This window comes from Neobacillus cucumis, assembly GCF_002860255.1.
Taxonomy (GTDB): Bacteria; Bacillota; Bacilli; order Bacillales; family Cytobacillaceae; genus Neobacillus; species Neobacillus cucumis_A.
This window is the reverse complement of record NZ_PGVE01000107.1, coordinates 1-57671: the sequence shown is the minus strand read 5'-3', so window position 1 is coordinate 57671 and position 57671 is coordinate 1. Positions and strand designations below refer to the sequence as shown.

The 57671-nt window shown below is 38.0% G+C and carries 45 protein-coding genes (1 of these 45 running past the window's edge); 35 read left to right on the top strand and 10 right to left on the bottom strand.

The genetic code is table 11. The annotated features are described in order from the left end of the window. On the bottom strand, positions 1-76 hold the 5' end (the start) of the coding sequence (locus CVD27_RS26955; protein WP_101652269.1) for an ArsR/SmtB family transcription factor. 842 nt of this gene lie to the left of the window's left edge; only the first 76 of its 918 coding nucleotides appear in the window; it begins with the start codon at positions 74-76; the stop codon falls past the left edge of the window. 357 nt (positions 77-433) lie between these two features. On the opposite strand from CVD27_RS26955, the gene arfA reads away from it, so the two are divergent. Then, positions 434-1939, top strand: a complete 1506-nt coding sequence (gene arfA, locus CVD27_RS26950; RefSeq protein ID WP_180960469.1) for an arabinosylfuranosidase ArfA — start codon at positions 434-436, stop codon at positions 1937-1939. A gap of 145 nt (positions 1940-2084) precedes the next feature. Continuing rightward, complete coding sequence (locus CVD27_RS26945) at positions 2085-3365, top strand: glycoside hydrolase family 27 protein (RefSeq protein WP_101652421.1); 1281 nt, start codon at positions 2085-2087, stop codon at positions 3363-3365. A gap of 90 nt (positions 3366-3455) precedes the next feature. Here the strand turns inward: CVD27_RS26945 and CVD27_RS26940 are convergent, their stop codons facing one another. Continuing rightward, entirely contained in the window at positions 3456-4586 is a 1131-nt protein-coding gene (locus CVD27_RS26940; protein ID WP_101652267.1) for a GntR family transcriptional regulator, read from the bottom strand. A gap of 398 nt (positions 4587-4984) precedes the next feature. Here CVD27_RS26940 and CVD27_RS26935 point away from each other — a divergent pair, with 398 nt between their 5' ends. Next, the gene (locus CVD27_RS26935; RefSeq protein WP_101652419.1) at positions 4985-6928 is read left to right on the top strand and encodes a glycoside hydrolase family 127 protein; all 1944 of its coding nucleotides are present in this window, start codon (positions 4985-4987) and stop codon (positions 6926-6928) included. 66 nt (positions 6929-6994) lie between these two features. On the opposite strand, the gene CVD27_RS26930 is transcribed toward CVD27_RS26935, so the two are convergent. Continuing rightward, on the bottom strand, positions 6995-8125 hold the full coding sequence (locus CVD27_RS26930) for a GntR family transcriptional regulator (protein ID WP_101652265.1): 1131 nt from the start codon (positions 8123-8125) through the stop codon (positions 6995-6997). 439 nt (positions 8126-8564) lie between these two features. Here CVD27_RS26930 and CVD27_RS26925 point away from each other — a divergent pair, with 439 nt between their 5' ends. From CVD27_RS26925 to CVD27_RS26855, 14 genes are all read left to right on the top strand, one after another. After that, positions 8565-9905, top strand: coding sequence for an ABC transporter substrate-binding protein (locus tag CVD27_RS26925; RefSeq protein WP_101652263.1), 1341 nt, complete (start codon positions 8565-8567; stop codon positions 9903-9905). A gap of 104 nt (positions 9906-10009) precedes the next feature. Continuing rightward, positions 10010-10945, top strand: a complete 936-nt coding sequence (locus CVD27_RS26920) for a carbohydrate ABC transporter permease (protein ID WP_219621339.1) — start codon at positions 10010-10012, stop codon at positions 10943-10945. Position 10946: 1 nt separating this feature from the next. Then, positions 10947-11786 (top strand): carbohydrate ABC transporter permease, encoded by an 840-nt coding sequence (locus CVD27_RS26915; protein ID WP_101652261.1) that lies wholly within the window; start codon positions 10947-10949, stop codon positions 11784-11786. 27 nt (positions 11787-11813) lie between these two features. Continuing rightward, positions 11814-12473, top strand: coding sequence for a YesL family protein (locus tag CVD27_RS26910; protein WP_101652258.1), 660 nt, complete (start codon positions 11814-11816; stop codon positions 12471-12473). A gap of 250 nt (positions 12474-12723) precedes the next feature. Next, positions 12724-14322, top strand: coding sequence for a xylulokinase (locus CVD27_RS26905; protein WP_101652256.1), 1599 nt, complete (start codon positions 12724-12726; stop codon positions 14320-14322). A gap of 378 nt (positions 14323-14700) precedes the next feature. After that, positions 14701-15396 (top strand): L-ribulose-5-phosphate 4-epimerase, encoded by a 696-nt coding sequence (gene araD, locus CVD27_RS26900; RefSeq protein ID WP_101652255.1) that lies wholly within the window; start codon positions 14701-14703, stop codon positions 15394-15396. Positions 15397-15505: 109 nt separating this feature from the next. Then, on the top strand, positions 15506-16993 hold the full coding sequence (gene araA / locus CVD27_RS26895) for an L-arabinose isomerase (RefSeq protein WP_101652253.1): 1488 nt from the start codon (positions 15506-15508) through the stop codon (positions 16991-16993). A 151-nt stretch (positions 16994-17144) separates the two neighbouring features. After that, a complete protein-coding gene (locus tag CVD27_RS26890; RefSeq protein ID WP_257984506.1) occupies positions 17145-18647 on the top strand; it encodes an alpha-N-arabinofuranosidase in 1503 nt (500 codons plus the stop codon). 17 nt (positions 18648-18664) lie between these two features. After that, positions 18665-18937 (top strand): DUF6171 family protein, encoded by a 273-nt coding sequence (locus CVD27_RS26885; RefSeq protein ID WP_257984505.1) that lies wholly within the window; start codon positions 18665-18667, stop codon positions 18935-18937. A 153-nt stretch (positions 18938-19090) separates the two neighbouring features. Continuing rightward, positions 19091-20143, top strand: coding sequence for an aldose epimerase family protein (locus CVD27_RS26880; protein WP_101652417.1), 1053 nt, complete (start codon positions 19091-19093; stop codon positions 20141-20143). A gap of 188 nt (positions 20144-20331) precedes the next feature. Beyond that, on the top strand, positions 20332-21282 hold the full coding sequence (locus CVD27_RS26875; protein WP_101652237.1) for a glycoside hydrolase family 43 protein: 951 nt from the start codon (positions 20332-20334) through the stop codon (positions 21280-21282). Between the two features lie 412 nt (positions 21283-21694). Further along, positions 21695-22669 (top strand): aldo/keto reductase family protein, encoded by a 975-nt coding sequence (locus CVD27_RS26865; protein WP_101652235.1) that lies wholly within the window; start codon positions 21695-21697, stop codon positions 22667-22669. Positions 22670-22720: 51 nt separating this feature from the next. Next, positions 22721-23572 carry an MBL fold metallo-hydrolase gene (locus CVD27_RS26860; RefSeq protein ID WP_101652233.1) on the top strand — a complete coding sequence of 284 codons (852 nt, stop codon included), beginning with the start codon at positions 22721-22723 and terminating at the stop codon, positions 23570-23572. A 313-nt stretch (positions 23573-23885) separates the two neighbouring features. Beyond that, positions 23886-24833 carry an ArsR/SmtB family transcription factor gene (locus tag CVD27_RS26855; protein WP_101652231.1) on the top strand — a complete coding sequence of 316 codons (948 nt, stop codon included), beginning with the start codon at positions 23886-23888 and terminating at the stop codon, positions 24831-24833. A 46-nt stretch (positions 24834-24879) separates the two neighbouring features. Here the strand turns inward: CVD27_RS26855 and CVD27_RS26850 are convergent, their stop codons facing one another. Continuing rightward, positions 24880-27444 (bottom strand): LamG-like jellyroll fold domain-containing protein, encoded by a 2565-nt coding sequence (locus tag CVD27_RS26850; RefSeq protein WP_101652229.1) that lies wholly within the window; start codon positions 27442-27444, stop codon positions 24880-24882. Between the two features lie 433 nt (positions 27445-27877). Between CVD27_RS26850 and CVD27_RS29020 the strand changes: the two genes are divergently transcribed. The 9 genes from CVD27_RS29020 (at position 27878) to CVD27_RS26805 (ending at position 37638) form a co-directional block, all read left to right on the top strand. Then, entirely contained in the window at positions 27878-28054 is a 177-nt protein-coding gene (locus CVD27_RS29020; protein WP_219621338.1) for a hypothetical protein, read from the top strand. A 585-nt stretch (positions 28055-28639) separates the two neighbouring features. Further along, positions 28640-30271: an ABC transporter substrate-binding protein gene (locus CVD27_RS26840; protein WP_101652227.1), complete on the top strand. Its 1632-nt coding sequence runs from the start codon at positions 28640-28642 to the stop codon at positions 30269-30271. Between the two features lie 197 nt (positions 30272-30468). After that, positions 30469-31326 (top strand): ABC transporter permease, encoded by an 858-nt coding sequence (locus tag CVD27_RS26835; RefSeq protein WP_101652416.1) that lies wholly within the window; start codon positions 30469-30471, stop codon positions 31324-31326. A gap of 107 nt (positions 31327-31433) precedes the next feature. Beyond that, entirely contained in the window at positions 31434-32282 is an 849-nt protein-coding gene (locus CVD27_RS26830; protein WP_374703111.1) for a carbohydrate ABC transporter permease, read from the top strand. A 104-nt stretch (positions 32283-32386) separates the two neighbouring features. Then, the gene (locus CVD27_RS26825) at positions 32387-34666 is read left to right on the top strand and encodes a glycoside hydrolase family 127 protein (protein ID WP_101652223.1); all 2280 of its coding nucleotides are present in this window, start codon (positions 32387-32389) and stop codon (positions 34664-34666) included. A 46-nt stretch (positions 34667-34712) separates the two neighbouring features. Continuing rightward, a complete protein-coding gene (locus CVD27_RS26820) occupies positions 34713-35708 on the top strand; it encodes a LacI family DNA-binding transcriptional regulator (protein ID WP_101652222.1) in 996 nt (331 codons plus the stop codon). A gap of 41 nt (positions 35709-35749) precedes the next feature. Next, entirely contained in the window at positions 35750-36340 is a 591-nt protein-coding gene (locus tag CVD27_RS26815; protein WP_180960468.1) for a YesL family protein, read from the top strand. Positions 36341-36524: 184 nt separating this feature from the next. Beyond that, positions 36525-37238: a DsbA family protein gene (locus CVD27_RS26810; protein WP_101652217.1), complete on the top strand. Its 714-nt coding sequence runs from the start codon at positions 36525-36527 to the stop codon at positions 37236-37238. Next, a complete protein-coding gene (locus CVD27_RS26805; RefSeq protein ID WP_101652216.1) occupies positions 37231-37638 on the top strand; it encodes a disulfide oxidoreductase in 408 nt (135 codons plus the stop codon). Before CVD27_RS26810 ends, CVD27_RS26805 begins: the two co-directional genes overlap by 8 nt. Positions 37639-37716: 78 nt before the next feature. Here the strand turns inward: CVD27_RS26805 and CVD27_RS26800 are convergent, their stop codons facing one another. The 3 genes from CVD27_RS26800 to CVD27_RS26790 form a co-directional block, all read right to left on the bottom strand. Further along, positions 37717-37803, bottom strand: a complete 87-nt coding sequence (locus CVD27_RS26800; RefSeq protein ID WP_101652214.1) for a YjcZ family sporulation protein — start codon at positions 37801-37803, stop codon at positions 37717-37719. A 169-nt stretch (positions 37804-37972) separates the two neighbouring features. Next, positions 37973-38239, bottom strand: a complete 267-nt coding sequence (locus CVD27_RS26795) for a glutaredoxin family protein (RefSeq protein WP_101652212.1) — start codon at positions 38237-38239, stop codon at positions 37973-37975. Positions 38240-38336: 97 nt separating this feature from the next. Further along, on the bottom strand, positions 38337-38783 hold the full coding sequence (locus CVD27_RS26790; protein WP_101652210.1) for a Dps family protein: 447 nt from the start codon (positions 38781-38783) through the stop codon (positions 38337-38339). A gap of 375 nt (positions 38784-39158) precedes the next feature. Here CVD27_RS26790 and CVD27_RS26785 point away from each other — a divergent pair, with 375 nt between their 5' ends. The 5 genes from CVD27_RS26785 to CVD27_RS26765 all read left to right on the top strand — a co-directional run bounded on the left by CVD27_RS26785 (position 39159) and on the right by CVD27_RS26765 (position 45522). Then, entirely contained in the window at positions 39159-39755 is a 597-nt protein-coding gene (locus CVD27_RS26785; protein ID WP_101652208.1) for a cell wall hydrolase, read from the top strand. 253 nt (positions 39756-40008) lie between these two features. Next, entirely contained in the window at positions 40009-41382 is a 1374-nt protein-coding gene (gene gabT, locus CVD27_RS26780) for a 4-aminobutyrate--2-oxoglutarate transaminase (RefSeq protein WP_374703110.1), read from the top strand. Positions 41383-41419: 37 nt separating this feature from the next. Beyond that, positions 41420-42841: an NAD-dependent succinate-semialdehyde dehydrogenase gene (locus tag CVD27_RS26775; RefSeq protein ID WP_142384149.1), complete on the top strand. Its 1422-nt coding sequence runs from the start codon at positions 41420-41422 to the stop codon at positions 42839-42841. A gap of 121 nt (positions 42842-42962) precedes the next feature. Continuing rightward, the gene (locus CVD27_RS26770) at positions 42963-44171 is read left to right on the top strand and encodes an acyl-CoA dehydrogenase family protein (RefSeq protein WP_101652200.1); all 1209 of its coding nucleotides are present in this window, start codon (positions 42963-42965) and stop codon (positions 44169-44171) included. A gap of 226 nt (positions 44172-44397) precedes the next feature. Beyond that, positions 44398-45522: an HAD family hydrolase gene (locus tag CVD27_RS26765; RefSeq protein ID WP_101652198.1), complete on the top strand. Its 1125-nt coding sequence runs from the start codon at positions 44398-44400 to the stop codon at positions 45520-45522. A 762-nt stretch (positions 45523-46284) separates the two neighbouring features. Here the strand turns inward: CVD27_RS26765 and serA are convergent. Then, entirely contained in the window at positions 46285-47901 is a 1617-nt protein-coding gene (gene serA / locus CVD27_RS26760) for a phosphoglycerate dehydrogenase (RefSeq protein ID WP_101652196.1), read from the bottom strand. Between the two features lie 353 nt (positions 47902-48254). Here serA and CVD27_RS26755 point away from each other — a divergent pair, with 353 nt between their 5' ends. Both CVD27_RS26755 and thrB read left to right on the top strand, forming a co-directional pair. Continuing rightward, the gene (locus CVD27_RS26755; RefSeq protein ID WP_101652194.1) at positions 48255-49550 is read left to right on the top strand and encodes a homoserine dehydrogenase; all 1296 of its coding nucleotides are present in this window, start codon (positions 48255-48257) and stop codon (positions 49548-49550) included. Between the two features lie 67 nt (positions 49551-49617). Beyond that, positions 49618-50526 carry a homoserine kinase gene (thrB, locus tag CVD27_RS26750; protein ID WP_101652192.1) on the top strand — a complete coding sequence of 303 codons (909 nt, stop codon included), beginning with the start codon at positions 49618-49620 and terminating at the stop codon, positions 50524-50526. A 7-nt stretch (positions 50527-50533) separates the two neighbouring features. On the opposite strand, the gene CVD27_RS26745 is transcribed toward thrB, so the two are convergent. Together CVD27_RS26745 and CVD27_RS28445 are read right to left on the bottom strand one after the other, a co-directional pair. Beyond that, positions 50534-53065, bottom strand: a complete 2532-nt coding sequence (locus CVD27_RS26745; protein ID WP_257984502.1) for a putative bifunctional diguanylate cyclase/phosphodiesterase — start codon at positions 53063-53065, stop codon at positions 50534-50536. 106 nt (positions 53066-53171) lie between these two features. Continuing rightward, positions 53172-53315 carry a hypothetical protein gene (locus CVD27_RS28445; RefSeq protein ID WP_180960467.1) on the bottom strand — a complete coding sequence of 48 codons (144 nt, stop codon included), beginning with the start codon at positions 53313-53315 and terminating at the stop codon, positions 53172-53174. Positions 53316-53472: 157 nt separating this feature from the next. Between CVD27_RS28445 and CVD27_RS26740 the strand changes: the two genes are divergently transcribed. Both CVD27_RS26740 and CVD27_RS26735 read left to right on the top strand, forming a co-directional pair. Continuing rightward, positions 53473-54225: a glucose 1-dehydrogenase gene (locus tag CVD27_RS26740; protein WP_101652188.1), complete on the top strand. Its 753-nt coding sequence runs from the start codon at positions 53473-53475 to the stop codon at positions 54223-54225. A gap of 97 nt (positions 54226-54322) precedes the next feature. Beyond that, entirely contained in the window at positions 54323-57571 is a 3249-nt protein-coding gene (locus CVD27_RS26735; RefSeq protein ID WP_101652186.1) for a BTAD domain-containing putative transcriptional regulator, read from the top strand. The last annotated feature ends 100 nt before the right edge of the window (positions 57572-57671 follow it).

Here is a 57671-nt window from a genome sequence, read left to right as displayed (position 1 = left end):
AAATTTCTACTCGTATTTCTGAACTCAATGCTTTAAAAATATTTATTCCTGATTGCAATTCTTTAATATGAATCATCATATTCCCTCCTTTCAATACATTCATTTTAAATAAGCATAAAATAAAATAGGAAAAATGAAAAGGGCATTATTGAAAATAAATTACCAAAGATGATAGTGGTAAATAAGTGGAAATGTAAAGTGAACAAGGAATATAGGTGTTTAATGAAATATTTCTATTTCTTAGGAAAACGAATACATTTTATATTGACATAAAACAAATAGGTTATTATTATATAAATATGTAAAATAATTTAATTTTTACTAAAATAAAAAAATTCCCTCCTTTTTGAAATTCATCAAAGAGGAAGTAATGATTTTATTTTTTGAACAATTAAATAGAAAGATAAACTACATATTTGAGAGGATGAAAATAATGACTCAAAAGGCAAAAATGATACTTGAAAAGGATTTTAAAATTTCTGAGATTGATAACCGTATTTATGGTTCTTTTATCGAACACCTTGGACGTGCCGTATATGGCGGGATCTATGAGCCAGGTCACCCTCAAGCAGATGAAAATGGATTTAGACAAGATGTTATTGAAATGGTTAAGGAACTACAAGTTCCAATCGTCCGTTACCCAGGAGGAAACTTTGTTTCAGGTTATAACTGGGAGGATGGCGTAGGACCAGTAGAGAATCGCCCTCGCCGTTTAGAATTAGCTTGGCGTACAACAGAAACAAATGAAATCGGTACCAATGAATTTATGAAATGGGCCAAGCTAGTCAATGCTGAAGTAAACATGGCAGTTAACTTAGGAACACGCGGGATTGATGCAGCTAGAAATCTTGTAGAATATTGCAATCATCCTGGCGGTTCATATTATAGTGATTTACGTATTTCACATGGTTACAAAGAACCGCATAAAATTAAAACATGGTGCCTAGGAAATGAAATGGACGGCCCTTGGCAAATTGGTCATAAAACAGCAACAGAATATGGCCGGATTGCTCAGGAAGCAGCAAAAGTCATGAAGTGGGTAGACCCAACAATTGAATTAGTTGCTTGTGGAAGTTCATACCGAAATATGCCTACGTTTGCTGAGTGGGAAGCTACAGTTCTTGATCACACTTATGATCATGTTGATTATATCTCCCTCCATCAGTACTATGGAAACAGAGACAATGACATTAAAAACTACCTAGCACTATCTCTTGAAATGGATGACTTCATTCGTTCTGTAATTTCTATTGCAGATTATATTAAGGCGAAAAAACGCGGTAAGAAGAATATTAATCTATCATTTGATGAATGGAATGTTTGGTACCACTCCAATGAGGCTGATAAAAAAATTGAGCCATGGAGCATTGCACCACCACAACTTGAAGACCATTATAATTTCGAAGATGCTTTATTGGTTGGTTGTATGCTGATCACCATGTTAAAGCATGCTGACCGCTTAAAAATTGCCTGTCTTGCTCAATTGGTAAACGTAATTGCGCCAATTATGACTGAAGATAATGGAGAAGCATGGAAACAAACTATTTTCTATCCATATATGCATACATCTGTATATGGCCGCGGAGTTTCCTTAAATCCAATTATCTCAAGTCCTAAATACGATAGTAAAGATTTTACTGATGTTCCTTATCTGGAGTCAACAGCAGTATATAATGAAGAAAACGAACAATTAACCATCTTTGCTGTAAACCGCCATCTTGAAGAAGGGCTACACTTAGAGTGTGATATTCGTAACTTTGAAGGATACAGGGTTGTTGAACATATTGTTCTTGAGAACGATGACTTAAAACAAACAAACTCTGTTAAGGGAACACCAGTTGCTCCTCATTCGAACGGCAATGCCACAAGTGAAGGCGGCCAAGTTACTGCAGTGCTGCCAAAATTATCTTGGAATGTGATCCGCTTAGCTAAAAATTAATTCTTAAACAAAACCATATCTTGCTTATGTAAGATATGGTTTCTCTTTATTCAAAAGATTTCAATGAAACTTAGCTGTAATAGCGAAAAGGAAGCTGCTAATTTTAGAATTTGCTTTAAAAAAATAGAAGGAGCTGGGGATGCTCATGGATCATCATACATTGGCAAAAACACCACCACTCGGGTGGAATAGTTGGGATTGTTATGGAGCAACGGTAAGAGAAGAGGAAGTAAAAGGTAATGCTGAATATACGGCAGAGTATTTAAAGGAATATGGCTGGGAGTATGTTGTAGTAGATATACAGTGGTATGAACCAGGTGCGAAGTCTTCCATTTATAGACCCTTTGTACCCTTGGAAATGGATGAATATTCAAGATTAATACCAGCAGTTAATCGGTTTCCTTCTGCAAAGGAGGGGAAAGGCTTCAAGGCATTAGCTGATTATGTTCATAATCTAGGGCTGAAATTTGGGATTCATATCATGCGTGGTATTCCACGGCAAGCGGTACATGCCAATACACCAATTCTTGGAACAGAGAAGAGAGCAAGAGACATCGCCCACTCCAATTCCATCTGCCCATGGAACACTGATATGTACGGAGTTGATGCATCTAAAGAAGGGGCACAAGAATACTATAATTCATTGTTTAACTTGTATGCAGATTGGGGCGTTGATTTTGTAAAGGTCGATGATATTGCTGCATCAAGGTTATACCATATTCATAAGGAGGAGATTGAACTTATTCGCAAGGCAATCGATCAGTGCGGCAGGAATATGGTTCTTAGTCTGTCACCGGGTCCGGCTCCTCTAGAATATGCAGAAGATTTAAAAGCAAATGCAAATATGTGGAGAATGACCGATGACTATTGGGATCATTGGGAACTATTAAAAAATATGTTTGAACGCTGTGAAAAGTGGAATATACACACTGGGCCTGGACATTGGCCGGATTGTGATATGTTACCATTAGGGCATATTGGTATACGCTCAGTTGATGGCGGCGGCGGGGACCGTTGGACTAGATTTACAAAAGACGAGCAAGTAACGATGATGACTTTATGGTCCATTTTCCGTTCCCCTCTAATGTTTGGAGGAGAACTCCGTGATAATGATGACTGGACACTATCATTGCTTACAAATAAAGAGGTACTCCATGTAAATCAAAATAGCCACAGCAATCGTCTCGTCTATCGTGATGAAGACAAAATTGTCTGGACGGCAAAAGATGACGATGATAGTACCTATGTAGCTCTGTTTAATATAGGTGAAAGTGAGCATGAGGTAGGTTTTACATGGAGTCAGCTAGGGCTGCAGTCAGAAAAAAGAGTGAAAGACATTTGGACAGGGCAGGATAAAGGTAGATTTATTCAAGAATATAAACAGATATTACCCCCGCATGGTTCCGCCCTATTAAAACTTAATTAAATATATATTAGCTAATAATAGTTGAACAACCCCTATTGGTACATCTCCAATAGGGGTTTTTAGATGTACTTATTTAAAAAGCAGATTTATTTACAAATTCTCTACTTTTTCACTTTTTACTGGTCCTGTTGAATTTCTTATCACCAGTTCAGGTTCGTAAACAATAGAATGATGATTATTATTTTGTCTTTCAACTGCAGCTACGATCCATTTTGCTGCTTCCATTCCCATTTGCATTTTTGGGTGGGATACAGAAGTCAGCTTTGTTTCCGTTGCCTCCGCTAGATAAGAATCATCGTAACCTACAATGGAAATATCTTCAGGAATCTTTAAATTTAACTCTCTTAATATGTTTAATACAAATAATGCAACCTGGTCATTGTAGCAAATGATTCCCGTTGGCCTGGAATCATTTGAAGAAAGTAAGTCTTCCAGCTTTCTTCGCGAGTGATCCAGTTCTCCTGTGGAAAAAGTAAGGATCAAATCAGGGGACAAGGTAAGATCATTCTCCCTGTGTGCCTGAATATAGCCTTGCATCCTACGTACTCCCTGGAGGTCATCCGATTTAAAGATACCCAATATTTTTTTATGTCCCAGTTTGATTAGATGTTCTGTTGCAAGAAATCCGCCCTTTTCATCATTAACCACTAGATGTGGAGGATTTAACTGTGAATAAAATTGGTTAATCATTAAATAGGGGATCTTGAGCTGTTCTAATTCCAAATAATGGTTGATATTAGGATTAAAGCTGCTGCTTTTTGTAGGTTCAATAATAAGACCATCCACATTTCTGCTGAGCATACTTTCTAAACATTGTTTCTCTTTTTCAATGTTATTATCTGTACATGAAAAGGTTAAGGAATACCCTTTTTCTGTTAAATAGGATTCTATCCCCTTAATAATAGATGGAAAAATATAATCGGAAATATAGGTTGTAATAACACCAATGTTTTTACTATTCACCGTTCTGCTTTGTTTTTGGCTTTGTCCTTCAGAATCAATCATTCGATTAGAGCAAAAAGTGCCGGCTCCTTGTTCTCTATATAACCATCCTTCATGTACCAAATCCCCTACAGCTTGGCGAACGGTATGTCGACTAACACCGAACATTTTAACAAGTTCATTCTCGGAATATATTTTATCCCCGGGTTTTATTTCTCCGTTCGTGATCCATTCTTTTATCGTGTCCTTCACTAGAAGATGTTTGGTTTTTTTTTGCATACCCTACCACGCTTTCGACACTTAGTCACTTATACGTACAATTTTAATTATACCTTATACAGTAAAAAGTATATAAAATCTAATGTGTACTAGTTAATTAAAGATGATCCTTCATTTACTTTTCTAGTTTGAATTGTTAATTTAACCTGTTATATAGATGGTTTCATTACATCCATAAACAATCTCTTCCTTAGTGTGTGATATATTATAAATTTAGGTTCAATTTTATTATTTATCAGAAATTTTTTGCGTGCTAAAATCACGTTATAAAGCTTAATAAATGAAGGAATTAGCTTGCTTTTTATATGATATTACTTTTCTGCAAGAAAGGAAAGTATCTTTGGAAAATTGTAAAAACTGTTCATAAAAGAAGGGATGAGGCACTAGTGAAAGTAGCAATGAAGGTAACAACCCCAGTCAAGCATGTTTTAGTAGAAGATCATTTCTGGAAAAAGTATAAACAAATTGTTGCAAATGAGGTGATTCCTTATCAGTGGAAAGCGTTAAATGATGAACTTCCAAATACAGAACCAAGTCATGCGATCGAAAATTTTAGAATTGCGGCGGGAGAGTCTAACGGTGAATTTTATGGAACCGTTTTCCAAGACAGTGATGTCGCCAAATGGTTAGAAACAGTAGCTTATAGTTTACGAGACAATCCAAATCCTGAATTAGAGAAAAAAGCAGACGAAGTTATTTCCTTATTAGGAAGATCCCAGGCAGCGGATGGCTATCTTAATACGTATTACCTATTAAAGGAGCCGAATAATCGTTGGACAAATTTAAGGGACAATCACGAATTATATTGTGCCGGACATTTTATTGAAGCGGCAGTGGCCTACAATGAAACAACAGGGAAAAATGAATTTCTAAGTATCATGGAGAAATATGTACATTTAATTGACCAAGTATTTGGAACGGAAGAAGGTAAAATAAAGGGCTATCCAGGTCATGAGGAAATCGAATTAGCATTAGTAAAACTATTCGATGTAACTCAAAATGAAAAATACCTAAGATTAGCTCAATATTTTATTAATCAACGTGGACAAGAACCCATTTATTTCAGAGAAGAGGCAGAGAAAAGAAAAAAAATTGATACGGCATCAACTTGGAATGATGAAAAGAATATAAATTTTGGTTTAGGATTTGAGTACCAACAAGCACATCAACCAGTCAGAGAACAAAAAGAAGCCGTTGGTCACGCCGTAAGAGCGGTATATTTATATATTGCAATGGCTGATCTAGCAGCAAAGACAGGAGATTCTTCTCTAAAAGAAACCTGTGAGATACTTTGGGATGATGTGGTTAAAAATAAGATGTACATTACTGCAGGCATTGGATCAGCAGTCAATGGGGAAGCTTTTACATGTAATCATGATCTGCCTAATGACAGTATGTATTGCGAGACTTGTGCATCTGTGGGTTTAGCTTTTTGGGCAAACCGTATGCTTCGCTTGGATGCTAATCGTAAATACGCAGATGTTTTAGAGAGGGCCATTTATAATGGAACATTAAGTGGAATGGACCTAGATGGTAAACGTTTCTTCTATGTAAATCCGTTAGAAGTAAATCCTTTTCAACATGTAAGAAAAGACCAGCAACACGTGAAGGTTGAACGACAAAAATGGTTTTTCTGTGCATGCTGTCCACCGAATTTGGCGCGGATGATTGCATCTGTGGAAGATAACATCTATACCCAAACAGATGATACACTATATACACATTTATATGTTGCAGGAAAAGTAGAGACGACTTTGTCTGGTAAGAAAATAGAAATCACACAATCTCATCAATATCCTTGGGATGGAGATATTGCCTTAACGGTAAATACGGGCGAACCAGCACATTTCAACTTAGCATTAAGAATACCTGGCTGGTGTCAAAATGCCGTTGTCAAAGTAAATGGTCAGCTAATTTCTTTGGATAGGCTTGAAAAAGGGTACTTAATCATCGAACGGGTTTGGCAACAAGGAGATAGCGTTTCCCTTCATTTGGATATGCAAGTGAAGCGAATGAGAAGTCATCCACTAGTATCTATGAATCAAGGTCAATCGGCATTACAACGTGGTCCAATTGTTTATTGTATTGAAGAAGTAGATAATGGGGCAAATCTTGCTGGACTTCGTCTCCCGAAAGAAAGCGAGATTACTAGTCAGTTTAAAGAAGACGTTCTAAATGGGGTGGTAATCCTGACAGCTGATGGATATCGAGTGGCACCATCGAACGAATTGTATAGTTCTGAGCAGATGGAGTTAGTACCTCAAAAGATAACTGCTGTTCCTTACTATGCTTGGTGCAACCGTGGAACTGGAGAAATGCGTGTTTGGATCTATGAATCTTAATAGTTAATACGAAAAACCTCCATTCAACAATGGAGGTTTTTCATTAAAGTGTAAAAATTTGAAATGTCATGAAACAATACAATCATTTTTAAGAAAAGATGAAGAATTCCTTATTACCAACTCAGGCTCAAATACGGTTGCCTGTGGCTCGTTACCCTCCTGGTTTCTGTTTTCAACAGCAGATACAATCCATTTGGCCGCCTGTATACCTAACTCAATTTTTGGATGGGTAACACTGGTCAGTTCTGTTGCTTCAGCTAAAAACGAATCATCAAATCCCACAATGGAAATGTCCCCAGGTACACTTAGGCCTAACTCTCTAAGACAATTCAATACGGAAACGGCTATTTGATCATTATAGCAGATGATTCCAGTAGGCATTTCCTCAGAGGTCGATAGTAGTTTTCTCACTTTATCAATTAAAACATCATTCTGTTCTTCTGTTGAATAATTTATCATCATCTCTGCTGATAGTGGAATGTTATTTTCTCTATGTGCCTCAATAAACCCTTGCATACGATAAATCCCTTGCAAGTCATCTGCTTTAAAAATCCCAATAATTTTATGATGGCCGAGTTCAATTAAATGTTCTGCAGCTAAAAATCCACCTTTTTGGTCATTGACGATGATATGTGGCGGGACCAATTGAGGGTAGAATTGGTTAATCATTAAGTAGGGTATCTTATTTTGTTCCAGCTCTAAGAAAAAATTAATATTCGGGTTGAAGCTGCCGCTTTTGGTAGGTTCTACAATAAGCCCGTCGATATTTCTGCTAAGCATGCTCTGGAGACATTGCTTTTCTTTCTCTATATCATTATCTGTACAAGCAAAAGTTAATGAATAACCTTGTTCGGTTAAATACGATTCAATTCCTTTAATGATAGAGGGGAAAATATAATCGGATATGTAGGTCGTAATCACACCGATATTTTTTCTATTAGTATTTTGGGTTTTGTTTTCGGGGAGTTTATGATGCAATCGTTGACCTGAACAAAAGGTCCCGGCACCTTGCTCTCTATATAACCACCCCTCATGAACCAAGTCACCAATAGCTTGTCTAATGGTATGTCTGCTTACACCAAACTTTTTGACCAGTTCATTCTCAGAATATATTTTCTCGCCAGGCCCCACTTGACCACTTGTGATCCATTCAGTGATTTTTTCTTTCACCATATTATATTTTGTTTTTTGTGCCATCTAATTGCACCTCCTTTTCCTGTACGCACAATTCAGAACTTATACTTACAAGTATCTTGTAAGACTAATAATAACAAAAAAATGATTCATTTACCATTGAAAAAATTAGAAAATTACCATTGTTTTTTTATGAATTTGGTAACTCTATAAAGATATTAATTCCGTTTGTCATAAATCGTCAGTTTATTCCAAAAATCGTATTGACATGTACGAACGAGTGAATTAATATTAAGGCAAGGAATACGCTTTCATTTGTCTTTTTGATCACAATTTTAATAAGATAAGGAGGAAATTAATAGATAAGTAATATCATATACGTACAATTTGAAGACAACTAAGAATTCTTTTTATCTGTAACTAGTATTACCAATTTTAAACGATTTTGCTTTGGAACATGTAAGGCCTAAGATTAAAATTAATTTAACATGAGGTGTATACAATGAAAAAAGAGTTTGCTAGTCCTCGTAAATTATTATCTGCACTATTAATATTTTTCCTTGTCTCATCTTTAGTATTGGCGGGTTGTAGTTCGAAGAATTCTTCAGCCGAGACTAAAACAAAAGATGGAAAAACAAAATATACGATGTGGACCTTTGTACAGGTACATGCTGATTATTGGAAAGATGCAGCGGAAACTTGGAACAAAAATCACCCTAAACAACAAATTGAATTAAAAATCAACGTTTTACCTTTCGATCAAATGAACCAAAAGTTACAAGTGGCATTGAACTCAGGCAATGGCGGTCCAGATATTGCCGATGTTGAAATTGGTCAATTCGCAAAGTATACAAAATCTAACAACCCTCCTTTTAAAGACATGACGAAAGAAGTTGAACCTTTCGTACCGAATCTAGTGAAATCACGTACTGATAACTACACTGTTAATGGTAAAGTCTATGGTTTAGATTACCATGTAGGAACTACTCTTGTTTATTACAATATGGATATTATGAATAAAGCTGGTATTGATCCTGCAACCATAAAAACATGGGATGATTATCTTAACGCTGGAAAAATTGTGAAAGAAAAAACTGGAAAGTACATGACTTCAGTTGAAACAAGTGCTGGATTTGTTTTTACAGCCATGGTAGCTCAACAAAAATCTGATTTAGTAAAAGATGGTAAATCTAACCTTAGTGCACCAGATAATGTAAAGGCCCTTCAAACAATTCAAAGTATGCTTAAAACTGGAATTGCAAAAACGGCTGAGGGTGGACACCAAGATAATGAGGAATACTATGCAGCCTTCAACAAAGGTGAATATGCATCTGTTGTCATGCCAGCATGGTACATGAGCCGTATGGTTGGTTTCATGCCTAAGCTTAAAGGAAAAATTCATATAACTGGTCTTCCAATCTTCAAAGAGGGCGATTTACGCTCTGCTGGACTAGGTGGAACAGCAACTGTTGTAACAAATCAAGCTCATGACACTGCGTTAGCTAAAAAATTCGTGGTAGAGTCAAAAGCAGGAAAAGAAGGTTCTATTAAAACTTGGACAATTCTTGGTTTTGACCCAATTCGCTCAGATGTTTGGACAAGTGAAGAATTAGCGGCACCAAATAAATTTACTGATTACTTTGGAACAGATATTTTCAAGCAAATGGCTGTATTCAAAGATGAAGTTGGTGGATTAAGCATTACCAACAATAGTTACCCTATTATTAATGATGAATTCCTAACCAACGGTTTGCCTAAAATTATGAAAAAACAGGCTAATGTAGAGGAGACTCTAAAAGCACTTGATGCAGCAGCAGATAAACGGATTGCTGCAGGGAAGTAATAGTCATTACTAATCGGAAGGAGGAGGGAGGCTTTCCCTCCTTCTTCTGTAACATTCACTAGACAGATGTTATGCCCCAATCGAACTTAAAGGAGTGAATTAGTATGTCCTCGAGCATGGTACAAGTTGAAAAAAAACCGAATTTAACAGCGGATCATAAGAAAAAGATTAACATGCAAAAGATTGCTCCCTATATTTTTGTCTCACCGTTCATTATTGTCTTTGTCCTCTTTTCTTTATATCCATTCATTAATTCTATCATTATGAGTTTTCAAAGAATTGAAGGATTGAATGAATCTACCTTTATAGGATTACAAAACTATCAACGTTTGATTTCTGACCCGGTATTCTATAAGGCATTATGGAATGTTGTCAGATATACATTTTGGACCATTCTTATCTTAATTCCATTACCTCTGATTCTTGCCATTGTTATGAATCATGAAAACACAAAATTCAAAGCTCTATTCAGATCGGTATTTTTTCTGCCGGTTTTAACTTCAACCGTTATTGTAGGATTAGTATTTAAATTCGCCTTCAGTAAAGAATCTACTGGTGTATTTAATAGCTTTATCAGTCACTTTGGGTTTGGACCTGTTGATTGGTTAAATGGTTCTGGCACTGGTATGTTTGCTCTGGTACTTGTTTGTGTATGGCGTTGGATGGGTGTTAATATGATCTACTTTTTATCCGGACTGCAAAGTATACCAAAGGACCTTTATGAATGTGCCGAAATTGATGGTGCAACTACATGGGTTAAATTTAAAAATATCACACTGCCAATGGTAAAACCAATCACAACTTATGTTTTAACAATTTCCATTCTAGGTGGATTCTCTCTCTTTAATGAAACTTATGTTTACTGGGGGCCTGCATCGCCAGATAATATTGGTACAACGTTTTTAACCTACATTTATAAATCAGCCTTTAGTGATGGAGACTTGGGTTATGCATGTACGTTGGGTGTTGGTATGTTTGTTATCGTGGTTGTGATCAATTTAATTCAAGTTTCAGTAAGAGGCTTATTTAAGGAGGATTAATATGAAAACCAGAAAAAGAATCTCATCTATTATCACAACCGTAGTGCTCGCTATTGTTGGATTTCTTATCCTAATCCCTTTTTGGTTTTTATTGATTTCTTCATTTAAAAATTCAGCCGATATATTTGGACAAGGGTTGAATATTCATTTAGATTTCTCAAAAATGAGCTTTAGTAACTACGGAAAACTATTAACAAACAACGACGGAATCTTTTTTACATGGTTTAAAAATAGTGCCATGATCACCATTGTACAAACATTGGCCGTACTGGCGTTATGTTCAATGGTCGGATATGGGTTGGCTCAATACAGATTTAAAGGCAGAAATTTCATTTTTATGCTTGTCTTGATTATGTTAATGGTACCTGGGGATATATTGTTAATTCCAATGTACAAATTAATCACTAATATGGGGTTAATGGATACCTTTGCAGGGGTTATTTTACCTGGTGTCATACCTCCTGCCACCGTTTTCTTTTTTAGACAATATGCGATTGGGATCCCACATGACTTTGCAGAGGCTGCCAGAATCGATGGAGCAGGCGAGTTTCGTATCTTTTTCCAAATTTATGCTCCAATGATGAAACCTGCTTTTGGTGCTATGACCATTATGACATCAATGGGAGCATGGAATAATTTCCTTTGGCCATTAATCGTCATGAGATCAGATGAAAACCTTGTAATTCCTGCTGGATTGCTGACAGCTATGACGCCTTACGGAAACAATTACGATATTGTATTCTCAGGATCCATGATGTCAATTATTCCAATCATTATTCTTTTCTTATTCAATCAAAAGTCATTTATTTCTGGTATGACAATCGGCGGGGTAAAAGGTTAATTTTAGTATTAGAAGAGGTGTTAATGCATGAACAACAAAAACTTATTCGTTAAGGCTACTAATATGGGTTGGACACTATTTGTAATCGGCATTTGTGCTTTGGTAACGAGTAGTTTACTTGTCTTTCTTATCCTAAGTGTCAAATTAAATGCAATAACACTTGTGTTTTATTTAATAAGTTTGTTATTAGTCGGTCCAACCATGGGAGCAATTTTTCAGACCGTCTTTCAAACCCTAAATGAAACGGATAGTAACGTGATTAAAACGTATTTTCATTACTATTTAAGTGGTTTCAAGTCCTCCATGTTGTTATGGCTGCCTTATTATTTCTTATTGGTCATTTTGTGGGCAGATCTCTATTTTGTATCTTTAAACGGTAAGGGAGCCATATTAATACCTCTTTTATTACTAATTCTGATCCTATCAATGATTAGTTACGTGTATTCACTAATTCTCTATAGCAAATTTGTGATGAAAATAAAGGATATTATAAGATTTTCATTGTTTTTAGTAATCAATCGACCATTTAAATCATTAACCATCATATTGTTACTTCTAGCACTTTATCAATTCTATAAACATTTCGGTGATTTTGCTATATTTTGGGGATTCCCGCTATTTTCAATGCTTTCATTTCAGTTTTTACGCAAATTGTTAGTGCAGATTGAAATGAAATATGTTAACTAGTATTTAGATTGGTAAAGTACATGCCATTCAAAAAGGATACTGGAAGGTTTTTATTAATTAGTTATTGGAAATCAATTAGAAAAGTGCTAGAATCAAGGTTGAGGTTATACGTACAAGTACGGATGGATTAATGAGTTATAAGGATAACTAATAATGGTATCAGGGCAGCAATACCGATGCTGTAAATTGAACTGGATAATATCTATTCAGCCAAATTAAAGAAGTTTCTATAAAATAAGGTGGGATTTAAATGCGTTTTGATGTGAAAAATGCCATTCAAAGTGGTAAGACAGTACTTGGTATCGAACTTGGTTCAACCAGGATTAAGGCAGTTCTCCTTGGAGAAGATAATGCACCGATCGCATCTGGCAGCCATGACTGGGAAAACAGCTATGTGAACAATATCTGGACTTATAGCCTTGAGGATATTTGGAAGGGCATACAAGACAGCTATCGCAAAATGGCCCAAGAGGTAAAACAGCAATTTGGTGTTACCATTCAAACTGTTGGAGCAATCGGTTTTAGTGCGATGATGCATGGTTATATGACTTTCGACAAAGATGGAGAACTTCTGGTACCATTTCGAACCTGGCGTAACAATATTACCGAACAGTCTTCGAAAATACTGACAGAACTGTTTAACTTTCACATTCCTCAAAGATGGAGTATTGCTCATCTGTATCAGGCAATCTTGAATCAGGAAAAACATATTTCTGACATTAGCTTCCAGACAACTCTGGCGGGTTATATCCATTGGAAACTGACAGGAGAAAAGGTTTTGGGAGTTGGGGAAGCATCCGGTGTATTTCCAATTGACTTGAATACGAAGAACTTTAATCAAACCATGATCAATCAATTCAATGAAATAATTGCACCTCATAACCTGTCTTGGAAACTTGAAGATATCCTGCCTAAGGTATTGGTAGCGGGTGAAAACGCCGGTGTACTTACAGAAGAAGGGGCAAAACTTTTGGATGTTTCCGGTGACCTACAGGCTGGTATTCCACTTTGTCCGCCGGAAGGTGATGCAGGAACAGGTATGGTCGCAACAAATAGTGTAGCGAAGCGTACAGGTAATGTCTCAGCCGGAACTTCTGTATTTGCAATGGTTGTACTGGAAAAAGAACTCTCCAAAGCTTATTCCGAGATTGACCTTGTTACCACACCTACTGGTAATCTGGTAGCGATGGCCCATTCCAACAATTGTTCTTCAGACCTGAATGCATGGGTCAAATTGTTTGATGAATTTTCAAAAGTCATGGGAATGGATGTTGACGTGAATAAATTATATGGAACTCTATTTAATTTGGCCCTTCAAGGGGATCCGGATTGCGGCGGCTTACTAGCTTATGGTTATCTTTCCGGTGAACACATTACTCACTTTGAAGAAGGCCGTCCATTGTTTGTCCGTTCTTCTGAAAGCAATTTCAACCTGGCTAATTTCATGCGTGTACATTTATATACAGCATTGGGCGCGCTGAAGATTGGTATGGATATTCTTCTTAAACAAGAAGCAGTGGAACTGGATGTAATCCTGGGTCATGGCGGCTTGTTTAAGACAAAAGGTGTTGGACAGAACATCATGGCAGCTGCTCTCAATGTTCCTGTTTCGGTTATGGAAACGGCAGGAGAGGGCGGAGCATGGGGGATCGCCTTACTTGCGTCTTATATGAAAAACAAATCCAATAATGAAACGTTGGAAGAGTATCTAAGCCACAATGTATTTTCAGAAAGAGCTGGTACGACTGTGTCTCCTGTTTCAAAGGATGTTGAGGGCTTCGAGCGGTTTATGAAACGTTATACAAACGGACTTGAAATCGAAAGAGCAGCAGTACTCAATTTAAAGTAAATAGGAAAAAACGTAATAAATTTTAAAAATACCATTGAAAAAAAACAGAGAGATGGTAAAATTTATTCAAGGTTATACGTACAAGTTGTAGTTGCTCGCATGACTTGTCAATTAAGGATAAGGCTGTCACCATTATAAACTATCTTGTACGTATAATAGATAATTATATTTAATAGAGTGATTGAATAAGTTATTAATCATTTATGGAATAAGAAAAATTTTTATTAGATTTGTAAACGTATTCTTATCTAGGACAGGTGGATTTTATTTAATTTGAAACCCTATGAAGTCTATTTTGATCAGGGTGAGGAGCCCTGTGATGAAAATGATTGAGATGATTAAGTAAGCACATTAGAGAAGAGGGAGGAAGAAAACCCTATGTTAGAAAGATTGAAAAGAGAGGTTCTCGAAGCTAACTTAGCTCTTCCAGAACATGGATTAGTTACGTTTACTTGGGGAAATGTAAGCGGGATTGACCGTGAAACAGGCCTTGTCGTTATTAAACCAAGTGGTGTACCTTACGATGAATTGAAAATTGATGATCTTGTTGTATTAGATTTAGATGGAAACATTGTTGAGGGGAGCTTAAGACCTTCTTCTGATACGCCAACACACCTTGCATTGTATCGGGCATTCCCTCAAATCGGCGGTATTGTTCATACGCACTCTCCGGGTGCAACAAGCTGGGCGCAGGCTGGACGTCCAATTCCTGCCCTTGGTACGACACATGCGGATTATTTTTACGGGGAAATTCCTGTTACACGCACCCTCACTCAAGAAGAAATTGAACGAGGCTATGAGCTGGAAACAGGAAATGTCATTATCGAAACTTTTGAAAAGGAAGGACTCGACCCTGTTGCCATGCCTGGTGTTTTACTCTCAGGGCATGCTCCATTTGCTTGGGGGAAAAATGCGGACCAAGCGGTTCACAATGCAGTGGTTCTAGAAGAAGTGGCCAAAATGGCTTTAAATACGTTTATGTTAAACCCGCAAATTAAACCTATTGATCAATTCCTGCTTGATAAGCATTATCTTCGCAAGCATGGTGCAAATGCATACTACGGACAAAAGTAGGTTCTAGAGGATTTAAAATGCCATCCGAGATAACTTGTACGGATGTATGGTTAAAAGTGCAAAATAATAATTTGCTAGAAAATACATTCAATACTTAGGAGGAATTACCTTGTTAACTACAAAAGCTTATGAATTCTGGTTTGTTACAGGAAGTCAATTATTATACGGAGAAGATGTACTTCGACAAGTGGAGGAAAACTCAAAAACCATCGTAAACGGGTTGGCTGATGATTCTGCTTTAACATATAAGTTGATTTTTAAATCAGTGGTAAAAGATTCTGATTCCATTCGCAAATTAATTCTAGAAGCAAATGCTGATGAAAATTGTGCTGGTATCATTACTTGGATGCACACTTTCTCACCATCAAAAATGTGGATCGCTGGTCTGTCTGCACTTCAAAAGCCGTACTTACATTTAGCAACACAATTTAACCGTGATATTCCATGGGATTCAATCGATATGGATTTCATGAACTTGAACCAAGCAGCACATGGTGACCGTGAACATGGATTCATCGCGGCACGCATGAACGTGAAGCGTAAGGTCGTCGTAGGTCATTGGGAAAACCCGGAAGTAAGAGAGCGTATTGGCAGCTGGATGAGAACAGCAGCTGCATTCCAAGAAAGCAAATCTCTTAAAGTTGCAAGATTTGGAGATAACATGCGTGAAGTAGCCGTAACAGAAGGTGACAAGGTAGAAGCTCAAATCAAGTTTGGCTGGACTGTAAATGGTTATGGTGTAGGCGATCTTGTTCAACGTATAAATGAAGTAACCGAACAAGAACTTGACCAATTAATGGCTGAGTATGAAGAGAAGTATGACATTACTCCTGAAGGGCTTACTGATGGTCCGGTAAGAGATTCTATCCGTTATCAAGCTAGAATCGAGCTTGGAATGAAAGCATTCTTAACAGAAGGCGGATATACTGCATTCACTACTACTTTTGAAGATTTACATGGTATCCGTCAGCTTCCTGGTTTAGCGGTGCAGCGTTTAATGGAGCAAGGCTATGGTTTTGCTGGTGAAGGAGACTGGAAAACTGCTGCTCTTGTAAGATTGATGAAAATTATTGCCGGTAATGAAGGAACTTCCTTTATGGAAGATTATACGTATCATTTTGAACCAGGAAATGAAATGGTTCTTGGTTCTCACATGCTTGAAGTTTGCCCAACCATCTCTGCCACTCGTCCGAAAATCGAGGTTCATCCACTTGGAATCGGCGGTAAAGAAGATCCTGCACGAATTGTATTTGATGGAAAAGGCGGCTGCTCAGCATTGAATGCAACTATCGTGGACCTTGGACATCGTTTCCGTCTACTTGTGAATGAAGTGGATGCGGTCCAGATAGAAAAGGATATGCCAAAGCTTCCTGTTGCACGGGTATTATGGAAGACGCAGCCATCGTTAAGCCAAGCAGTTGAAAACTGGATTCAAGCTGGAGGGGCTCACCATACAGGATTCTCTTATAAGGTTACGACTGAACAACTTAGAGACTTTGCTGAACTAGCAGGAATCGAGTTCCTTTTAATTAACAATGACACAAACACTCATGCATTCAATAACGAAATCCGCTGGAATAACGTTATTTTTCGTTAAACTTTTTTGAAAAACTTTAAATCTACATTAAATGAAAACATCAGGGCTATTAAAAGATTAATAGCCCTGATGTTAAGTTGGGATTTACATTTCAATGTTACCAATTATACAAGAGTTGTAAACTCCTTTTAATACTTATCACTCTAATAAAATGGAGGCGTTACCATTGGCGAATCAAGTCATTATCAACACTGATATCCAAAAAGGGAAAATCAATAAAAATATCTATGGTCATTTTGCAGAACACCTTGGAAGATGCATTTATGAAGGTATTTGGGTGGGAGAGGATTCTTCCATTCCCAATACAAAAGGGATTCGTAATGATGTATTAGCGGCATTACAGAACATTAAAGTACCAGTCCTTCGTTGGCCGGGCGGATGTTTTGCCGATGAATATCACTGGAAGGATGGTATTGGTCCTAAGGAAAACCGTAAACGCATGGTTAATACTCACTGGGGCGGTGTTGTAGAAAACAACCATTTTGGTACGCACGAGTTCATGCTTCTATGTGAGTTATTAGAGTGTGAACCATACATTTGCGGAAATGTTGGTAGTGGAACCGTTCAAGAGATGTCTGAATGGGTTGAATACATGACATTTGAAGGCGAATCACCAATGGCGAACTGGCGCCGTGAAAATGGACGCGAGGAACCTTGGAAGTTAAAGTATTTCGGTGTAGGTAACGAAAACTGGGGCTGCGGCGGAAATATGCGTCCTGAATATTATGCTGACCTATATCGAAGATACCAAACGTATGTAAGAAATTATGGAAATAACAAAGTATATAAAATTGCTGGCGGCGCTAATGTCGATGACTATAACTGGACAGAAGTATTAATGAAAAATGCCCACTGGTTAATGGATGGCCTGAGCCTTCACTACTACACGGTTCCGGGAGACTTCTGGTTAGGAAAAGGCTCTGCTGTTGATTTTCCTGAAGACGAGTGGTTTATTACCATGAAAAAAGCACTTCATATGGATGAATTAATTACAAAGCATAGCACCATTATGGATAAGTACGATCCACAAAAACGCATTGGCATGATTATTGATGAGTGGGGCACATGGTTTGATGTAGAGCCAGGTACAAACCCAGGGTTCCTATATCAGCAAAATACCATCCGTGACGCATTAGTAGCTGGATTACATTTCAACATCTTCCATAACCATGCAGACCGCGTCCAAATGACAAACATTGCTCAAACGGTAAACGTATTGCAATCGATGATTCTTACTGAAGGAGAGAAGATGATTCTTACTCCAACTTATCATGTATTTGATATGTATAAGGTTCACCAGGATGCTGAGCTATTAGCTGTTGATTCATCATTTGGCACCTATGAGCTTAATGGTGAAACATTACCACAGGTAACTGTATCCGCATCCAAAAATGCGGAAGGAAAGATTCATGTCAGCCTATGTAATATCGACCACCAAAATGGAGCTGAAGTAGATTTAGAGCTTCGCGGCCTAAATGCTGCAAATACAAAGGTGTCAGGCACCATTATCACTGCGGAGACGATGAATGCTCATAACACTTTTGAACAGCCTGATACAGTGAAACCAACTGAATTTACAGGTGCTGCAGTTGCAAATAATAAATTAGCTATTAAACTACCAGCTATGTCTGTTGTAACATTAGTAATTGAATAAATAAGGAGGGAATTACAGTGAATCAAAATAGTCTATGCAAAGGCTGCGTGGAAAGTGTAATGGTAACGGAAGAGGTTATCCAAGAGTTAGTAAAAGAAGCGGAAGAGAACCCATCTGTTATTGTTTCTGACGAGGTCTACCTAGCAAGATTAAAGACTTGTGAAAGCTGTCCTTCCCTTCAATATGGGACCACTTGTGCGCATAGCGGCTGTATCGTCCGCTATCGGGCCAAGTTTAAAAACAAAGGCTGTCCATTGGCAGGTAAGCCAAAATGGGAAAAGGTCGGTTAACTGTTAATAAATAATGTAGTCTGATTAGCAAAACGTAAGTAATTATGTTATTCCATATCCTTTTGATCAGGTAGATTGAAAGGATATGGAACATTTTTGTATTTGGCTGAATATTGGGCCAGGCTGCATTTTATAAAGAAAGGCGGAATCGATATGAAGGTTATTCAAGAGAATTTTGGTCAATTAAATAATCAAACTGTAAATTCTTATACTCTAATTAACGACCATGGTATGGAACTTACTTGTATTAATTATGGTTGTATTATTACTAAAATCATTACTCCTGATCGAAACGGAAATTTTGAAAATATTGTTTTGGGATATGACACCTTAGAGGAATACGTAAAAGGCAGTTACTTCTTTGGAACCATTGTCGGACGTGTAGCTGGGAGAATAAAGGGTGGTTCATTTGAGCTTGACGGTAAAACCTATACCCTGGCAAAAAATGAAAATAACAACCATCTTCATGGGGGGAACAGCGGCTTCGATAAAGTCATCTGGGATGCGTCTGTAATTGAGAATGACCAAGAAGTTAGTGTTCAATTCTCTTATTTAAGCCCTAATGGAGAGGAAGGTTACCCAGGAAATTTAAACGTAAAGGTAACTTATATACTGAATAATCTTAATGAATTAACCATCCATTATTCTGGGGTGTCTGATGAAAAAACTTTATTAAATATGACCAACCATTCCTACTTTAACCTAAGTGGAAATCTTAAGAAGGATATTCTAAATCATTCTCTGTCTATTAAGAGTGAAAAATTCCTGGAATTAAATGATGAATTGCTTCCAACTGGGAAGCTTGTGGATGTTCTTGAGACGCCCTTTGATTTTACTAATGACCGATTAATTCAATCTGGGATTGAATCGGATCATCCACAAAATAAATTAGCAGGTCAAGGATACGACCATCCCTTTGTACTATCAGCCAATCATGACCAGGAAATTATTCTTAAAGATTCTGAGAGCGGCCGTACATTGACCATTGAAACAGATGAGCCTGGGGTTGTTGTTTACTCTGGAAACCAAATGAAATCAGAAGGCGAGATTTACGGTGTACCGTCCTGTAAATACCTTGGCATCTGTTTAGAAACCCAGGGACTGCCTGATGCCATCCACCATCCTAACTTTCCTTCCTGGGTCTTAGAAAAGGACCAAGAGTACACAACCATTACAAAGTATAAATTTGGACTTTTAGACAAATAAAGAGAAATTCAGGTTAAAAAAGTTGAAGGAGCAGGAGGAACAATAATGGAAAGAATCGGCAAGGGAAGTATATTAACCGAAGCTCATCATCTAAGAGATCGTTACACTGCTTTAAAGTTTCTAAATGAGGCTATTAAGGTTAACCATCAAGCCGAAGTAAGATAAAGATAAGAGAAAGGTGATTAACTATGCCTAAGGTTGGAACATTAAATAATCCCATTGTCGAGCAGCGTGCTGATCCTTGGGTATATAAACACACTGATGGATTCTATTATTTCACTGCATCTGTTCCAGAATATGACCGAATTGAGGTTAGAAGATCAGCAACCATTCAGGGGTTAGGTGAGGCGGAACCTGTAGTTGCCTGGAGAAAATATGAAGAAGGGCCAATGAGTGCCAATATATGGGCACCCGAGATCCATTACATGGATGGAAAATGGTATATCTACTATGCTGCAGCTCGAGCAGATGCAATTTTTGATCACCGGATGTATGTGATCGAAAATGAATCGAAAAATCCTTTAGAAGGTCATTGGATAGAAAAGGGTCAGGTGAAAACGGACTGGGAGTCTTTCTCGCTGGATGCTACTAGTTTTGAGCATAAGGGTCAAAGGTATTATGTCTGGGCACAAAGAGACCCTAAAATTGTCGGGAATTCTAATCTGTACATCGCTAAAATGGTGAATCCTTTGACAATTGAAGGGCCACAGATCATGATTACAAAACCTGAGTATGATTGGGAGACGATTGGCTTTTTAGTAAATGAAGGCGCAGCGGTCTTGAAGAGAAACGGAAAAATCTTTATCTCCTATTCCGCAAGTGCGACAGATTACAATTACTGCATGGGGCTCCTTTCTGCCGATGAAAATAGCAACTTATTAGATCCTGCCTCATGGGAAAAATCAGAAACACCTGTCTTTCAAACAAATGAAGAAACAAGCCAATATGGACCAGGACATAATAGTTTCACAGTCTCTGAAGACGGTAGTCAAGATATCCTCATCTATCATGCGCGCAACTACCGTGAAATTGAAGGTGATCCACTATGGGATCCTAATCGCCATACACGGGCTCAAGTTTTTACTTGGAATGAAGATGGCACACCGAACTTTGGCGTTCCGGCTGAAGATGCGAAATAATATTGGATAGCGGACTGCTTGTTTGAAAAGAAGAGGATCATGGTAAATATAACAATAGAAGAGGCCAAAACAAAAAAGGACCTTATTATCGAGCAAAGAGCCGCTCCATGGGTATGCACCGCATGTTTGTGATTAAAAATAAATCCGCAAACCCATTAGAAGGAACATGGGAAGAAAAGGGGCAAATCAAAACTGATTGGGAATCATTTGCCGTAGATGCAACATCATTTGAGCATAATGGCAGATGAATCTAGTAATATTTTAGACCCAATTCATGATGGTACACCTAACTTTGGGTTTCCGAGTTGTATCTATTAATAAAAGTAAGTAGATTTTGGTTCATATCTTCTCGTGATATGAATCTTTTTCTGTAATTGTTAGTTAATATGAGATAAGTTGTGGGGGATGGAAAATGAAATATCGCAGACTTGGCCACAGTGGCTTAAAGGTAAGTGAAATTGGTTTAGGAAGCTGGTTAACATATGGGAAGGCCGTAGCAGATAATACAGCATATGATTGTATTCATAAAGCATATGAATTAGGGATTAATTTCTTTGATACAGCTAATGCCTATGAAGGCGGGAAGGCAGAAGAAGTCCTTGGCGAAGCATTAAAAGCTTATCCAAGGAGCAGTTATGTTGTCGCTACAAAACTATTCTTTCCAATGGGAGATAGGCCAAACGAACGCGGATTATCAAGAAAGCATATCGTTGAACAATGCAATGCAAGTTTAAAGCGGTTAGGCTTAGATTACATTGATTTGTATCAATGTCACCGCTTTGACCCGGAAGTTCCAGTCGAGGAAACCCTATATGCGTTAGACGATTTAATCAGGCAAGGGAAAATATTATATGCCGGTGTCAGTGAGTGGAGTGCCGCCCAAATTGAAAACGCGGTGGGAATCGGTAAGGCAAACCACTTAAGACCGATCATTTCAAACCAGCCGATCTACAATATGTTTGAGAGATATATAGAAAAGGAAGTCCTCCCTGTTTGCGCAGAAAAAGGAATGGGACAAATTGTCTTTTCTCCGTTGGCACAAGGGATTCTAACCGGCAAGTATAAACCTAATACAGAGAAACCAGAAGACAGCCGGGCTGCTAATAATTCAACGAACTGGGTCATTAATAGCTATTTCAGAAATGATGTCCTTGAATGTGTCCAAGAATTAAATAAAGTAGCACAAGATTTAGGCGTCACGCTGAGTCAGCTCGCACTAGCATGGGTTCTTCGTCATCCGAATATTAGTTCAGCCATCATTGGGGCAAGCCGTCCGCAGCAAATTGAGGAAAATGTAAAAGCCGTTAATTTAGTATTATCCCAAGATGTATTGAATGAAATCGAAAATATACTTGAACGGGTAAAAGATTTTGCTCCGTTAAGGTAGAGCACATGTTTTTTTTATTAACCAATAAATTAATAGAAGCAGGTGAATTCTATGGCAGCAATTTATAAAAGTGGTGAAGAATTAATTAACGAGGTAAGCAAGACTAAAGTCTTTGAAGAGTCTGTTTCCTTTTGGAATTTAGGACAAGCAGGTATCCTGCTAAAAGGAACTCATCAGGATGGGCTTATTTGTATTGACCCCTATTTAACCAAAAGTATTGAAGAGAACAATCCTGAGACTGAATTTAAAAGAGCATTTCAACCTGTCGTTGATCCAGGCATGCTACGAGAGCTGGACGGTGTATTAGTTACACACGAACACGATGATCATTTAGATTTACCAAGCATTAAAGAGATTACAAGGGTCTCTCCTGATACTAAATTTGCTCTTCCGGCACCACTTGTCCCTGTAGTGGAAGAACATATAGAAAAGCACAACATACAACCTGCCAAAGATGGTGAATCCTTTAATTTCAATGGATTTAAGATTACTCCCATTCCTGCAGCCCATACGGAATATGAAACAGATTCTCTAGGTAATCACCAATCATTGGGATATTTCTTAGAGGTAAATGGAATTCGTCTTTTTCATAGCGGGGATACACTCGTAACACCCGATCTGATTGATAGAGTCAAAGAATTTAAGCCAGATGTGGCATTCCTGCCTATTAATGGAGGAGACTTTTTTCGTAGTTCACGAGGGATTATTGGAAATATGAGCTTTAGAGAGGCAGTAGACTTTTGTGCAGCAGTTGGAGTAGACCTAATTATTCCCATTCATTATGATATGTTTCCGAATAATAGAGAAAATCCTGCCTATTTTGTTGATTACTTATTTCATCACTATCCTACCCAAAAATTTCACATGATGGTTCCTGGTGAAAGGTTTATTTATCATAAATAAATAAGTTTAAAGGCAATTATTCTAAGTATTTTAGAGCATGCAGAGTTCTGCATGCTCTATTCTTATTGTCAATAGGAGAATTTAGTAGTAATGTAATAATTGTTAATATTTTTATTAAGGCTCTTTTCGTAAATTTTGTTGCCTTTGGACCTTGTAAAGGACCATTTACTAAGTTTAAGTGCAATTTTCGAAAAATGTTCTTACGAAAAGATGCCACGATACATATAGTTATACGGGTCGATGAACTTTTACGAGAAACAGCAATTAATGCAAAAATACCCTTTATTAATGATTATTAAGGTGGAGTATGATTATGAATATAGATATATCCGAGGAGTCACTTCCTGTTTTTGAGGCTCTTGCAAGTAAGGTAAGAATGAAAATTATTCACTTATTGGTTGAACAGCCTCGAAATGTAAAAGAACTCGCACAAAGTTTAGACCTTACCAGTGCCATTATGACCATGCATGTGAAGAAGTTGGAGAAAGCTGGAATCATTCAAACGGAACTCATATCCGGCAAAGGTGGATTGCAAAAAAAATGCTATCTTGTTGTCGAAAAGTTGGAAGTTTTATTTCCTTCTAAGGAACGAGAAATGAAAAAATTCCATGAAACAGAAGTGTCCGTAGGCCATTATACTGACTTTGCCGTTGAACCCACATGTGGAATTGCTACTACGGAGAAAATAATTGGAGAGTTTGACGATCCAAGGTATTTTCTCTATCCTGACCGAATGAATGCAAAGATTTTGTGGTTTGGAAAGGGGTTTATTGAATATAAGCTGCCAAACTTTCTATTAGGCAATCAAGATCCCAATGAACTTGAAATATCATTGGAGCTGTCATCAGAGGCTCCGTTTACGAACAGTAACTGGCCGTCCGATATCTATTTTTACTTAAACAATGTAGCATTAGGGAAATGGACGAGTCCTGGGGATTTTGGAGACAATCGAGGAAAATTTACACCTGATTGGTGGCCAAGTGAAATTAATCAATACGGATTGCTCAAAAGGCTCCGCATCACCTCAGATGGTACCTATATTGATGGCCTTAGGATTTCAGATGTGAGTCTAGATGACGTTCATATTCGTGAAAAGCAATGGACGTTTCGGATTGCCGTCTTAGAAGAAAGTCAGAATGTAGGAGGAGTCACCTTATTTGGAACAGGCTTTGGAAATTATAATCAGGATATTCTTTTCCGGCTTTATTATAGTGATAGTGAATTAACCAAAGGAGAACTAGTCAAAAATTCAAACTTATAAAAAATCGTACGGATAGTTAGGATCCGTACGATTTTTTTGATAAAAACTATTGAGCAGCTTGTGCTAATTTTGTCACTTGTGTTGGAGTTAGGGCACCATTATAGATTTTCAGTTCATCCATTAAGCCTTTGAAAGGGGCATCCCACCAGTTGACTCCTAAACTAAAGCTGGCATTGGCAGTTGTAAAAATATTAGAGAAATTTGTTCCTGTGAACTTTTCAACACCATTGACGTAAACTTTAATCGCGCCGTTATCAACCGTAAAGGCCAAATGGGTCCATTCACCAGTCTTAACCGTTAACCCAGCTGGTGCATCATACCATCTAGCACTTCCTGACCAGACCATCGTATTGCCACCGGCTGGTCCATTTGGAACAAGGCTGACCCAGTTATTAGGATCTGTTGCTCCAAAGAAGGTGGTGGTATACATCGTTAATTGTTCAGGTTTTACCCATAATGAAACAGAATATTGGTTGCTTGAAATGAGCCCATTTGGCAAGCGAATTCCAGATAATCCATTAAATACAGCAGCTTTTCCATTGTGACCCTCGGCAAAAGTAATATTCCCGCCAGTATTATCAATTCGATTACCGGTGATTGTACCTGAGCCAAATGTACCTGTTTGCTCATTGAGGTTATTTTCAAAAGAGTATTGAGCTGCTAAGCCTGCTTCTTTGTATGGAAGCACCTGAATTGTAAAGACTTTTTTATCTGTTACATCGCCTTTCGTAATGGTTGCTGTTAGAGTAGCCGTTACAGGATCTGAACCTGCTTGTGGTCTCGTTATAACGCCAGTTTCCGTTACTACATTGGCATTGGAAGTCTCCCATGAGATCGTTGTGTGGCGGGTACCTTCTGTTGGAAGTGTCACATTAGAAATCACACTCTCCGTGTCACCCAGATTTAAATCCTGGACCACATCTGCTACGGTTTCCTGGTCGGTTTTATCTGCAAGTCTACTTCCCCAAATAGAAATTCCTTCATTTGAAAGCGCAGTAAAAGTCATCAGATTACTTTTTGATACAGGATCCCATTCTCGAACGAATACACCGTTATAGGTTTTGCCATCAATCGTTATTTCCGCTTGGTTATGGCTGGTTTTCTTCCATGTACCAGTTATGTCGCCAGTAATTGTACCATCTTCATTTAAGCGAATAAAACTAGATTTATTAATCGCTGCGGAATAAGCTTTTCCTTGGTTAATATATTTATATTCGCCAATGAGGTCTTGTCTATTCACCTTGTCTAGTGTTTCACCTGTATAGCGGTATGGAGCAACCACTGGCCAGCCGTCTTTATTCATAAACATTTGATGAACACGAACTTCATGATACTCACCTGATTGCGGGAAGCGGCTGTGAAAAACTAAGAATTGCTGTCCTGTTTTCGGATCTAAGTAAACAGAATTGTGTCCTGGAGAAAGATAACCTACACCAATACCGGTTCCAGGATCGCCAACTTTTCGTTCAAATAGGAAGTTACCCATGATTTTATTTCCATACGGGGTATTGGCTACATCACTAGGTAATACAGCATTTTGTTCTGATGCATCTACATAAGGACCATCTGGGCTTTTAGAACGGAACTGTCTCATGTTATAGCCTCCGTCAGCCCCTAACCAGCCATACGTTACATATAAATAATAGTAGTCAGTATTCTTATCATAGATGACATAAGGACCTTCTCCTGATTTATAATAGCCGCCAGCAATCTTGGTTCCAAAATAACGGTCAACTAGACGGCCGTCAGCTGTTTTTCCGTCTTTGCCAGGATAAATCGCCTTACCAGTTTTTTCGTCAATCTGAAGGACAAAAATTCCGCCAGACCAAGATCCATAAGTCATCCATAGCTTTCCATCCTTGTCATAAAAGACAGTGGAGTCAATGGCATTTGGGAAATTATAATTATTATAAGATCCATTTGTATTAAACCATTCATCACTTGGACCTTCTAAGGTGCCGTTGTTTACAAGCTGATTGATGTTTGTATTGGTCCATTTTTTATTTACATTACTGTTGGCATCCTTAGCATCATTTTTGGTAAAACCAGAATAAACGATGGTGTCCACATATTTATAAGGACCTTCAATATTTTGAGATACGGCAAAACCGATGGCAGAACGGATATAGGTAGAGGAAGCACTATAATAAATCATATAGGCACCCTTTGTACCATCTTCATTCACATAGTCTTTATTATAAAACACATCCGGGGCCCAAACAGCAAAGCCGCCTTTACTGTCAGAATCGTTTTCACCCGCCCATTTAAAAGAACCAGCCAGATTCTTAGATAGGTCTCCATATATCTTGTTATTAGGTGTTGTATAACCATTCGTAAAGGTTTGCCAATGAATTAAATCAGTGGATTTGGCCGCCTCAATGTGGGAGCCGAAAACATAAAACGTGTCACCATCTTTTACAATCGATGGGTCATGAACAGATACATTTTGAAAATTTGGGTCTTCCCCTGGGTAGTCAAGGTTTGGTTTATTACTGTTTTCACTCGACTGGGCAGTGGCTTGCTCAGTGGGTTTTCCAAATACTGCGATTGAGATAATTAATAGAACCGCTAAAAACACTAGGGATAATTTTTGAAATATGTGTTTATCCATAATTAAGTCTCCTCACTTTATTCTAAATACAGAAAAACAGCCCAAATTTTTTTGAAATCACCACCTATTTAACTAGAAAGATATCGTATTAAACGCTTACAATAATAATAGTTAATATATGAATTAACAGATTAATATTAATATAAATTAATAAAATACTCATGGGTATTTTATCTTATTTTAATAAAATAGAATATAAAATTTATTTAATTAATATGGTGTGTTTTCAATTTAATTGATATTTTACGAAGAAGATTGGATTGGCTTCTTTTAATTGAGTTAATTTGTTAACATTAACATTTAATTTATAGAGAAGTAGTTTCAAAGATTCTCAAGTTATTGGGCCGATCAACTAGGTTTCTTGGTAGGGGGAGAGTGCGCCTCAGCTCCTTCCTATAGTGATGAGGCTGTTTCGAGATTAACAAGAGAATGGATGGAAATTATTGAACGTGACTATAACCATCCATCCATTGTCACTTGGGTCCCATTAAATGAAAGCTGGGGAGTCCCACATATCAGCTATAATGATCAGCAGAAACGATCAAGTTATTGTAATTTTCAATTGACTCCCCTATTAATTCGAGGGGAGTTTTACTTTGAAAATAACTGAAAGATTTTGATTATAAATTAATAATAGAATTAAACATTTAATATTTTTGTTAATAAAGATATTGACCCGTTAAATAGAAAGCGTTATCATAAGTATAACTTTCATGTATAAAGTCCTGTGTGATTAATCATTTTGTTAATTTCTTTTACTCTGCGATACTTCATAATTTCTTTAACTCTTCTAACTAACATCAAATTTTAACCATTCATCAAAGATTCACCAGTATGTTTATATATATGGCTAATTACTAATTGTTAAACTCTTAACGTATTAAGTAACAGTTTTCGTGAACGTACACAATCCTTTCTTTCTAACAATTCTTATAGATTAAAACCGGTAGTACGTGTCCGTGTCCGTACATAAATAGTTTTATTTTTAATCCGTGTACGTACACAAAATAATAAAGCTATTAAAATTTTTGTATTTTATTCCGTATCTTTCATTTGTTGTATTTCGTGGACGTTTGATAGATTTCGTGTACGTTCACATTACATAAACATTCATCTCAAAGGGGTGACAAGAAGAGGATTTAGGCATTTTTCTTTAACTAGGATTTTCCAAAAAATGAAAAGTGGGGGAAATTACATGAAAAAGAAGAAGGTTTTAAGGGGTTTTATGGCTCTATCCTTATCCGCTACCATATTAGCTGCTTGTTCTAATGACAAAGCATCTAGTGATGGTAAGTCAAGTGGCGGTACAACAAAAGATGGTAAGGTACAATTGACAGCACTTATTACAAAACATCCATTAACACAAGATCTTAAGAAAATGAAATGGTTAGAAGATGTGGAAAAACGTGCCGGTGTGGACATTAAATGGCAAGAGGTAACGGCAGACTGGGATCAGAAAAAGGGAGCACTTCTTGCTAGCGGAGATGTTCCAGACTTAATCATTGGACCGAATGCGATTACGGATGCAGACTTTGTTCAATATAATGGCTTATTTGAAGACTTATCTGATGACATTGATAAGCTCCCAAATGTTGAAAAAATGTTTGAAGCCAAACCAGAAACAAAAGGAATTGCCACACAACTTGACGGGAAAATTTATGGTTTGCCTAAATACCAAAGATTTTGGCCTGCAACAGCTACAAGGCAATTTATCAATCAAAAATGGTTAGATAATCTTGGTTTAAAAGCGCCAACGAACTGGGATGAGCTATACAATGTTTTAGTAGCATTTAAAGAAAAGGACGCTAATGGCAACGGGGATCCAAATGATGAAATTCCTATGGACTTTTCTCCAACTGGAACAGGCGGATTTGGTTTCTTCCAACCGACCGTTCTGTTGGGAAGCACTGGTATAACCATAGGAGAATCCAGCGGCCAAGGCTATTTTGTAGAGAATGGAAAAGTGAAAAACTTTTTAACAGATGAACGTTATAAGGACTTGGTTAAATTCTTAAATAAATGTTATAAAGCCGGCCTAATCAGTAAGGAAGTGTTTACACAGGATTATACTAAATACCAATCTGTTGCCCGTGGCAATGGTGATGTAGCAAAAGTAGGTTATACGTTTGGCTGGGAATTAACAGATAGATTCGGGAACACTTTAGCACCACAATATACTCCTTTGGCTCCGTTGAAGCAGTCAACTGACTCAAATGCCAAATTATCCTGGGCCTATGATTACAATTCTTTAAACTATGGTTCCAACATGATTACATTATCAGCACAAAGTAAAAATAAAGACGCTGCATTGAAGTTTATAAATGAACTTTATGATCCTAAAGTAAGTATGCAAGTACTGTTCGGGTCATTGGGTACAAATATCGCAGATAACGGTGACGGCAGCTATAAAGTATTACCTCCGACAGATTCGAAGATGGATCCAGGTACATGGAAATGGACTTCTACTTGGGCAGATAATGGTCCTATGTATATTGCTGATGACTTGAAGCTTCAGCTTGGTACTGATATGCAATCCGTTGGCAAACAGACCGAACCGCTGATGAATGCTTTAAATGCGGTTGATAAGGATAAAGACCTTTACCCTGGTATGTTTATTAAATACAGCAAAGAGGATAACTCAAAAATGGCTTTAAATAATACCAATCTTATGAATTTGGCTATGCCGAAATATTCACAATGGATCACAAAAGGCGGAATTGATAAAGACTGGGATGCCTATGTGAAAAATGTAGAGAAAACAGGTTTGCCTGAAAACCTTAAGATTATGCAAAAGTATTATGACGATTATAAGAAAAGTCAGAAATAAATAACAGGCTAATGAGATGCTATACCGCATTAAAGGTGGTATAGCATCTTCTAAAATAAAGGAGGTAATATTTTGTGGCCTTTATCAACGCTGAACCAAAAAAAATAAATGAAAATTTATCGGGGCTTGATCGTGTAAGACCAACCAAGAAGGCAAATATATTTAACACATTTAAACGTGACCATCAGTTATGGCTCATGATATTGCCCGCCATTGTTGTTATTGTTATTTTCAATTACATACCGATGTATGGCATCCAGTTGGCGTTCCGCGAATTTGATTTTACGAAAGGTTTTACTGGCGGAGAATGGGTAGGACTTAAGTATTTCGACCAATTTATTCATAACTATATGTTTAAAGATTTAATGAAAAATACAGTCACAATCAGCTTAGCTACCATTATATTAGGTTTCCCGGCACCGATTATTATGGCGCTGATTATCAACCAGGTTTTTTGGAAACGTTGGAAGAAGACATTACAAACAACTGTATATTTGCCGCACTTTATCTCCATGGTGGTTATGGTTGGTTTGTTAAATGTATTATTGTCACCAGAAACAGGAGTTGTTGGCCATTTAATGAAGGCTTTGGGATTCGGAGACATTAATTTATTAGCTTCGGAAAAAACGTTTGTCCCAGTTTATGTTCTTTCAGATATATGGCAGCATGCCGGCTGGAATAGCATTATTTATTTAGCAGCCCTGGCCAGTGTGGATCCACAATTATATGACTCTGCGAAAATTGATGGGGCGAGCAGATGGCAAACCATCAGATATGTAGATTTACCTGCCATTGTTCCTACCATGATCATCCTCTTTATTCTTAGTATGGGAAATATCCTAAATACCGGCTTTGAAAAAATATTCTTAATGCAAAATCCATTGAATCTCCCGGTGTCTGAGGTTATTGCAACCTATGTTTATAAGATTGGTATTATTTCGAGTCAATTCAGTTACTCTGCAGCGATCGGTTTGTTTAATACACTCATTAACTTTATATTCTTGCTAGCTATGAATACCATTGCCAAGAGATTCTCAAATATTAGTTTATGGTAGAAAACATCTGGAATTTACTTAGAAGAATCTTAAGCATGTAAGGAGGGAACGTTATGGCACTTTTTAATAAAAAAGGAAAAACCACTTCAGATATTATTTTTGATTGCATGATTTTGGTGTTTTGTGTCTTGATTTTTTTAATTATTGCCTATCCACTATACTTTGTCATTATTGCTTCTGTTAGTGACTCTACTTTAGTATCTACTGGTAAGGTTCTTCTTTATCCAAAAGGGTTTAGCCTATTCGGGTACAGCGAAATTTTTAAAGATTCAAGAATCTGGGTGGGGTATAAGAATACCATTATCTACACTCTTTTGGGGACTTTTGTTAATTTATTGTTTACCTTACCAGCAGCCTATGTATTATCAAGACAGGAATTTAAAGCTAGACGGTTTTTAATGTTTATATTTGTTTTTACGATGTTTTTTAATGGCGGATTAATTCCTACTTATCTATTAATGAAAGACTTAAATCTAACAAATAATATGTGGGTATTTATCATTCCGTTCTCAGTTAATGTGTTTAATCTAATTATAACCCGGACATTTTTTGAAAGCTCTTTACCGAAAGAATTGTTTGAAGCAGCACAAATGGATGGCTGTACCCATTTTCAATTTTTCGGCAAGGTGGCTTTGCCGTTATCAAAAGCAGTTATATCTGTTGTAGGACTTTATTATTTAGTCGGTCACTGGAATGACTTCTTCACAGGATTGATTTACATTCGTGACTATAGCCTGCAGCCATTGCAAATTGTTTTAAGAGACATTCTTATTTCCAATCAAGTGTTTGCTGAAGGGGCCGGATCTGGTGGTGCCGCAGGCGGTTATGCGCAAAGATATGCGGATCAGATTAAATATGGTGTCATCATTGTTTCAACATTGCCAATCTTATTAGTTTATCCATTTATCCAAAAATACTTTGAAAAGGGCGTCATGATTGGGTCTGTAAAAGGATGACATCCTAGAAACAATACAAGGTGTTTTTTTATATGTTTATAGCTATCGATCCAATCGATAGCTATAAACATATTATTCTATCAATCTACTGAAGGAGAATACATATGGGAAATGTGACATTATTAAATGGTATTTTTAAAGAGTCCCAAGAAAAAGGAAAGGAGTACTTGATTTATTTAGACGTTGACCGGCTAGTGGCTCCTTGCTATGAAGCAGCCTCACAAACTCCTAAAAAACCTCGTTACGGCGGCTGGGAATCGACGCTAATAAGTGGTCATTCGATCGGTCATTGGCTTTCCGCGGCTGCTACTATGTACGCAGTTACGAATGAAGAAGAATTAAAACATAAAATCGATTATGCCATCAATGAGCTAGCCTATGTGCAAAGCCTTGATGAGAGTGGATATGTCAGCGGCTTCCCTCGGACATTCTTTGATAAAGTCTTTACAGGAGACTTTACGGTGGAGAATTTTAATCTAGCAGGCGGCTGGGTCCCTTGGTACAGTATTCATAAAATTTATGCAGGACTTATTGATGTATATATTTTAACCGGTAACCCAAAAGCACTAGAAATTGTAACTAGACTTGCAGATTGGGCTAAAAAAGGGACAGACAATCTGTCTGATGAACAGTTCCAGCGGATGCTAATTTGTGAACATGGCGGTATGAACGAAGCAATGGCTGATCTTTATTGGATTACAAAAAATGAGGATTATTTAGAACTTGCCATTCGGTTTTGCCACCAAGCCATTTTAGATCCTCTGGCAAATGGTGTGGATGAGCTTGAAGGGAAACATGCGAATACTCAAATTCCAAAAGTAATTGGGGCAGCTAAGCTTTATGGAATTACTGGGAATGAAGACTACAAGAACATGGTCATCTTCTTTTGGAATGAAGTAACAAAAAATCGCTCTTATATTATTGGTGGAAATAGCATCGGAGAGCATTTTGGTCCTATTAATAAGGAAACATTAGGGATCACAACTGCCGAGACTTGTAATACATACAATATGTTGAAACTAACAGAGCACTTATTCCAATGGAATCATCACAGCGAATATATGGATTACTATGAAAGGGCCCTTTACAATCATATTCTTGCCTCACAGGACCCTGATTCAGGCATGAAGACCTATTTTGTCTCTACACAGCCAGGTCATTTTAAAATCTATTGTTCTCATGACAATTCCTTCTGGTGCTGTACCGGGACAGGAATGGAAAATCCGGCTCGTTATACAAGAAATATCTTTTATAAAGAAAATGAGGATTTGTTTGTTAATTTATTTATTGCTTCGGAATTAGAACTGGAAGAGGAGAAAATAAGACTAAGACAAGAAACAGATTTCCCAAGATCCAATCAAGTAAGGATATATTTTGATGAAGCGGACGAAGCCTTCCTAAATGTCCACATCAGGGTTCCTAATTGGGTGAATGGGGACATGGCCCTCTTGGTAAATGGTGTCCAAACGGATGCAATTGTAAAAGATGGTTATCTTTTGATAAGTAGAGATTGGCGTACAGGAGATACAATTGAATTTGCACTTCCTATGGAAATCCATACTTATACAGCCAAAGATAATCCAACAAAAATTGGCTTGATGTATGGTCCAATTGTCTTAGCCGGAGCGCTTGGAAAAGAGAATTTTCCAGAAAGTGATATCCTAGAGGATCACTTAAAGTTAAATAATTATCCCCTAATTGAAGTACCGAGCCTTGTTGCTGATAAGGATCGTCTGACAGAGTGGATAAAGCCTGTGGAGGGATTACCTCTAACGTTTGAAACAAAAGAAGTCGGGCAGCCTGGGAATAGGAAAGTGACCCTTATTCCGTTTTACAGTCTGCATCACCAACGTTATACGTTATATTGGAATTTAATGGATGAAGAGACCTATAAAACCTTCGTAGATAAAGAAAAGGATGACTATGAAAAATTAAGAGCAATCACCATTGATGTTGTCCAGCCAGGTGAACAGCAGCCTGAGATTGAACATGGTATTCAAAGTCATAACTCTAACACCGGTTATTTAAATGTGGTAGAAAGATCGTGGCGTGATAGCCGTGGTGAAGGATTCTTTGCCTATACAATGAAGGTGGAGCCGGATAAGCAAATGTACTTGCAAACCACTTATTTTGGCCGTGATAAGACTCTTTTTGCAGATGGTAAGAAATTTGAGCGGGACTTTAGTATTCTCATTAATGGACAATTAGTCGCTATTCAAAAACTTGAGGGAAATCATTCCGATGGTCTTATTGATATGAACTATGAGATCCCATTAATGCTTACAAAAGGAAAAGAAAAGGTAGAAGTAAAATTTCAATCAAATGAAGGAAAGGCAGCAGGCGGGATTTATGGAGTAAGAATAGTAAACGCTCCTTTGACTTAAGAATTTTATAAAAACTTATCATGGGAACGAATAGTGGAGGAGCACTATGCGGGTTACAATTAAGGATTTAGCAAAATATTGTGGCGTTTCACCAGGTACAGTAGATCGAGCTTTAAACAATCGGCCAGGTATTAAAGTTAAGACTAAGAAGAATATTTTAGAGGCTGCTAGATTATTAAATTATCGGCCTGATTTAACCGCCAGGAGTCTTGTAAAAGGTAGAACAATGACTCTTGGCATTGTCCTATTTGATTTGTATAACCGATCGTTTGCACAGCTTTTAAATGCGGTCGAGTTAAAGGCAAGAGAACTGGGCTATCATCTATACATTGCATTAACCGACAAGGATTCTGAAAACGAAAAGGAATGTTTGGAATATTTAGTCAATCATAAGGTGGATGGTATAATTTTATTCACCGTCAATCAAGGTAAGGAGTTTGAAGAGTATCTACATAGTTTCTCTACACCTATCATTACGATATTCAACTTTTTATCTGACCATTGGGAATATGTAGGGATTCAGGAAAGGAAATCAATGAGGGATGCAGCAGATTTTATTATCAAACGGGGATATAAGAAATTCATTTATATCTGCCCTCCCCTTAAATACCTTGGAAAATCAAATATATATACCCAGGAAGAAAGATTAAAAGGATTTTTAGAAGGTTTATCCATGAATGGGATTGTGGAGCCACCATTAATAATTAACCATAATAATTATCTTGAACAGTTAAAAGAGCTTGTATTTAATAAAGCTGAAAAAACAGCCATTGTTTGTTCTTGTGACCTATATGCTCTTGAAGTGATGAATTACTTGAAGGATAAGGGACTAAAGGTCCCTGAAGAGGTTGGACTTATGGGGTACGATAACATAGATGTTTTAAAGTACGTTAATCCGAAGTTAACCACAGTGGAATATCCGGTTGAAAGTATCGGATTTAAAGCGGTAGAAAGTTTGGTTCATAAAATTGAACATGGTCACTTTTTAACAGAAAAATCCAAAACTCTTGATTATAAAATCGTTGTAGGAGAATCTATTTAAACTTCACAACCTTAAAACTTTATTAGAATTGGGTGGTAGAATTGAATATAGTAGATAGTAGATTTTATGCTGTAGTGGATCGACTTTCTAATCTTTTTATCCTTAATATCTTTTGGGTTCTTTCTTGCCTTCCTATTGTCACGATTGTACCTGCAACAACCGCCATGTTTAGTGTGATACGGCAATGGCAATTGCATCAGGATACAAGTGTAGTTAGAAATTATTTTCGGTATTTTAAGGAAAACTTTAAACAAAGCTTTTTTATAGGTCTAATTTGGACGGCCATATCATTATTATTGTATTTAAATTATTTTTACTTGAATCAGGACCAAACGGGTGCCAAAAATCTAATATTGCTTCCTTTGTTATTAACAACGTTATTATTTGCAGGTACATCTGGCTATTTGTTTCCTGTCATGTCCCATTATGATGTTACTTGGAAACAGGCGATAAAAAATTCCTTCTTCATGGCGATTGCAAACTTCCCGATTACCCTAGCCATTCTTGGGGTGTTTGGCTGCCTTTTTATCGTATTAATGTATCTGCCTGCCCTTACTTTAATTCTTTTTAGTATAGGTGCGTATATCAATTTTTACCTATGTAACTTAGTATTTCGAAAAATAGAGAGATAAGTGCAAAATAAATGAAACAATACTGAGGATAAAAGCATTCGCCAATTGGATGAATGCTTTTATTAAATTATTCCTGTTGTCTGCCTATACACCTGTCTTTTTTCTTTGCATTATAGGTTCAGTTTAGTTACATTTAAAAGTAAAGGATGATGAAAGTAGTAGTGAAAAATAAAGGAGTTTAATTATGGCAAATAAAAAGAAAAACGAGAAAAGTGGAAGTAATTCTTCAGCGAAGTTTACCTTTTGGGTAATCGGATTAGTGGTTGTCTGTATTGCAGCTTTTATATTTTTAGGTAACCATAACAAAAAGCAAGAAAATACTGAAGCGAATACGATTGACTATTCCAACCAACCCTATCTTGGTGAAAAGAATGCACCCGTGTCGATTATTGAATTTGGCGATTATAAATGTCCTAATTGCAAGAACTTTGCGACCAACGTAGTACCAATCATTGAAAAAGAGTTAGTTGATACAGGTAAAGCCAAATTTTATTTTATGAATGATTCCTTTATTAATACGGATTCGATCCGATCAGCAAAATTTGCAGAATCGGTTTTTAAGGAATTGGGAAATGAAACGTTTTGGAAATTCCATGAACTCCTTTATAAAAAACAACCAAATGATTCTAAGTATGAAAAAATGGATGTCTTTACGGAAGAATTCTTAATTAACACGTTGAAAGAAGTAGCTAGTGATAAAGACGTGGATAAGGTTGTGAAAAATTTTCAATCAAAGGACAGCGATGCTGCCTGGGACAAGGATATGAAGTACGCGGAAAAATTAGGTGTAACCGGTACCCCAACCATTTTTGTTAATGGGGAGATGTTTAAAGGTCAAACCATCGATGATTTAAAAAATATGGTAGATAATGCGGCGAAGGGGAAGAAGAATGAATAAGCCTTTGCTTCTATCGTGGATTGCAGCGATCATCGCTACACTTGGCAGTTTGTATTTTAGTGAAGTGCTGCACTTTATTCCTTGTACCCTTTGCTGGTACCAGCGAATCTTTATGTACCCCTTAACCATTATTTTGGGAGTAGCATTTTACCGGAATGATCAGGGGATTTACAGATATGTTCTCCCGCTGTCGATAATCGGAATGATTGTTTCGGGGTATCATACCTTATTGCAAAAGCTCCCGTATTTACAGCAATTCGAAATGTGTACAACCGGTGTTCCGTGTTCTAAGGATTATATAAACTGGCTTGGGTTTATAACCATTCCATTGTTAGCATTTATTGCTTTTACCATTATTACAATTAGTTTATTTATTCTTGCACGCCGGCAAAGAGCTTAATGTAAACAAAAAAGGAGCGAAAAAACATCAACGTTTTTTCGCTCCTTTTGCTTATCTTAGAGATGGTTTAATCTAAAATTAGTACATCCAAGATGCACCAATGATGATTAAAAGAATAAACAATACAACAATTAACGCGAAGTTATTGTGGTGTCCGCCGCTCATTAAGATCCACCCCCTTTGTTGAATTATTATAATTTATGAAGGAGGCACGTAAGTTGAAAGGGACAAGTGCTTAGAATATAGAAAAAATTAGACAATATTATGTTAGTTCTAAAAAAGGAGGCCAGAAAAGGCTGATCCACATTTGTGATGGATCAGCCTTTTCTATTGCTTAATTTTTAATTGTACTGTGTTCTGTTTCCACTAGCCCGAGAAGTTTGTTGAATTTTTTCTCCTGGAAGCCAAGTACAAGTTCTCCGTTAATAAAAGTTGCAGGTGTTGCATAGATTTTCCGCATCTTTAGCTGTTCTATATATTCATTATGTATGGAAGCATTGCGTTCCTCAAATGGAATCCCTTTTTCATCAAGGAAGGATTTGACCTTTTCACAATACGAACATCCATTACTGCTGTATACAATTACTTCATGTTTTGCCACTAATATTCCCCCGATAATTTAAAACAATGCTTAATCAAGAATATTATAAATCAAATAAGATAGAAAAAGTCCAACAATAAGTTGTTGGACTAATTCATTAAAGTGACTTTCCTAGGAAAGCAGTTAACATCCATACATGTTTTTCTAACCCAGAGTGAATAGCCAAAAGCATGTCTCCAGTTGTTTCGTCATCAACTTCTCCAGCAAGGCTCATACCTTCTTTTAATTCTCCGATAATAATTGAGAAGTCATTGATAATCGATTGAACCATTTCACTAGCTGATTCACTCCCTGCAGCTTCCCGAATCGATGAAAGTTCGAGACATTCCTTCATAGTAGCCACAGGATTACCGCCAATAGCTAATAATCGCTCTGCTAATTCATCAACATGAAGTCCCGCTTCGTTATAGAATTCTTCAAATTTTGCATGCAGAGTAAAAAATTGATCACCTTTTACGTACCAATGATAGTTATGTAACTTCATATACAATACGGACCAATTGGCAATTTGCTTATTAAGTACACTGACTAACTGATTGTCCATGCTTGGAAATCCTCCTTCATTTGAGCTTCCATACTATTATTACCTGAAATGAAAAGGAAATCCTGCTCATTTCAAGGAATTTCGTGGCAATTTAGTGAAAATTCAACTGTGAAACGCCTTCTTTGAAGTTTTGTATCAATAAGTGATGTTACAATGTTGAAACCTTCTGTAAGAATTGAACTGTATTTTCCCTATAATGGATGTTTTTGGATATTTTTGTTTCATGGATAATATTAACTTATTCTAGTTTAATTGTTTAATAGCAAGGGATAGGAGGCTTAAAAATAAATTGCTAAATTTTGGACCATGAACAGAAATATTACATCTGATAGCCTAATAGTAGACAAACAAAACGACTACTAGGAGGAAAATTAAATGAAAAAATTAAAAAAACTAATAGTAGCCGCTGGATTAATGTTATCAATTTCAGCATTTACTTTAACCAATCAAACAGAGGCAGCAACAACAACTCACAAAATACAATATGGTGAAACTTATTGGAAAATTGCAAAAGGCTTTGGTATTCCGGTGAATAATTTAATGAATGCAAATAATAGTAAAGCACTTATTGCAGGTCAAAATATGTTATTACCAAACTCTCCATACACAGCAGCAGAAAAAGACTTAATGGCTCGTCTCGTTCGCGCAGAGGCAGTGGGTGAACCGTATGCAGGGAAAGTGGCTGTTGCTACAGTGATTATTAATAGAATTAGAAGTGCAGATTTCCCTAATACGGTACGTGGTGTAATCTATCAAATTTCAAACGGACATTATGCATTTACACCTGTAGAAAATGGTCAAATTAATCAGCCTGCTGATTATGCTTCAAAACGAGCGGTAAACGAAGCTATTGCTCTAACAGGAAAAGGAAATGGTTCGTTATTTTTCTACAATCCTAAAACATCTACAAGTTCTTGGATCTTATCGCGTCCAGTGACTGTGACCATTGGAAATCACAGGTTTGCTCGATAATTAGTATTTGTTAAAAAATAGGTTTTATACAAAGCAGCGAAATTCAATTCATTGGATTTCGCTGCTTTTTTATGCCAAATTACATAAAAATTAGGACTCTCTTTACGAAGTATGAAGATGTTGAATTAATTATCAGAAATTTTAAAGAATCTTCATAAAATGTAAAAGGAAAATTGTTCTTTGCATAGAAAAAGAACAAGGGGAGAGTTTCAATTTCCTGGGTTTTATTTATAAGTAAAGGGGGAGTACGATATTGGAAAGGAAATTTGTTAAGCTCCAAACAGAAATACCCGGACCTAAATCGAGAGAAATCTTGGAGCGGAGAAATAAATTTGTCCCAAAAGGAATCTCAAACAACTGCCAATCCTTTGTAAAAAAAGCTCAGGGAGCATTGGTAGAAGATGTCGATGGGAATCATTATATTGATTTTGCCGGGGCCATCGGAACCTTAAATGTCGGTCACTCACATCCGAGAGTGGTTCAAGCGTTACAAGAACAAGCAAGCCAATTTATCCATACAGGTTTTAATGTCATGATGTATGAATCTTATATTAATTTAGCAGAACGGCTTTGCGAGCTTGCTCCCGGTCATTTTGACAAGCAGGCAGCTTTCTTCAACAGTGGTGCAGAAGCTGTTGAAAATGCGGTCAAAATTGCTCGAAAATATACCAAACGTCAGGGAATTGTTTCGTTTACACGGGGATTCCATGGAAGAACGTTAATGACCATGACGATGACTAGCAAGGTCAAACCTTATAAGTATGGATTTGGACCGTTTGCTCCAGAAGTATATAAAGCTCCCTATCCGTATCTATACCGATGTCCGGAAGGGATGACTGAACAGCAATATAGTGGAATGATAATTGAGCAATTTGAACAGTTTTTAGTAGCAGAAGTTGCACCAGAAACTATTGCAGCAGTAGTGATGGAGCCTGTACAAGGGGAGGGAGGCTTCATTGTTCCTGATAAAGCTTTTGTAAAGCGGGTAAGAGAAATCTGCACACAACATGGAATCATGTTTATTGCTGATGAAATTCAATCTGGCTTTGCTAGAACGGGAAAATACTTTGCCATTGAACATTTTGATGTCGTTCCGGATTTAATTACCATCTCGAAATCAATGGGGGCTGGAGTTCCAATCAGCGGGGTAATTGGCAGAGCCGAAATCATGAATACCCCTGAAATCGGTGAAATTGGCGGTACCTATGCAGGCAGCCCGCTCGGATGCCAGGCAGCGTTAGCTGTTTTAGATATTATTGAAAATGAACAGCTCAATGATCGAGCGAGAAAACTAGGCGAACGGGTCCTTGAAAAAATGCGGCTCCTTGCTGATCGCTTTGAAGGAATTGGCGATATCCGAGGACTAGGGGCAATGTGTGCAATGGAAATCGTTAAGGATCGCAAGTCAAAGACACCTGATAAAGAAGCTGTAGGGAAAATTGTCAAGGCAGCGGCGGAGCGCGGTCTCATGCTGCTAAGTGCTGGTATCTATAGCAATGTAATCCGTCTGCTCATGCCATTAACGATCACAGATGAGCAGCTTGAAGAGGGTCTGCAAATCCTTGAAGAAGCAATCGAAGCCGTTTATCAAAATAATAATCCGGCACTTTCAGTTGGAGGAGAATAATATGGATATCCTTAAGCAAAATGATCAAATTTATCCCATGTATTTAAATGGGGAATGGGTTGGCAATGATTACAAGGTATTTACAGATATCATTAACCCTGCCACAAAGGAAATTATAGGTGCTGTTCCAACAGGTGGGGCATACGAAGCAGAGCAGGCTGTAAATGCTGCCCATAAAGCCTTTAAAAATTGGTCGAAACGGACAGCGGAAGAACGCTGTCAGCTTTTAATGAAATGGTTTTATTTAATTGAACAAAATAAGGAAGAAATTGCGCGTATTATGACCATCGAGCAAGGAAAGCCGTTAAAGGAATCACTAGGTGAGGTTTCATATGCCAATGGCTTTATCTCCTGGTATGCCGAAGAAGGGAAGCGGGTGTATGGAGAGACGATTCCTGCCTCTCACCCGAATAAAAGAATACTAGTGAGAAAAGAACCTGTTGGTGTAATTGCAGCCATTACTCCGTGGAATTTCCCGGCGGCGATGATTACGAGGAAAGTCGCTCCAGCCCTTGCAGCAGGATGTACGGCAGTGGTGAAACCGGCCAACCAAACCCCTCTTACTGCGTTAAAAATGGCGGAATTAGCACATGAAGCGGGCATTCCGGCAGGAGTAATTAATGTTATTACAGGGCGCTCTTCGGAAATTGGCGAGGTATGGTTAAAAGATTCGCGTGTAACCAAAATAACGTTTACCGGCTCCACCGAAGTAGGAAAAACATTAATGCGCGGGGCAGCAGAGAATGTCAAAAAGGTGTCACTAGAACTTGGCGGGAATGCTCCTTTTATTGTGATGGATGATGCGAACCTTAAGAAGGCTGCAAGTGGCCTAGTGCAATCGAAATTCCGCAATGCTGGTCAAACCTGTATCTGTACTAACCGGGTATATGTACAGGAAAGTGTGGCGGACGAATTCATTCAGCTTTTTCAGGCAGAATTAGAAAAGCTTAAAGTCGGCAATGGACTAGAAGACGGCACCGATATCGGTCCATTAATTGATAAATCTGCTTATAAAAAAGTAGAGTCCTTGGTGCATGATGCGGTTAAAAAAGGTGGAAAGGTTGCATATAGCGGTTTAAAGCCGGCCGATGATAAAGGTTATTTCTATGCTCCGACCATCCTGACTAATATTAATGATGAGATGGAATGCATGAGAGATGAAATTTTTGGTCCGCTTGCTCCGATATCCACGTTTAAAACAGAGGAAGAAGTAATTGAACGGGCCAACAACTCTTGCTACGGGCTGGCCGCCTATGTCTATACAGAAAATTTAAGCCGCTCTTTTAGAGTTACAGAGCAGCTTGAGTATGGGATTATTGGGTTAAATGATGCCCTGCCATCGGTAGTTCAAGCTCCATTTGGCGGGTATAAAGAAAGTGGTCTTGGCCGAGAAGGCGGACATTACGGAATTGAAGAGTTTTTAGAAGTGAAGTATATATCCATTGGATTAGATTTTTAATAAGTTTTTTAATATGGGCCAGTGAACATTCAGGGCATTCATTGTCATTGATAGTTTTCACTGGCTTTTTTATAGGGGAGATTAAAAGTTTCTGCAAAATGTTATTCGAGGAGGAGTGGTTATGGATTTTTCATTAACGGATGAACAGAAGAGTGTACGTAAAGTAGTAAGGGCATTCGTCGACCGTGAGATTATCCCATATATTAAAGAATGGGATGAAAAAGGTCATTTTGAGACAGGAATACTTAAACGCTTAGCTGAGCTTGATTTAATGGGAGTCTGTATTCCAGAGGAGTATGGCGGTGTGGGCATGGACTATAACACTCTTGCGATTGTCTGTGAGGAATTGGAACGAGGCGATACGGCTTTTAGGACGGCTGTGTCTGTTCATACTGGATTAAATAGTATGACCTTATTGCAATGGGGCACAGAGGAGCAGAAACAAAAATATCTGTTTCCACAAGCACGAGGAGAAAAGGTCGGCGCTTTTGGGTTGACAGAGCCAAATGCCGGTTCGGATGTGGCAGCCATGGAAACAACAGCAGTAAGAGAGGGAGACTTTTATATTTTAAATGGCTCGAAGACTTGGATTTCATTATGTGATGTGGCGGACAACTTTTTAATTTTTGTCAAAACAGACCCAAATGCTAAACATCGTGGTATTTCCTGTTTTATTGTGGAGCGCACTTTTGATGGAGTTTCAACTAAGGCGATCAAAGGAAAACTCGGGATTCGCGCGGGTAATACAGGTGAAGTATTTTTAGAGCAAGTGAGAGTTCCTGTTGAGAATAGGTTAGGTTATGAGGGGGAAGGGTTTAAAATTGCCATGTCGGCGCTTGATAATGGACGTTTTACGGTTGCAGCGGGGGCTTGCGGGACGATCATGGCATCTCTTGAGGCAAGTGTGAAATATTGTGAGGAACGGAAAACCTTTGGAAAGGAGATTGGAAGACATCAGCTTGTTCAGCAGATGCTAGCTACAATGTCCGCGAATTTAGAGATTTCTAGATTGCTGGTGTTAAAAGCAGGCTGGTTAAAGAATAATGGCAAACGAAACACGCAGGAAACATCTTTGGCCAAGTGGATTTCCTGTGACGCCGCATATGAAGCAGCTAATGACGCCGTTCAAATACACGGGGCCTATGGTTTCTCAAATGAGTTTCCGGTGGAGCGTTATCTGCGTAATGCTAAAGCGCCGGTCATTTATGAGGGGACAAGAGAAATCCATACCATTATGCAAGGGGAATACGCGCTAGGATATCGGGAGGATAAGCCATTGCGTAAAATGCTCCCATCATGGCCTTTTGCGGAGAGTTTGATTAAAGGATAATGGAATGGCTGAATGCCGTGTGCTTCTTAGAATTGAGCGCACGGCATTTTTGTTTTTAACGGCGATGTTGGAAGTGAGTTACCAACTTTTGTATAATTATTTTGTGATTTCAAACCAAAAAATGTCCCCCTTTTTTAATAAATGAGGTCAAAGGTCTTCAAATTATTATTCCTGCTGTGTTACGATAACGTATAAAAGCAAACTGAGAATTGAGGGGATTGGGAAATTGATTAATACCGTTTTATTTGACGTTGATGGGGTGCTTTTAAGCGAAGAGCACTATTTTGATGCATCAGCCCTGACTGTTTGGGAGATGTTGATTAGCCGGAATTATTTAGCCCTTGCACCAGAACAATTTAAAACCGAATATACGGAAGAAGAAATAAAGCACATCAGGAAAGAGGTTTTCCAACACGATCTCGTTCTGAAATTTATGAAATCCCGAGGCTTAAATGCAAACTGGGACATGATTTACCTATCCTTTAGTCATCAGCTTATCCATCTCTTATCACAAATTAAAGATGGTGAGTCTGCTAAAATTAACCAGTGGCTCACGAATCCAATTAATTACGAAACACTAAGAGACATTGGCAAGGTGTTACGTCAATATCAGGTAGAACTAGAATTTAGCTTATTCGTGGAAGAATTCTCCCGGTCTGATGCGACAAAGCAGGAACTGCTGAATTACTTAAATGTCCTGGCTAAAGAGAAGCTTGGGGTTGAAACAACCATTTTCCAGAAAGGGGAACTTTGGTCCATTTGTGAACATGTGTCACAAGAATGGTATGTGGGTGATGAAAATGTTCTTGCATCAACGGGCAGACCATCCGTTCAAACCGGAAAAAAGGGATTCCTTGCAAAGGAGACAACCCTTGCCCCTTCAAAGGAAATTGCTGATTTATTTCAGTACCTGACATTGTCTGGGATTACGATTGGAATTGGTACCGGCCGGCCGGATTTAGAAACCATTCAGCCCTTTAAACATTTAGATTGGCTTCAGTTTTTTGATGAAAATAGAATCATCACCGCTGATGAAGTTGCAAAAGCAGAACAAGAGCTTACTGAGCCGAAGTCGTTATCCAAGCCGCATCCGTTCACCTACATTATGGGGCTAAAAGGAAAAGGGACATCTTTTAAAGAATGCATCAATACTCCGCTTCCAATTGATCATGGGGAAGAAGTATTGGTTGTGGGTGATTCATTAGCGGACCTGCTTGCTGCTAGACAGTTAGGCTGCCAGTTTGCTGCCGTCTTAACAGGTCTTTCCGGAAAGGATGCAAGGCAGGACTTTGAAAATCATAAAGCAGATTATATTCTAGATTCGGTCCTCGATATTAGAACCATTTTATAATCAAAGGCTATTTTCGCATAAATTGTTGTTTTTCGTAAAAGTTATCGACCCGTATTACTATTTGCATCGTGGCATCTTTTCGTAAGATCCTTTGCAAAAATTGTCCTGAAACATAGTAAATGGTCCTTTATAAGTTCTAAAAACAACAAAGTTTACGAAAAGAGCCTAATCAACAAAAGGAATGGCTTTGCACAACGGGTTCCGTTCCTTATCGCAAATTTGCACAGGAATATGCAAACCAAAATGTAATCCCCTTTTTGCATTATAAAATGTAGGGCAATTTGTAAGGCAAGAGAGATTAAAATACATTAGAAAAAGCAAGGGTTTATACCCTTGCTATTTTTGCTTTTAATAGCTAATTCTTTGGATTGCCAATTACGAAGTTTGCAAACCGTTTCCGCCTTCTCCGTATCGATTTCGTATAGGTATGTGAATTCATAGGCGGAGAATTTCCTGCTAATGTATATAGGGGAAGCTTAAGAAGCGGATATAAACGGAGATATTCCGATTAGCTGCTCTAAATAAGACAAAATCCAAAGATTTGGATAACATAAACGGAAAAGCTCCCCTTATTTTTAAGGAAATATGGGTATTTCCCAATTTAGCCGGAATTATACCGTTTATTTTTTATACACAGTGAACTGCGGTGCTAGGTCATTTTGCAATACATTTTTAGTGTTTGCGATAGTTAACGGAACCCGTTAGGCTTTGCACCATTCCCTTTTCCATATAAAGATTAGATGCTTTCCATTCTCTCAAGCTCTAACGTCTTTCACGAGCCGCATCAACGGTTGCTAGCTCTAGAACTTGTGCTTCTTGTAGTCCGTCGATTAATTTTAAGACTTTAATGACATTCGCACTTAACGTTCTATCCAAGGTTAAAACCATGATTGCTTCTCCGCCAACCTCCGTACGTCCCACCTGCATCGTTCCAATATTGATATCATGGTCACCCAGCAGGGAACCGACCTTACCGATCATGCCTGGTACGTCACGATGCTTAATGTATAATAAATATTTTTCCGGTCTCACATCAATTCGGTATTGATTAATTTTGAGAATTCGCGCTCCGTATCCATTTAGTACGGTAGCTCCAATCTTGGCTGTTTCTTGTCCATTAGAAACACTTAATTCCATATAATTCGCAAAGCCCTTATTAGTCGGATGTTTAACGACATTATAGGAAACACCCTGTTCTTTTAACAAATGCAGCGCGTTAATTAGATTAACGGAATCACTTAAATGATAGGATAAAATCCCTTTTAATAGAGTACGTGTTAGTAATTCCGTATCTTCCTCTATTAAATTCCCATAATAATTGATTTCAATATTGGACGGTGCCTGTTTGTTTAATAATTGAATGACAAGCTGCCCCATTTGATCACCCAGTAATAAGTATGGCTGGAGTTTTGCTTGAGTTTCGCCTGACATTTGCGGCATATTAACGGCATTTTGAATGGATTGCTTTTCAAAAATCTCAATGATTTCAGCACTAACTTCTTCTGCTACCTTTTCTTGAGCTTCTACCGTCGAAGCCCCAAGATGCGGCGTGACAATGATATTTGGATTTTGCAGCAATTCTGCATTGGCAACCGGTTCTTTTTCAAATACATCAAGCGCAGCACCTGCTACATGTCCTGATTGAATGGCTTTAACTAAAGCTTTTTCCTCAATAATTCCACCGCGGGCACAGTTGACGATCCGCACGCCTTTTTTGGTTTTGCTTAAGTATTCTTCGTTGATAAGTCCTCTTGTATCGTTGGTCAGCGGTGTGTGAACGGTGATGAAATCAGATTCATGGGCAATAATATCAAGGCTTGCTTTGGTCATACCCAATTTCTTAGCGCGCTCTTCCGTTAGGTAAGGGTCAAACGCTAAGATATTCATGCCAAAGCTTTTTGCCCGTTTAGCTACTTCTGTACCAATCTTTCCCATCCCAATGACACCGAGTGTCTTTTTATATAATTCCACTCCTTTAAAGGAGCTGCGGTCCCATTCTCCGGCTGCTGTTTTTTGATGGGCTTGAGGGATTTTTCTTGCTAAGGATAACATCATCGCTAACGTATGTTCAGTGGCAGCCATTGTATTAGCACCTGGGGCATTAATTACAATAATCCCTTTTCGTGTTGCTGCATTTATTTCTATGTTGTCGACTCCGACACCTGCTCTGGCAATTACACGAAGTTTGTCTGCTGATAAAAGTAATTCTTCAGTCACTTTTGTTTGGCTTCTCACAATCAACGCATCATAATCCCCGATGACCTTCTTTAACTCTTCTGTTGGCAGGGTTGGCTGCCTTTCAACCACAAAATTAGGATGATCTAGTAAACTCTTTAAACCAGTATGGCTAATTCCGTCAGTTACCAATACTTTGTACATGATCGATTCCTCCTGTGTTTTTAAATAAAAACGTCCCTCATAACAGACAGGGTTGTCTTGTTATGAGGGACGTGAATTGAACGTGTTGCCACCCTCGCTGTTGAAATTGAATGAATATAGGGAATATTCTACATCCCTTCTTTCATTTTTGTAAAGAGATAAACTGAAAAAATTCTCGTTTAATTCAGAAAAATTTTACAAGTTTAGTTCAACCCATTTACAGCACGGCTTTAAGCGGTTAGAGTATAAGAAATAGGAAATAAATCTATTGTAAAAAAGTAAATAGAGTCATATAATGTCTACTATATAAAAACAATTGTACGCTTCAGATAGACATTACAGGAGGGGAAAGCATGGAAGCAATCTCAATTGGACTATTAGGCTTAGGCACAGTAGGTTCTGGCGTAGTCCAAATAATAAAAAATCACCAAGATAAATTAATCCATCAAGTGGGGTGTCCGGTTGTTATTAAAAAAATTCTTGTACAAGACGTAAACAAGAAAAGACCGGTCTATGTTGACCCCGATAGTTTAACATCCAATCCGGAAGAAATTCTTTTCGATAAAGATATTGATGTTGTAATAGAGGTAATGGGTGGAGTACAGGAGACAAAAGATTATTTATTAACAGCCCTCAGACAAGGAAAGCATGTTGTAACTGCTAATAAAGATTTGATGGCTTTACACGGTTCAGAATTGTTAACCGTTGCTTCAGAATATGGCTGCGATTTATATTATGAAGCCAGTGTTGCTGGAGGTATTCCGATTTTACGGGGATTGGTCGATGGACTTGCTTCTGATCGGATTACACAAATGATGGGTATCGTTAACGGTACAACCAATTATATCTTAACCAAAATGAGTAATGAAGGCCGTTCCTATGATGAAGTTCTAAAGGAGGCGCAAGCGCTGGGCTTTGCTGAAGCAGACCCTACTTCTGATGTGGAAGGACTGGATGCAGCGAGAAAAATGACCATTCTTGCAACCCTTGGTTTCTCGATGCATATCGATTTAGACGACGTTAAAGTCAGCGGGATTTCCAACGTGACAGAAGAAGATTTACGTTATGGGAAACAATTAGGATATACAATGAAATTAATTGGTTTTGCTCACAGGGAAGAGGAAAAAGTTGAAGTAAGTGTTGCACCTACCTTTTTATCGAATAATCATCCGCTTGCCTCTGTGCAAAATGAATATAATGCCGTTTATGTATATGGGGAAGCAGTGGGTGAAACGATGTTCTATGGCCCTGGGGCAGGAAGTCTGCCGACAGCAACGTCTATTGTTTCAGACTTGGTTGGGGTAATTAAGAATCTAAGGCTTGGGGTGAATGGTAAGAGCGCTGTTACTCCTCAATATCCGAAAAAATTAAAGGAAAACGAAGAAAAGTTTTCTAAATATTTTTTACGAATTCATGTGCAGGATGAAGTAGGGGTTTTCGCCGATATCACAGCGATATTTGCCAAATATGGTGTAAGCTTTGAAAAAATCTTACAGCTTCCGATTAAGAAAAATGAAACATCTGAAATTGTCCTAGTGACACACAAGGCTTCGTTAACAAATTATGATAAAATTATCCTTGAGTTATATGATTTACATGCTGTAAAAGAAATAAAAAGTGCTTATCGAGTAGTAGGAAAATCATTATGAGATGGCCAGTATTACCAGAAAAATTTGATCAATCAATAACAGAACATATTCGGGGAGTTGTACACGAATGACATTCAACGACCGCATGATGATTAAGGTACCTGCCAGTACAGCGAATCTTGGCCCTGGTTTTGATTCAATGGGTCTTGCACTTGATTTGTATCTGACCTTAGAAATAGAGAAAAGTAAAGAGTGGTATTGCTACTCCTTATGTGAGGAGTTAAAGGACTTCCCAACGGGTAAAGACAACTTTATCGTCAAGGTTGCTCTTAAAACAGCAGCACACTATGGTGTGGAGCTGTCTCCTTGTAAAATCAAAGTAGAGAGTAATATCCCATTAGCAAGAGGACTTGGTTCTAGTGCATCGGCTATTGTTGCTGGAATCGAGCTTGCAGACACTGTAGGCGGTCTCCAGTTAACGAAACATGAAAAGCTCCTCCACGCGACAGATTGGGAAGGTCATCCCGATAATGTAGGAGCATCTATCTATGGAGGACTTGTCATTGGCTGTTATCAGGAAAAGGATGTAGACATGCTTTCATTTACGAACCTTCCAATCGAGGTAGTTGTTCTTATTCCGGAAGAAATCCTTTTAACCAAGGCATCTCGGGATGTATTGCCAAATGCCTACACTCGTCAGCAGGCAATTGAAGCCTCTTCAACGGCGAATTTATTAATTGCTGCCCTGTTATCTCAGAATTGGGAGCTTGCAGGAAAAATGATGGGGAAGGATCGTTTCCATCAGCCATATCGCAGGTCTCTTATTCATGGCTATGATGAGATTGAACAAACGGCTAAGGCAAATGGGGCATTCGGGGTAGCATTAAGCGGGGCAGGACCGACGATGATTTGCTTTACTGAAAAGGGAAAAGCAGAGGGGTTAGTAAAGGCCCTGGATGCAGGATTTCCTTCCATGAGAGCAGTTAAGCTTTTGATCGATTATACTGGCAGCAGTGTGATCGAATTAGTGAAATAAGGGCAGCTTATGAGCTGCCCTTTTCAGTGTGCCTGAAGTCAGGTGGATTTTTTTGTCCTTCATAATTGCTAAGAAACTGTTCGAAGTCAGAACTGCTTAATGCCTTACTAAATAAATACCCTTGCATCAAGACGCAATTTTTTGAAAGCAAAAATTCCTTTTGATGCTCTTTTTCCACACCCTCAGCAATCACATCCAAATGAAGGCCGCGGGCCAGACTAATAATCGCCTCAGGTATTTCTGTATTTTTCAAGTCCTCGTTTATATTTTGGATAAAGGATTTATCGATCTTTAAGGTGTTAATCGGAAGATCCTTTAAGTAACTGAGTGATGAATAGCCTGTTCCAAAATCATCTATTGAGATGGAAATGCCTTGATCTTGAAGTGTTTGAAGGGATTGGACAATTTCAGCCGAATTATTTAACAGGATGCTCTCAGTGATCTCTATCTCAAAATTCTGTGGCGGGAGATTTTTATCAATAAGAATTTTTTTCACCGTCTGAAGCATGAGTTCTGGTTCCAGAAATTGACGAGCTGAAAAGTTGACTGAGACCGATAAAGGGTGTGAACGTGATTGGTTCCATTTGCTCACTTGTTCACAGGCCTTTTCCATCACAAGTTCCCATAGGGGCTGGATAAAACCTGTTTCCTCCGCAATGGGGATAAAAATGGCCGGTGAGACATTTCCAAATTCCTCATCTGTCCATCTTATCAGAGCTTCTACACCAAAAACTACTTCAGTATCCACTTTCATTTTAGGCTGATAAAAGACATCAATCTTTTTATGTTCAATCGCCCTTCTTAGATGGGCTTCAAGCCGCGGTCTATCAACATCAGAATGCATCGATTTTTCGGAATAGAAGATGGCTTTATTCCCACCGTTCTTTTTGGCATTGTACATCGCCATATCTGCATAACTGATTAATGTTTCCATATTTCTTGTTTGCTCTGGATAACGGCTGATCCCTATACTGGCCCCAAGATAAAATTCATTCCCCTCAATCGTGTAAGGGCTTTTTAGGGTTTCAATTAATTTTTCAGCAACAGCCTTGGTCTCGTCTTGGTCATGGTTACGAAGCAGAATAATAAATTCATCTCCGCCTTGCCTTATGATGAGACTTCTCTCGGAATCCAGACTGTTATTAATCCTAATGGCAATTACTTTTAAGAGTTCGTCCCCTTTAGTATGTCCATAGGAATCATTTACTTGTTTAAAACGATCCATGTCAATAAACAAAACGGAGACAGCTTCCCTATTTTCAACTGCTTGATTTAAAATGCTGCTTAATTTTTCTTGTAAAAATCGTCTATTTAAGACCCCAGTTAAAGGATCATGGTTCGCCTGATACTCTATTAGTGCTTTGCTGTGCTGCAAGTCCTCCACATATTGATGTAAATCCGTTGACATAGCATTTACATTTTCAGTTAGAAGGCCTAATTCATCTTTTCGTTTTAAGAGTAAATGCCTCCCGAAGTTTCCTTGCGCAATTTCATTGACATGTTCAACAATATAACTGATTGGCTGGGTAATTGAACGGGAAAAGATTAAACTTACTACAAAAACGATGAGCATGATGGCAAGTGAGAGGAGAATATGCATAAATAGTTCATGTCTAAGTTCATCTTGAATAAGCCCATAATTATAGACAAGCCCAATAACAAAGGGCTGCCCTGATTTAGGGAAAACCGGAACAAAGGTTTTTAATACATTTTTCTTGTTAAGGGTGTCATTGTATGACTGAACTTTTTTAGTATTAACTGCCTTCTTAATGTAGCTGGTATCCGTCTCTATATTGCGATATCTATAACTGCCATACCAAATGGGCCTTGCTGAAATGCGAATATAACTATTTCCGTTTAAATGAACAACCTCACTCTTTTTACCGAAGTTTTTGGGATTAAAAACAGATATTTCTAAAATGCCTTGTTCCTTTGTATAAGCTTCAATGATTTTCCCTGGACCAAATCGTTCTTCAAACTCCAAAACTTCGTTATCACGAAAATAAGGATTGATAATATAGTTTGTAGTACCATCAAAATAATAGCCCCATTTATCAATATGGTCAGGATTGGAGGATGCAATTTCAATCGGGCCAGACCAATAGTGCGGTAATGTTAACCCCTTTCCTACATTGACAGGTTTTAGGGCCAACAATTGTTGGTAGGCTTCATACCAATAGCCCCAGCCTTTTGTTGACATGTTGATTTCTTCAGGGTCAGATGAACGGACACCAATAATATCGCCCGGAGTTTTGGCTAATAAGGTGATGTGAGATACACGGACCTCTTTCGCTAATTTTTTTAGTTGGACATTCGTAATCTCCTGGAAGGTTGGAGGAAGAGATTGTTTGATTGCAAGGGATGCAATTCTCAAGTCTCTCCCCAGAATATTCTCTACATATAATGAACCCTCTCTTGTTTTTTCCACCTGGAACGAAACTTCATTTGTAATCACAGAAATTTCTCGTTCGTTATATTCTAGCAGCTGGCTTTTCGACCAAAAATAATGAAAGGTATTATTCGCTAATAAAATAAACAAAACTAGCAGAAAAAATATCAAGGGTATTTTTTTCTTAATGGACAATGATGCCACACTCCAGTAACTGACTTTAGAGGTGCTTATAACTGCCTTGAAAATAAATTAATTACCCTTTTATCCCATGCAGCCATTCCTGGTAGCATTCATCACATAGCGCTTCATCTCTTTCCTCGTTCATAGAAACAAACGGGACATAATGCAATTGTCTCTCCTCAATTTCCTCCGTACAATAGAAGCATTTTTCCGCCATAGTCAGCCTCCTTTCAAAACTACTTTTTCTGTAGTTTTTTCAGGTTAAGGGGATTTATTACTTGGAAAAATTACCCTCATAAACCAAAAGCTTTGTTTCCATTTTCCTAAATATGCTATAAAGATAAGGCAGGAGCCTATATAAGGAGGAATATGAGATGGAATTTTTAAATAAAGTCGTCATCGTTACAGGAGCGGCGAAAGGGATTGGCCGTGGCGTTGCAGCAGAGTATGCCGATAGAGGAGCAAAAGTTGTTTTGGCAGATGCTGATTCAGAATCAGGTGCCCAAACCGAAGCTGAAATTCGAAGTCAGGGTGGTGATGTCCTTTTTATTAAAACAGACGTTAGAAGTGAAAAGGACATTATCCATCTTTTTGAATCAGCAAAACAAACATATGGGAAAGTGGATATTCTTATTAATAATGCCGGAAAAGGTATATTTAAATCACCATATGAATTAACGATAGACGAGTGGGACGATGTCCTTAACACGAACCTGCGCAGTGTGTTTCTTTGTTCTCGAGAAGCTGCACAGTACATGCGTAAGAATTCAACTGGCGGTGCAATTGTGAATATCGCTTCCACCCGTGCCTTAATGTCAGAGCCGAACTCCGAAGCGTACGGTGCATCAAAAGGAGGAATTGTCGCGATTACACATGCGCTTGCTGCGTCATTTAGCAATGATCGAATTACGGTAAATGCCATATCTCCAGGATGGATTCACAATGGCGATGAGGGTGAGCTTTCAAAAGCGGACCATGAACAGCATTTATCAAAAAGAGTAGGCAAACCTAGTGATATTGCCAGGGCTTGTCTCTATTTAACAAATCCCTCTAATGATTTTGTAACGGGTATAAATTTAGTTGTCGACGGTGGGATGACTAGAAAAATGATTTATGTAGAAGAATGACCAATTCATTTTTACTTTTCAAAAGGTGCTTACTTTGCTTGTTCTAAATATGGTAAAATAGTGTAAATATTATGAAAAAGAGGAAGGAGGGTTTAAGTTGAAGCAGCCGATTATTCAATCAAAACTACGCATTCCAGTTGTTAAGGATGAGTTTATTAGGAGAGCCATGCTTACTCGAAAATTGAAAGCGATTCCTGAGTACCCTTTGACCCTCCTTCATTCCGGTGCTGGTTTTGGTAAAAGTACGGCCCTAGCCTTATTTTTAAGAGATGAAAAGCTTCCGGGATGCTGGTATTCCATCTCATCTATGGATGACGATATCCTGACCTTCCTTTCCTATCTGGTCAAAACGATTCAGGAGATGGATCCTTCGTTTGGAATAGAATTATCCTCCTATATTAACAATTTGGACCGTTATATTCGGGAAGAGGAATTAGGTATTTTATGTTCCCTTTTTATAAATGAGATTCTAGAATGTAAGCACGAGATTACCATCATTTTGGATGATTTCCATCAAATTGAACATTCCTATACGATTAATAGTTGGATGGAAAAACTACTTGAACATATTCCACCTAATTTACATATGGTCATTTCAAGCCGCAGCCGCCCGGGGTGGAGGTTTTTAACAAAAATGAAGGTTTGCGGGCAATTGTTAGAAATAACAAGGGAAGATTTAGTTCTTACGTTGGAGGAGATGGAGTTATTATTAACCGATCTTTACGGTTTAGAGATTGAGCCAGAATATTTACAATCCATTTATGAAATAACAGAGGGCTGGATCATCGCTCTATGCATGATTGCCACACAAATACCATTACAAAAGGACAAACCTAAAATTTTTAAACATTCCTCTCAATCTCTCCAGGATTTTTTTCAGTATTTAGTCATGGAAGTCTTTTCAAAACAGCCGCCAATGATTCAACAGTTCCTCGAACAAACCTCGATTTTTGAGGAAATGGAGGAAGAAATTTGTGATGAAGTAATTGGAATACCCGGATCCTCAACCTTACTTAATCAAATTATAGACCGCAATTTATTTATTCAAAAGATTGGCCCTGCCCAATTTCGCTATCATGCCTTATTTAAAGAATTCCTTGAAGATATATTTCAAAAAAATAATCCATCTGCCTATATAGCTCTTCATGAGCGCTGTGCCCGCTATTATGAAAGAAAACAATTATGGGAGAAGGCGCTATATCATTATAAAAAAATTAATCACCATAAAGCCATCTGTTCCATTTTACAAGAAAATGGTCTGAGGATGCTGGAAAATGGAAAATTGGAAAGCTTGTACGATCAATTAACCATTCTTTCCGAAGCGGAAATGGAACCCTATTATATTCTATGGTATTTAAAAGCGGAAATCTATCGCTATCGTTCCCACTATCAAGACGCAGAAGAATGTTATGATAAGGCTTTTGCCGGTGCTAAAAAAAATCAAGATCACTTAGGAATGAGCATAGCACTAAAAGGAAAAGCCCAAATATACCTGGATACCATTCAGCCGCACCAAGCGGAACGACTTTTATATGAGGCGATTTTCCATCGGGAAAAATGCACAGAATCACATGGTGAAAAAGGGAAACTATATCAATTGCTATCTGAAAATCTACTAAACTCAGGTAAAGCAAAAGAGGCGGAAAAGTGGATCCAAAAAGCAAAGGAAGCAAAAGCATCTGACCCTGATGGAAATTTAGAGGCTAGATTGTACTTAAGAACGGGGCGATTTGAGGCTGCTAAAAAGACGCTTTTTATAAACAGGGAAGAACTAAAGGCTTCAAACATAAATACACTCCCTCAATCCCATCGGGAAACGGATTTATTGCTTTCCTTAATCGAAGCTTTCAATGGAGAAGGTTTAAAAGCAAAGGAACTTGCCCAAGCGGGGATTCAGCAGGGGATAAGTTATAAAGCCCCTTTTGTGGAAGCATGCGGCTGGATTCGTATGGGGCATGCTGTTCAAATATTAAATAAATATGATTCTAGTTTGGCAGAGAACTGCTATCAAACCGCGTTAGAAATCATGGAGCAGCTTCATATAGACCGAGGAAAAGCGGAGCCTCTCATGGGATTGTGTATTTTATACGGGACAAGGGGAGAACTTGAGAGGGCATTAGAGGCAGGCCGGAAAGCACTTCAGGAGACTGAAAAGGTCCATGATGTGTGGCTGTCAGCGCTGATCACTCTTTGTTTGGGAATTGTCTGTATTTATACTGAACGCAGACATAAGGCACAAGACTTTTTTGGAAAAGCAGCTGCTCTCTTTGAGCAATGTGAGGACTCCTATGGACAAATGTTAGGTAAGTTTTGGCTGGCATATCTTTTTTATTTAGAAAAAAAGAATGATTGGTTTAAAAAGATGATCAATGAATTTTTAAATCTAGTACAAATTCATGATTATGAATTCTTTTTCCATAAACGGTCTGTATTTAGTCCAAGGGATTTACAAATCTATGTGCCCTTATTAAATGAATGTATGAAAGAGGACATCCAATCACCTTATGTGAGGAAAATTCTTCAGGATATGGGGATCACCGCTTTTGATTCACATCCAGGTTATTCTATTCGTGTCCGGACTTTAGGACAATTCAAACTATGGATTGGTGAAAAAGAGGTAGGAGAAAGAGACTGGCAAAGAGAGAAGGCTAAGGAGCTGTTTCAATTACTCATTACGGTCAATGAATTAATGGCAAAGGAAGAAATTATTGCGCTTCTTTGGCCTCATCAAGACAAAAAAAGTGCGGACCGTGATTTTAAGGTGGCACTGAATTGCCTTCATAATGTCCTTGAGCCGAACCGTAAAGCACGGGCAGCTCCCTTTTTTATCATTAGAGAGGGGATGTTTTATGGGTTGAACCCGCATGCAGTGATAGAGATGGATACCACTCTATTTAAAGAATTGATTGAAGATGGTTTAAATGAAGTCCATCCTGATAAGGTTATTCCCATTCTAGAGAGAGGATTAGCCTTTTACCAAGGGGATTATTTGCCTGACCGTCGTTATGATGATTGGTGCATTAGTAAAAGAGAGAGTATGGCTGTTTATTTTTTACGAGGTGCCGAGAAGATGGCACAGTTAATGGTTCGTCGGGAGAAATATGACGCTGCGATCAATTGGTGTCAAAAAATCTTGGAGCGGGATCGAATATGGGAAGAGGCCTACCGCTTATTAATGTACTGTTATTATCGGAAAAATAACCGGCCGCAAGCGATGAGGTGGTACAAAAAATGTACTGAAGTCTTAGAGGAAGAACTAGGTGTAACCCCCTTAGAGCCGACCAAACACATGTATCAAATGATCATTGAATCAGAACGGATTTTAAATTCGATTGAACAGCCTTAAATTTGGGCTGTTTTTTTGGTCTAGGAAATTATAGATTTACAACTTTTGGATAACTTTTTACAGGTTTAGAAACGTCCAGCTTCAGCGCCTAGCCCCTCGA

Bases quoted from the DNA above. Each gene is read 5' to 3' on its own strand.
- arfA (WP_180960469.1), top strand. From the start codon at position 434: ATGACTCAAAAGGCAAAAATGATACTTGAAAAGGATTTTAAAATTTCT.
- CVD27_RS26945 (WP_101652421.1), top strand. From the start codon at position 2,085: ATGGATCATCATACATTGGCAAAAACACCACCACTCGGGTGGAATAGT.
- CVD27_RS26940 (WP_101652267.1), bottom strand. From the start codon at position 4,586: ATGCAAAAAAAAACCAAACATCTTCTAGTGAAGGACACGATAAAAGAA.
- CVD27_RS26935 (WP_101652419.1), top strand. From the start codon at position 4,985: ATGAAGGTAACAACCCCAGTCAAGCATGTTTTAGTAGAAGATCATTTC.
- CVD27_RS26930 (WP_101652265.1), bottom strand. From the start codon at position 8,125: ATGGCACAAAAAACAAAATATAATATGGTGAAAGAAAAAATCACTGAA.
- CVD27_RS26925 (WP_101652263.1), top strand. From the start codon at position 8,565: ATGAAAAAAGAGTTTGCTAGTCCTCGTAAATTATTATCTGCACTATTA.
- CVD27_RS26920 (WP_219621339.1), top strand. From the start codon at position 10,010: ATGTCCTCGAGCATGGTACAAGTTGAAAAAAAACCGAATTTAACAGCG.
- CVD27_RS26915 (WP_101652261.1), top strand. From the start codon at position 10,947: ATGAAAACCAGAAAAAGAATCTCATCTATTATCACAACCGTAGTGCTC.
- CVD27_RS26910 (WP_101652258.1), top strand. From the start codon at position 11,814: ATGAACAACAAAAACTTATTCGTTAAGGCTACTAATATGGGTTGGACA.
- CVD27_RS26905 (WP_101652256.1), top strand. From the start codon at position 12,724: ATGCGTTTTGATGTGAAAAATGCCATTCAAAGTGGTAAGACAGTACTT.
- araD (WP_101652255.1), top strand. From the start codon at position 14,701: ATGTTAGAAAGATTGAAAAGAGAGGTTCTCGAAGCTAACTTAGCTCTT.
- CVD27_RS26890 (WP_257984506.1), top strand. From the start codon at position 17,145: ATGGAGGCGTTACCATTGGCGAATCAAGTCATTATCAACACTGATATC.
- CVD27_RS26880 (WP_101652417.1), top strand. From the start codon at position 19,091: ATGAAGGTTATTCAAGAGAATTTTGGTCAATTAAATAATCAAACTGTA.
- CVD27_RS26875 (WP_101652237.1), top strand. From the start codon at position 20,332: ATGCCTAAGGTTGGAACATTAAATAATCCCATTGTCGAGCAGCGTGCT.
- CVD27_RS26865 (WP_101652235.1), top strand. From the start codon at position 21,695: ATGAAATATCGCAGACTTGGCCACAGTGGCTTAAAGGTAAGTGAAATT.
- CVD27_RS26860 (WP_101652233.1), top strand. From the start codon at position 22,721: ATGGCAGCAATTTATAAAAGTGGTGAAGAATTAATTAACGAGGTAAGC.
- CVD27_RS26855 (WP_101652231.1), top strand. From the start codon at position 23,886: ATGAATATAGATATATCCGAGGAGTCACTTCCTGTTTTTGAGGCTCTT.
- CVD27_RS26850 (WP_101652229.1), bottom strand. From the start codon at position 27,444: ATGGATAAACACATATTTCAAAAATTATCCCTAGTGTTTTTAGCGGTT.
- CVD27_RS29020 (WP_219621338.1), top strand. From the start codon at position 27,878: ATGGAAATTATTGAACGTGACTATAACCATCCATCCATTGTCACTTGG.
- CVD27_RS26840 (WP_101652227.1), top strand. From the start codon at position 28,640: ATGAAAAAGAAGAAGGTTTTAAGGGGTTTTATGGCTCTATCCTTATCC.
- CVD27_RS26835 (WP_101652416.1), top strand. From the start codon at position 30,469: ATGATATTGCCCGCCATTGTTGTTATTGTTATTTTCAATTACATACCG.
- CVD27_RS26830 (WP_374703111.1), top strand. From the start codon at position 31,434: ATGATTTTGGTGTTTTGTGTCTTGATTTTTTTAATTATTGCCTATCCA.
- CVD27_RS26825 (WP_101652223.1), top strand. From the start codon at position 32,387: ATGGGAAATGTGACATTATTAAATGGTATTTTTAAAGAGTCCCAAGAA.
- CVD27_RS26820 (WP_101652222.1), top strand. From the start codon at position 34,713: ATGCGGGTTACAATTAAGGATTTAGCAAAATATTGTGGCGTTTCACCA.
- CVD27_RS26810 (WP_101652217.1), top strand. From the start codon at position 36,525: ATGGCAAATAAAAAGAAAAACGAGAAAAGTGGAAGTAATTCTTCAGCG.
- CVD27_RS26805 (WP_101652216.1), top strand. From the start codon at position 37,231: ATGAATAAGCCTTTGCTTCTATCGTGGATTGCAGCGATCATCGCTACA.
- CVD27_RS26800 (WP_101652214.1), bottom strand. From the start codon at position 37,803: ATGAGCGGCGGACACCACAATAACTTCGCGTTAATTGTTGTATTGTTT.
- CVD27_RS26790 (WP_101652210.1), bottom strand. From the start codon at position 38,783: ATGGACAATCAGTTAGTCAGTGTACTTAATAAGCAAATTGCCAATTGG.
- CVD27_RS26785 (WP_101652208.1), top strand. From the start codon at position 39,159: ATGAAAAAATTAAAAAAACTAATAGTAGCCGCTGGATTAATGTTATCA.
- CVD27_RS26775 (WP_142384149.1), top strand. From the start codon at position 41,420: ATGTATTTAAATGGGGAATGGGTTGGCAATGATTACAAGGTATTTACA.
- CVD27_RS26770 (WP_101652200.1), top strand. From the start codon at position 42,963: ATGGATTTTTCATTAACGGATGAACAGAAGAGTGTACGTAAAGTAGTA.
- serA (WP_101652196.1), bottom strand. From the start codon at position 47,901: ATGTACAAAGTATTGGTAACTGACGGAATTAGCCATACTGGTTTAAAG.
- CVD27_RS26755 (WP_101652194.1), top strand. From the start codon at position 48,255: ATGGAAGCAATCTCAATTGGACTATTAGGCTTAGGCACAGTAGGTTCT.
- thrB (WP_101652192.1), top strand. From the start codon at position 49,618: ATGACATTCAACGACCGCATGATGATTAAGGTACCTGCCAGTACAGCG.
- CVD27_RS28445 (WP_180960467.1), bottom strand. From the start codon at position 53,315: ATGGCGGAAAAATGCTTCTATTGTACGGAGGAAATTGAGGAGAGACAA.
- CVD27_RS26740 (WP_101652188.1), top strand. From the start codon at position 53,473: ATGGAATTTTTAAATAAAGTCGTCATCGTTACAGGAGCGGCGAAAGGG.